Annotated in this window: 54 protein-coding genes and 1 pseudogene (1 of these 55 running past the window's edge); 28 read left to right on the top strand and 27 right to left on the bottom strand. The window is 42.0% G+C overall.

The features are described 5' to 3' along the window. A protein-coding gene (locus Q0R88_RS12345) for a DPP IV N-terminal domain-containing protein (protein WP_295716481.1) crosses the window boundary here: on the bottom strand, nt 1–1,865 show its 5' portion. The gene continues 319 nt to the left of window position 1, outside the view; the window shows 1,865 of its 2,184 coding nt (coding positions 1–1,865); the start codon lies at nt 1,863–1,865; its stop codon lies off the left edge, out of view. A 105-nt stretch (nt 1,866–1,970) separates the two neighbouring features. On the opposite strand from Q0R88_RS12345, the gene Q0R88_RS12340 reads away from it, so the two are divergent. After that, entirely contained in the window at nt 1,971–3,500 is a 1,530-nt protein-coding gene (locus tag Q0R88_RS12340; RefSeq protein WP_295716479.1) for a serine hydrolase, read from the top strand. A gap of 64 nt (nt 3,501–3,564) precedes the next feature. Here the strand turns inward: Q0R88_RS12340 and Q0R88_RS12335 are convergent, their stop codons facing one another. Next, nucleotides 3,565–3,846, bottom strand: coding sequence for a hypothetical protein (locus tag Q0R88_RS12335; protein WP_295716478.1), 282 nt, complete (start codon nt 3,844–3,846; stop codon nt 3,565–3,567). A 295-nt stretch (nt 3,847–4,141) separates the two neighbouring features. Between Q0R88_RS12335 and Q0R88_RS12330 the strand changes: the two genes are divergently transcribed. The 8 genes from Q0R88_RS12330 to Q0R88_RS12295 all read left to right on the top strand — a co-directional run bounded on the left by Q0R88_RS12330 (nt 4,142) and on the right by Q0R88_RS12295 (nt 12,351). Then, nucleotides 4,142–6,016: a PDZ domain-containing protein gene (locus Q0R88_RS12330; RefSeq protein WP_295716476.1), complete on the top strand. Its 1,875-nt coding sequence runs from the start codon at nt 4,142–4,144 to the stop codon at nt 6,014–6,016. Further along, nucleotides 6,016–7,314, top strand: coding sequence for a M20/M25/M40 family metallo-hydrolase (locus Q0R88_RS12325; protein WP_295716475.1), 1,299 nt, complete (start codon nt 6,016–6,018; stop codon nt 7,312–7,314). Before Q0R88_RS12330 ends, Q0R88_RS12325 begins: the two co-directional genes overlap by 1 nt. Before the next feature lie 307 nt (nt 7,315–7,621). Beyond that, nucleotides 7,622–8,143 (top strand): ATP-binding protein, encoded by a 522-nt coding sequence (locus Q0R88_RS12320; RefSeq protein ID WP_295716473.1) that lies wholly within the window; start codon nt 7,622–7,624, stop codon nt 8,141–8,143. A gap of 179 nt (nt 8,144–8,322) precedes the next feature. Continuing rightward, complete coding sequence (locus Q0R88_RS12315) at nt 8,323–8,883, top strand: RNA polymerase sigma factor (protein WP_295716471.1); 561 nt, start codon at nt 8,323–8,325, stop codon at nt 8,881–8,883. Then, entirely contained in the window at nt 8,880–9,446 is a 567-nt protein-coding gene (locus Q0R88_RS12310) for a hypothetical protein (RefSeq protein ID WP_295716469.1), read from the top strand. Before Q0R88_RS12315 ends, Q0R88_RS12310 begins: the two co-directional genes overlap by 4 nt. Continuing rightward, complete coding sequence (locus Q0R88_RS12305; RefSeq protein ID WP_295716468.1) at nt 9,427–10,881, top strand: hypothetical protein; 1,455 nt, start codon at nt 9,427–9,429, stop codon at nt 10,879–10,881. The genes Q0R88_RS12310 and Q0R88_RS12305 overlap by 20 nt, the downstream gene beginning before the upstream one ends. 81 nt (nt 10,882–10,962) lie before the next feature. Further along, complete coding sequence (locus Q0R88_RS12300) at nt 10,963–11,739, top strand: TerC family protein (RefSeq protein WP_295716466.1); 777 nt, start codon at nt 10,963–10,965, stop codon at nt 11,737–11,739. Nucleotides 11,740–11,928: 189 nt separating this feature from the next. After that, nucleotides 11,929–12,351: a DUF559 domain-containing protein gene (locus Q0R88_RS12295; RefSeq protein WP_295716465.1), complete on the top strand. Its 423-nt coding sequence runs from the start codon at nt 11,929–11,931 to the stop codon at nt 12,349–12,351. Nucleotides 12,352–12,527: 176 nt separating this feature from the next. Here Q0R88_RS12295 and Q0R88_RS12290 read toward each other — a convergent pair whose 3' ends face one another. After that, nucleotides 12,528–13,715 (bottom strand): class I SAM-dependent rRNA methyltransferase, encoded by a 1,188-nt coding sequence (locus Q0R88_RS12290; RefSeq protein ID WP_295716570.1) that lies wholly within the window; start codon nt 13,713–13,715, stop codon nt 12,528–12,530. Between the two features lie 215 nt (nt 13,716–13,930). On the opposite strand from Q0R88_RS12290, the gene Q0R88_RS12285 reads away from it, so the two are divergent. Next, nucleotides 13,931–14,779, top strand: a complete 849-nt coding sequence (locus Q0R88_RS12285) for a DUF2911 domain-containing protein (RefSeq protein WP_295716463.1) — start codon at nt 13,931–13,933, stop codon at nt 14,777–14,779. A 148-nt stretch (nt 14,780–14,927) separates the two neighbouring features. Here Q0R88_RS12285 and Q0R88_RS12280 read toward each other — a convergent pair whose 3' ends face one another. From Q0R88_RS12280 to Q0R88_RS12265, 4 genes are all read right to left on the bottom strand, one after another. After that, nucleotides 14,928–16,637 carry a sodium:solute symporter gene (locus tag Q0R88_RS12280; protein WP_295716462.1) on the bottom strand — a complete coding sequence of 570 codons (1,710 nt, stop codon included), beginning with the start codon at nt 16,635–16,637 and terminating at the stop codon, nt 14,928–14,930. Nucleotides 16,638–16,745: 108 nt separating this feature from the next. Further along, the gene (locus tag Q0R88_RS12275; protein ID WP_295716460.1) at nt 16,746–16,937 is read right to left on the bottom strand and encodes a hypothetical protein; all 192 of its coding nucleotides are present in this window, start codon (nt 16,935–16,937) and stop codon (nt 16,746–16,748) included. Between the two features lie 187 nt (nt 16,938–17,124). Then, nucleotides 17,125–17,754, bottom strand: a complete 630-nt coding sequence (locus Q0R88_RS12270) for a DUF2306 domain-containing protein (RefSeq protein WP_295716458.1) — start codon at nt 17,752–17,754, stop codon at nt 17,125–17,127. After that, nucleotides 17,751–19,664, bottom strand: coding sequence for a WG repeat-containing protein (locus tag Q0R88_RS12265; RefSeq protein WP_295716456.1), 1,914 nt, complete (start codon nt 19,662–19,664; stop codon nt 17,751–17,753). The genes Q0R88_RS12270 and Q0R88_RS12265 overlap by 4 nt, the downstream gene beginning before the upstream one ends. A 186-nt stretch (nt 19,665–19,850) precedes the next feature. On the opposite strand from Q0R88_RS12265, the gene Q0R88_RS12260 reads away from it, so the two are divergent. Both Q0R88_RS12260 and Q0R88_RS12255 read left to right on the top strand, forming a co-directional pair. Further along, nucleotides 19,851–20,396: a peroxiredoxin gene (locus Q0R88_RS12260; RefSeq protein ID WP_295716455.1), complete on the top strand. Its 546-nt coding sequence runs from the start codon at nt 19,851–19,853 to the stop codon at nt 20,394–20,396. 320 nt (nt 20,397–20,716) lie between these two features. Beyond that, a complete protein-coding gene (locus tag Q0R88_RS12255; RefSeq protein WP_295716453.1) occupies nt 20,717–21,301 on the top strand; it encodes a carboxymuconolactone decarboxylase family protein in 585 nt (194 codons plus the stop codon). Between the two features lie 259 nt (nt 21,302–21,560). On the opposite strand, the gene Q0R88_RS12250 is transcribed toward Q0R88_RS12255, so the two are convergent. The 4 genes from Q0R88_RS12250 to Q0R88_RS12235 are packed head-to-tail and all read right to left on the bottom strand — an operon-like array spanning nt 21,561 to nt 26,202. After that, complete coding sequence (locus Q0R88_RS12250) at nt 21,561–23,111, bottom strand: DHA2 family efflux MFS transporter permease subunit (RefSeq protein WP_295716451.1); 1,551 nt, start codon at nt 23,109–23,111, stop codon at nt 21,561–21,563. Between the two features lie 5 nt (nt 23,112–23,116). Further along, entirely contained in the window at nt 23,117–24,178 is a 1,062-nt protein-coding gene (locus Q0R88_RS12245; RefSeq protein WP_295716449.1) for an HlyD family secretion protein, read from the bottom strand. Nucleotides 24,179–24,197: 19 nt separating this feature from the next. After that, nucleotides 24,198–25,571: a TolC family protein gene (locus tag Q0R88_RS12240; RefSeq protein ID WP_295716448.1), complete on the bottom strand. Its 1,374-nt coding sequence runs from the start codon at nt 25,569–25,571 to the stop codon at nt 24,198–24,200. Then, nucleotides 25,555–26,202: a TetR/AcrR family transcriptional regulator gene (locus tag Q0R88_RS12235; RefSeq protein ID WP_295716446.1), complete on the bottom strand. Its 648-nt coding sequence runs from the start codon at nt 26,200–26,202 to the stop codon at nt 25,555–25,557. Before Q0R88_RS12235 ends, Q0R88_RS12240 begins: the two co-directional genes overlap by 17 nt. Nucleotides 26,203–26,737: 535 nt before the next feature. Between Q0R88_RS12235 and Q0R88_RS12230 the strand changes: the two genes are divergently transcribed. Beyond that, the gene (locus Q0R88_RS12230; RefSeq protein ID WP_295716444.1) at nt 26,738–29,197 is read left to right on the top strand and encodes a PIG-L family deacetylase; all 2,460 of its coding nucleotides are present in this window, start codon (nt 26,738–26,740) and stop codon (nt 29,195–29,197) included. Between the two features lie 632 nt (nt 29,198–29,829). Here Q0R88_RS12230 and Q0R88_RS12225 read toward each other — a convergent pair. The 8 genes from Q0R88_RS12225 to rsmA form a co-directional block, all read right to left on the bottom strand. Further along, nucleotides 29,830–31,452, bottom strand: a complete 1,623-nt coding sequence (locus Q0R88_RS12225; RefSeq protein ID WP_295716443.1) for an NADP-dependent glyceraldehyde-3-phosphate dehydrogenase — start codon at nt 31,450–31,452, stop codon at nt 29,830–29,832. Nucleotides 31,453–31,547: 95 nt separating this feature from the next. Further along, nucleotides 31,548–31,826 (bottom strand): Atu4866 domain-containing protein, encoded by a 279-nt coding sequence (locus tag Q0R88_RS12220; RefSeq protein WP_295716441.1) that lies wholly within the window; start codon nt 31,824–31,826, stop codon nt 31,548–31,550. Then, entirely contained in the window at nt 31,793–32,632 is an 840-nt protein-coding gene (locus Q0R88_RS12215; RefSeq protein ID WP_295716439.1) for an oxidoreductase, read from the bottom strand. Before Q0R88_RS12215 ends, Q0R88_RS12220 begins: the two co-directional genes overlap by 34 nt. A gap of 63 nt (nt 32,633–32,695) precedes the next feature. Continuing rightward, entirely contained in the window at nt 32,696–33,427 is a 732-nt protein-coding gene (locus tag Q0R88_RS12210; protein ID WP_295716438.1) for an SDR family oxidoreductase, read from the bottom strand. 27 nt (nt 33,428–33,454) lie between these two features. After that, nucleotides 33,455–34,288, bottom strand: coding sequence for an SDR family NAD(P)-dependent oxidoreductase (locus tag Q0R88_RS12205; protein ID WP_295716437.1), 834 nt, complete (start codon nt 34,286–34,288; stop codon nt 33,455–33,457). Between the two features lie 82 nt (nt 34,289–34,370). Continuing rightward, nucleotides 34,371–35,270, bottom strand: coding sequence for an AraC family transcriptional regulator (locus Q0R88_RS12200; protein WP_295716435.1), 900 nt, complete (start codon nt 35,268–35,270; stop codon nt 34,371–34,373). A gap of 397 nt (nt 35,271–35,667) precedes the next feature. Next, complete coding sequence (locus Q0R88_RS12195; protein WP_295716434.1) at nt 35,668–35,796, bottom strand: hypothetical protein; 129 nt, start codon at nt 35,794–35,796, stop codon at nt 35,668–35,670. Between the two features lie 414 nt (nt 35,797–36,210). Further along, a complete protein-coding gene (rsmA, locus tag Q0R88_RS12190) occupies nt 36,211–36,990 on the bottom strand; it encodes a 16S rRNA (adenine(1518)-N(6)/adenine(1519)-N(6))-dimethyltransferase RsmA (RefSeq protein WP_295716433.1) in 780 nt (259 codons plus the stop codon). A 513-nt stretch (nt 36,991–37,503) separates the two neighbouring features. Between rsmA and pdxA the strand changes: the two genes are divergently transcribed. Further along, nucleotides 37,504–38,559, top strand: coding sequence for a 4-hydroxythreonine-4-phosphate dehydrogenase PdxA (pdxA, locus tag Q0R88_RS12185; protein WP_295716431.1), 1,056 nt, complete (start codon nt 37,504–37,506; stop codon nt 38,557–38,559). A gap of 82 nt (nt 38,560–38,641) precedes the next feature. Next, nucleotides 38,642–39,826: a DUF5009 domain-containing protein gene (locus Q0R88_RS12180; RefSeq protein WP_295716430.1), complete on the top strand. Its 1,185-nt coding sequence runs from the start codon at nt 38,642–38,644 to the stop codon at nt 39,824–39,826. A gap of 100 nt (nt 39,827–39,926) precedes the next feature. Here Q0R88_RS12180 and Q0R88_RS12175 read toward each other — a convergent pair whose 3' ends face one another. The 3 genes from Q0R88_RS12175 to Q0R88_RS12165 form a co-directional block, all read right to left on the bottom strand. After that, nucleotides 39,927–40,226 carry a hypothetical protein gene (locus tag Q0R88_RS12175; RefSeq protein WP_295716429.1) on the bottom strand — a complete coding sequence of 100 codons (300 nt, stop codon included), beginning with the start codon at nt 40,224–40,226 and terminating at the stop codon, nt 39,927–39,929. 242 nt (nt 40,227–40,468) lie between these two features. Next, nucleotides 40,469–40,909 carry a hypothetical protein gene (locus Q0R88_RS12170; protein WP_295716427.1) on the bottom strand — a complete coding sequence of 147 codons (441 nt, stop codon included), beginning with the start codon at nt 40,907–40,909 and terminating at the stop codon, nt 40,469–40,471. 811 nt (nt 40,910–41,720) lie between these two features. After that, entirely contained in the window at nt 41,721–42,044 is a 324-nt protein-coding gene (locus Q0R88_RS12165) for a GYD domain-containing protein (protein ID WP_295716426.1), read from the bottom strand. A gap of 374 nt (nt 42,045–42,418) precedes the next feature. On the opposite strand from Q0R88_RS12165, the gene Q0R88_RS12160 reads away from it, so the two are divergent. The 12 genes from Q0R88_RS12160 to Q0R88_RS12105 all read left to right on the top strand — a co-directional run bounded on the left by Q0R88_RS12160 (nt 42,419) and on the right by Q0R88_RS12105 (nt 53,872). Further along, a complete protein-coding gene (locus Q0R88_RS12160) occupies nt 42,419–43,222 on the top strand; it encodes a hypothetical protein (RefSeq protein WP_295716424.1) in 804 nt (267 codons plus the stop codon). Nucleotides 43,223–43,400: 178 nt separating this feature from the next. After that, nucleotides 43,401–43,925: a DUF177 domain-containing protein gene (locus Q0R88_RS12155; RefSeq protein WP_295716422.1), complete on the top strand. Its 525-nt coding sequence runs from the start codon at nt 43,401–43,403 to the stop codon at nt 43,923–43,925. A 16-nt stretch (nt 43,926–43,941) separates the two neighbouring features. Beyond that, on the top strand, nt 43,942–44,133 hold the full coding sequence (rpmF, locus tag Q0R88_RS12150) for a 50S ribosomal protein L32 (RefSeq protein ID WP_295716420.1): 192 nt from the start codon (nt 43,942–43,944) through the stop codon (nt 44,131–44,133). A 16-nt stretch (nt 44,134–44,149) separates the two neighbouring features. Further along, entirely contained in the window at nt 44,150–45,088 is a 939-nt protein-coding gene (gene plsX / locus Q0R88_RS12145) for a phosphate acyltransferase PlsX (RefSeq protein ID WP_295716418.1), read from the top strand. 10 nt (nt 45,089–45,098) lie between these two features. Then, on the top strand, nt 45,099–46,088 hold the full coding sequence (locus Q0R88_RS12140; protein WP_295716415.1) for a beta-ketoacyl-ACP synthase III: 990 nt from the start codon (nt 45,099–45,101) through the stop codon (nt 46,086–46,088). A gap of 257 nt (nt 46,089–46,345) precedes the next feature. Then, a complete protein-coding gene (gene accB / locus Q0R88_RS12135) occupies nt 46,346–46,813 on the top strand; it encodes an acetyl-CoA carboxylase biotin carboxyl carrier protein (protein ID WP_295716413.1) in 468 nt (155 codons plus the stop codon). Nucleotides 46,814–46,954: 141 nt separating this feature from the next. Beyond that, nucleotides 46,955–48,289 (top strand): acetyl-CoA carboxylase biotin carboxylase subunit, encoded by a 1,335-nt coding sequence (gene accC / locus Q0R88_RS12130; RefSeq protein ID WP_295716412.1) that lies wholly within the window; start codon nt 46,955–46,957, stop codon nt 48,287–48,289. 76 nt (nt 48,290–48,365) lie between these two features. After that, a complete protein-coding gene (gene tatC, locus Q0R88_RS12125) occupies nt 48,366–49,229 on the top strand; it encodes a twin-arginine translocase subunit TatC (protein WP_295716410.1) in 864 nt (287 codons plus the stop codon). Nucleotides 49,230–49,442: 213 nt separating this feature from the next. Then, entirely contained in the window at nt 49,443–50,723 is a 1,281-nt protein-coding gene (locus Q0R88_RS12120) for a replication-associated recombination protein A (RefSeq protein ID WP_295716409.1), read from the top strand. Between the two features lie 319 nt (nt 50,724–51,042). Next, the gene (locus tag Q0R88_RS12115) at nt 51,043–52,518 is read left to right on the top strand and encodes a DUF5687 family protein (protein WP_295716408.1); all 1,476 of its coding nucleotides are present in this window, start codon (nt 51,043–51,045) and stop codon (nt 52,516–52,518) included. Nucleotides 52,519–52,520: 2 nt separating this feature from the next. Continuing rightward, on the top strand, nt 52,521–53,276 hold the full coding sequence (locus Q0R88_RS12110; protein ID WP_295716407.1) for an ABC transporter ATP-binding protein: 756 nt from the start codon (nt 52,521–52,523) through the stop codon (nt 53,274–53,276). Nucleotides 53,277–53,413: 137 nt separating this feature from the next. Further along, complete coding sequence (locus Q0R88_RS12105) at nt 53,414–53,872, top strand: nuclear transport factor 2 family protein (RefSeq protein WP_295716406.1); 459 nt, start codon at nt 53,414–53,416, stop codon at nt 53,870–53,872. Here Q0R88_RS12105 and Q0R88_RS12100 read toward each other — a convergent pair whose 3' ends face one another. From Q0R88_RS12100 to Q0R88_RS12080, 5 genes are all read right to left on the bottom strand, one after another. Then, nucleotides 53,873–54,424: an NUDIX hydrolase gene (locus Q0R88_RS12100; RefSeq protein ID WP_295716404.1), complete on the bottom strand. Its 552-nt coding sequence runs from the start codon at nt 54,422–54,424 to the stop codon at nt 53,873–53,875. Further along, nucleotides 54,417–54,821 carry a hypothetical protein gene (locus Q0R88_RS12095; protein ID WP_295716403.1) on the bottom strand — a complete coding sequence of 135 codons (405 nt, stop codon included), beginning with the start codon at nt 54,819–54,821 and terminating at the stop codon, nt 54,417–54,419. Before Q0R88_RS12095 ends, Q0R88_RS12100 begins: the two co-directional genes overlap by 8 nt. Nucleotides 54,822–54,963: 142 nt before the next feature. Beyond that, the gene (locus Q0R88_RS12090; RefSeq protein ID WP_295716402.1) at nt 54,964–55,752 is read right to left on the bottom strand and encodes a TPM domain-containing protein; all 789 of its coding nucleotides are present in this window, start codon (nt 55,750–55,752) and stop codon (nt 54,964–54,966) included. Between the two features lie 13 nt (nt 55,753–55,765). Beyond that, on the bottom strand, nt 55,766–56,200 hold the full coding sequence (locus tag Q0R88_RS12085; RefSeq protein WP_295716401.1) for a TPM domain-containing protein: 435 nt from the start codon (nt 56,198–56,200) through the stop codon (nt 55,766–55,768). A 118-nt stretch (nt 56,201–56,318) separates the two neighbouring features. Further along, a complete protein-coding gene (locus Q0R88_RS12080; protein ID WP_295716400.1) occupies nt 56,319–56,897 on the bottom strand; it encodes a LemA family protein in 579 nt (192 codons plus the stop codon). A 164-nt stretch (nt 56,898–57,061) separates the two neighbouring features. Here Q0R88_RS12080 and Q0R88_RS12075 point away from each other — a divergent pair. Continuing rightward, nucleotides 57,062–57,671 (top strand): annotated as a pseudogene (locus Q0R88_RS12075) (glycoside hydrolase family 92 protein); the annotation flags it as partial.

Here is a 57,671-nt window from a genome sequence, read left to right as displayed (position 1 = left end):
TCATAAGTTAACTGATCGCCTACGGCGGCTACAGCTATTCCTGTTTTGTAAACTTCAGGAAACTGGAACATCAGGTTAAGGGTCGATGAACCGCCACCGCTCCAGCCATGCACCGCTATGCGGCTTGAATCAACAAATGGCCATTTCAGAATCTCTTTGGCAGCCATCGCCTGGTCGCGAATGTTGATGATGCCGATGTTTTTGTAGATAGCCTTACGCCATGCAGTGCCCTTTGGTGCAGGCGCGCCTCGGCCTTCAACCGACATATAGATGTATCCATCATCGGCCATGCTGCCTACGTATAAGCCATTGCGGCCTGCTCCCCAGCTATCGGTAACAGTTTGCCCTGCAGGTTCGCCATAAACAGTAAATACAACGGGGTATTTTTTATTTGGGTCGAAATTGGTTGGCTTCATCATCCAGCCATCCATCTCAATGCCATCAGCTGTTTTTACCTTAAAAAATTCCGGTTTGTTTTTGGCATTCTTGTTCAGTACAATCATATTACCGCCAATGTGCTTATGGTTGGGCAGACTTACTACCTCGCTTACCGGCGGTGTGTAGCTATTGCTGAAATTGTGCAGTGCTACCTTGCCATTTGGCGAAATATCATAACCATGAGTTCCCGGCTCATCGGCAGGTGAAACACGCTCGGCATTGCCACCAGCTATTTTTATGCGATAAAGGTATTTCTGCGTAGCATTGTCCGGCGAAGCCATAAAATAAATATAACCACCGGCCTCATCAATCAGGCTTACCGTGATCACATCATAATTGCCCTTAGTGATCAGGGTTTCTTTGCCTTCGCGATTTACTCGGTAAATATGTTTCCAGCCATCCTTTTCACTCACCCATAAAAAGTCTTTCCCTTTGTTGATCCACTCCCAGCCAATCGGGTCGCCGTTATTCCAGCGTTCTTTACCATCTATCCATGAGTCGCTTTTTTCTTCACGAATGATGCGGGTTGTTCCGTTTGATATATTACCGATAAACACGCGGCTTTCGGTTTGTGCGCGGTTCAACTGCTCCAGGATAATCTCGTTCGGGCTTAGCGTCCACTCCATGCGGGGGATGTAATGCTGTACTGCATCGCCGGGTATATTGATCCATTTAGTTGCCACTGTGTTAACATCAACCACGCCAATTTTGGCCGAGCTTGGGTCTTCGCCCGCAACAGGATATTCAACTGGTACTACAAAGGGGTAAATAGAATCAGTAGTATTCAGCATCAAATAGCTTTTAATTTTAGTGGCATCTATTTTCCAGTAAGCTATATTGCGGCTATCCGGCGACCAGCGAAAACCATCGCGGCAGCCAAACTCTTCCTCATAAGCCCAATCAAAAGTTCCATTGATTAAATGTGTGCTGCCATCAGTAGTGAGTTGCTTTACAGCTCCGCCCGCCAAATCCTCCACATAAATATCATGCCCGCTTACATAAGCCGCCTTGCTGCCATCTGGCGAAAGCTTGGCAAACATTAGTGACGACTCTGGCAGGTTTTTACCTAATTGCCAAAGTTTTTGCGTGCCGGTATCAAATACCCAGTAATCGCCGCGGGTATCATAACGCCATACCTTTTGGGTGTTGGTGTTGATGAGTACTTTTTTACCGTCATCGGCTATCGTAAATCTTTTTATACCAATAGGCTTGCCTCCTTTGGGTGTAAGCATGGCACTGCTTATCCAAACAGTTTTTTTGCTGGTATCGCGGGTATCAAAAACGGTTATTTCGCCGCCTGTAATTTTATAATACTGGTAGCCATTGTTTGCCCAGTGGGTGAGCGCACGTTGTGCTTTTACCAAATTGCTGCTCAAAACGAACAAAACGATCAACAGGAATAATGATCCCGAACGGAAAAATCTCATATATTTTACTTTGAATGATGAATGCGGCATTATTTTGAGAATAATTAATGCCGTCGTAAAAATTGCGTTAATTTAGTACATTAACAAAGTATAAGATCTGTTGTAATGAAAAAAATACTCCTACCTGTCGTCCTCTGCCTTTTATTTATAAATTTTACCCATGCCCAGCATGCCGACAGGAGCAAATTCATCAGGGATAGTTTGGACCTTTATGTAAGCCGGGCGCTTACCAACTGGCGTATTCCGGGTGTGGCGGTATGTATTGTAAAAGACAACAAGATAGTGTTGATGAAAGGCTACGGCATCAAAGAACTTGGTATGCCCAATAATGTTGATGTAAACACCCTGTTTATGATAGGTAGTAACACCAAAGCCTTTACAGCTACCGCTTTGGCCATGCTGCAGGCTGGCGGCAAGCTTTCACTTGACGATAAGGTAACCAAATATATACCGGAATTTAAATTGGATAATCAACTGGCCGGCGAGCAGGCTATAGTACGCGATTTGCTGTGTCATCGCCTGGGCTTGCAAACATTCCAGGGCGATTTTACTTTTTACAATACCAACCTTAGCCGCGATGAGGTGATTAAAAAATTAGGGCAAATTAAAGCGCCTTATGCTTTTCGCACCAAATGGGGGTATACCAACGCGGCATTTTTAACTGCCGGGCAAATTATCCCTAAAGTAACCGGCAAGCCATGGGAAGTATATCTTAAAGAAAATATTTTTGCACCATTGGGCATGAGTAATACACTGGCTTTAACGGCCGATATGCCCAAATCATTAAACCGTACGGTGCCCCATACTTTTACCGATGGCAGGCTATCTGCCATACCTTATTGCCAGATAGATGGACTTGCACCTGCGGGGGCCATCAGCTCATCGGTAAATGATATGAGCAAATGGGTATTGGCTTTACTGAATGATGGCAAGGTTGGCAACAGGCAGGTGATCCCATCTGCAGCGATACAAGCCACCAGGCAGCCACAGGATATTGTAAGCAGCATTCACCATTTAAATGGCGAAGATAATTTTGAGTTATATGGTTTGGGATGGTTTATACAGGATTACTCCGGTCATCGCTTGGTGATGCATGATGGTGGGGTAAATGGTTACCTGTCATCAGTAACGCTATCGCCAAAGGATAATCTGGGTATTATCATCTTAACCAACACCGATCAAAACCTGTTTTTTGAGGCCCTGCGCTGGGAAATTCTTGATGCCTATTTTGGACAGGGATACCGCAACTATAGCGAGGCTTACCTAAAAAACTTTAAAACACAAACAGCTACTGCCCAGGCAACCGATAAAAAACTGCGCGACTCTGTATTGTTGAACCTTCGCCCATTATTGGCTGCCAGTGATTATATGGGTAAATATACCAACAGCCTATACGGATCAATGGAGGTTACCCAGGGCGAAAACAATGACCTGGAGATGCGTTTTGAACATCACCCCAAAATGTTTGCTAAACTACAGCCATTAGGCGGCAACCGGTTTTATGTAACTTTTTCAGATCCTACACTGGGCAAGGCTGTTTTTCCTTTCTCGGTACAAAATGGAAAGGTAACAGGTGTAAGAGTTAAGGTAGCTGATTTTGTAGAGTATAATCCTTATGATTTTAAGAAGGAATGAGCTGGTGAGTGGCAAATAGAGAACAGTAAGTAATTAATGCTAACCATCAACTACTTACCTAATCTTAAAACTTCAAATTGGCTTTCAGCCATTGCTGTACATCTTCCTGGGTACTAACTTCTTCAGGCAGTTTATCATGAATGAGTTTTTCCATTTTATTGCCGGTATTGGCAAAACGGTAATCCCATAATATCATCAGTTTGTTTATCAAATAAACAATTTCATTACCCTCGTCCTTAGCAAAAGGAGTTGCATCCGGTTTACCATTAACGCGTGGATCGGTTGGGGTATAGGTTGTCCATTTGTAATCGGTATAGTGTAGGTTTCTTCGCGAAAAAAGGATCATGGATTAAAGAATTTCTTTAAAGGTACGCATAATTAGCCCGGTATTTTGTGAAAGACGTTTTTATATAGGTTCAAAAATTAAACTGGCGTTAATAAATTGTAACTTCTTATGTATAGTGGTTTCGTCCGCCGCATAGTTTAACAACTCAATTAGTTTCAGGCAAATCTTAGCCATGCCACTTCATCCTCACTCAAAAACACTCTTCTATCCTTATTACTTTTTACACGATGTAATAATATTGATATAATACATTTCCGCTATTAGTTGTATTTTCAGCGCTGATAACCAGGATTACATGAAAAGATCATTTTTACTCGCATTTGCTACCTTATTTACATCTGTTGCGATAGCGCAGCAAGATGCCCCCAAAGCCATTTATTACGCCATATCGTTCCCTAACGCGGCCCACCACGAGGCCGAGGTATCCATAACCATTCCGCAGGCGCCCACAGGACCATTGTTGTTGCGTATGAGCCGTTCATCAGCAGGCAGGTATGCCACGCATGAGTTTGGTAAAAATATTTACAACGTAGCAGCAACAGATGTTAATGGAAAAGCGCTTGAGCTTAAACAGCTGGAAGGCGATTTATACCAGGTAGAAGAACACCCCGCTACTGTAAAAGTAAGCTATACCCTGTTTGGCAACTGGACAGATGGCACCTATGCCAGCATTGACCCCAGCCACGCCCACCTTAACATGCCTGCCACATTTATGTGGGTTGTAGGGCAGGATAAAAGACCGCTTACCTTCCAGTTTAATGATCTTGAAAAATATGGATGGCACATTGCGACCCAACTCAAGCATGAAGGCAGTAACGTGTACAGTGCCCCCAACCTGCAATACATGATGGATTGCCCTACCGAATTATCTGATCATAAAGTAACCAGCTGGGATGTGGTAAACACCGATAATAAAAAGCTGAAAATAAACCTTACCGTGCACTCTGACGATAGTCAGCAGGTGATTGATAATTTTGGTAAAATGGTTGCCAAAATGGTTTTGGAAGAAAAAGCTGTGTTTGGTGAACTACCTGCGTATGATTATGGCGAGTACACCTTTATCAGCGATATTTATCCAACTACATCAGGCGATGGTATGGAGCACCGTAATTCTACCTGTATCACTATCCCCGCGCCAAAGGTTGAAGGGTTAGAGAAAAGATTGTTAGGTGTGTATGCACACGAATACTTCCACAGCTGGAATGTGAAACGTATCCGCCCAAAAACACTGGAGCCTTTTAATTTTGAGCATGCCAACATGAGCAGTGAGCTTTGGTTTGCCGAAGGTTTTACCCAATATTATGGCGAATTGTTGCTGGTGCGCTCGGGCTTTGTTGATCTTGATGATTATAGCGGAACATTGGGTGGCCTTGTCAACCAAATATTAAACACCCCTGCCGCGGCAAAATATCCGGCAACGCAAATGAGCCGCTACTCGGTATTTGCTGATGCTGGCGTATCTATTGATCCAAACAACAATGCCAACGATTTTACAAGCTATTATACTTACGGCGGCGCCATAGCTCTTGCGCTTGATCTGCGTTTGCGCAGCGACTTTAATATGACGCTTGATGATTATATGCGCCAGGTTTGGTTAACCCGCGGTAAAGTTATGAAACCTTATACCGTGCCTGATCTGCAGACTGATTTAGCCAAAGCAACCAACAACCCCAAATTCGCTGCCGATTTCTTTAAGAAGTATATTACAGGCATCGATAAAAATAATTACGCCGAATTATTAACCAAAGCAGGTTTGGTTTTACGCAGGATAGACCCGGAGAAGGGATGGGCAGGCTCATTAGCAACTACTGCCGGTCGTGGAAGGGCTGGTCAGCCACGGGCCGCCAATGCTGATGGTTTACCTATATTATCAAGCACAATCATAGGCTCGCCCGTTTACAAAGCAGGGCTTGATGCTGGTGACATTATTTTAAAAGTTAACGGTGTTGATATTAAAGATCAAAAAGGATTTGACGATCAGCTAAACGGGAAAAAACCGGGAGATAAGCTTACCGTAAATTATAAAAACCGTACCGGTAATCACGAAACTACCATCGTACTGGAAGAAAATCCTAATTTTGAAGTACTTACTTTCGAAAAAGCAGGTAAACAACTATCTAAAGAACAGGAAACCTTCCGTAACAATTGGTTACAATCAAAAGTCAAATAATGATGAAAAAAACCTTATTAGCAGCGGCTTTATTAGCTGTATCAACCTGCGGCTTTGCACAGGACGTAAATAAACTAATCAACCAGGATGATGTAGCCCGCATCATTAAAACACTTTCGGCAGATGATATGCAGGGCAGGGCTACCTTTACCCCCGGTATTGAAAAAGCTGCCAAATTTATTGAGGGCGAATATACCAAGGCCGGTTTGGTACCATTAACAGGTAATAGCAGTTTTAGGCAGAATTTTACTATGGTGCGTACCAAGCCGGTTAAGCTAACTGTGAGCATTAATGGCAAAAGCATACCAGCCGACAGCGCTTTTACAACAGGAGGCGAATCATTTAGCTGGGCTACCAACGCCGATGTGCAGGTGGTACAAGTAACGGCTGATAAAAATTTCAGGCAGGAATATGGCGCTATCACCAAAAGTGGTAAAAAGACACTGGTACTGGTTGATCCTAAATTTAAAGACCTGTTTAGCCGTGTGTGGAGTTTTAACAACAGGGGTAGCATGAGCTTCAAGGGTAAAACAGCAACTCCAGTTGTATTTGTATTGGGCAGGTTGGATGCGGTAACCGCCTTTGATGTAAGCTACGAAAGCAAAACCGAAGAACTACCTCTGTTTAATGTGGCGGGTATGATTCCCGGCAAAACCAAACCCGAAGAGTTTGTAGTATTCTCGGGCCATTATGACCACCTGGGTATTTTAAAACCGATGGAAGGCGATAGTATCGCTAACGGTGCCGATGATGATGCATCGGGTACAACAGCGGTTTTAACCTTAGCCAAATACTACAAAAAGCTAAACAATAATGCTCGCACACTTATTTTTGTGGCCTTTACTGCCGAAGAGATTGGCGAATACGGTTCACAGTACTTTGCTACCCAGGTTGCGCCTGATAAGGTGACGGCGATGTTTAACATCGAAATGATAGGCAAGGCTTCAAAATTTGGTACAAACTCGGCATTCATTACCGGCTATGAACGGTCTGATTTTGGCAAGATCCTGCAAAAAAACCTGGAAAAAACCACCTTTAAGTTTTACCCGGATCCATACCCTGAACAAGACCTGTTTTATCGCAGCGATAACGCCTCATTGGCCGAAGTGGGTGTACCCGCACATACCATATCAACAGATCAGATAGATATTGATAAGCTTTACCATACCGTAAAAGATGAGTTTAGCTCATTGGATGTAAACAATATTACATCAACCATAAGGGCTATAGCATTAAGCTCGCGCAGTATAGTTGCCGGTACAGATACCCCTACAAGGGTGCCTAAACTGGAAAGATAGAAATGTTAATTTGCAGCATGTTGGAGTCGACTCACCCCGACATCGCTGCGCTTGTCGACCCTCTCTTCGCCTTCGGCGGAAAGAGGGCTTTAAAAATCCTTTGTCATGCTGAACGGAGTGAAGCATCTATTTTACGACATGCATGTCCCACAGGCATAGTTTGCCAATAGATCCTTCGTTCCTCAGGATGACAAAACAGGGGGGCAAAAAGAAAAGAAATTCCCTCTTTCCACCGAAGGTGAAGAGAGGGTGGTCAAGCGTAGCAACGACCGGGTGAGTCAATTAGTAGACAAGTGCACTCATCTCCATGAACAACATCCTCAAAATAGCAGTAGTAGGTCCCGAATCAACAGGTAAATCAACCATGTCTGATTATTTGGCGGCGCATTACCATACCATTGCTGTGCCCGAGTATGCACGTGGTTATTGCGAAAAGCTTACAGATCCCTGTACCTGGCAGGATGAAATTAATATGTTTTATGGTCAGTTGGAACTGGAGGATGCACTGCTGCCCCGGGCCAATAAAATATTGATCTGTGATACTACTTTTATCACAGTAAAAATTTGGAGCGACGAAATGTTTGGCGAATCGCCGCAGGAGGTATTGGATGAATTGCCCAAACACCCTTATGATCTCTACCTCCTCCTCAATATCGATCTGCCCTGGCAAGATGATCCCTTGCGCAACTTCCCCACCATGCGCGAACATTTTATGGATGTTTGGTATAAAGAGTTGGATGCCCTGAACGCAAGATATGTGCTGATCTCAGGCACGGGTGATGACAGGTATCAGAACGCGGTGAAGGCGGTAGATGAGTTTTTGAAATGATAATCCCAATTTGTCATGCTGAGGTACGAAGCATCTATTCGCAAACTATGCTTAAACGGATGCATGGCGTAAAATAGATGCTTCGTACCTCAGCATGACAAAGTTTTAATAAAATTATTTTCTCTTCCCGTGCAACGTTGTAAAATAGCCTGCGTCTATTATACTGAAGCTTAACAGATTTGGAAGCAATATTCATAGATAAACATTACAGCCTGGTGGTTGAGTGCAAGCAGGGAAGTAAAAAAGCCTGCTATGAACTTTACCGTCTATATTCTAAAGCGATGTTGAACGTCGCCTTTAGAATAGTGGGCGATATTGCCGAGGCTGAGGATGTTTTACAGGAAGCTTTCCTGGATGCATTTAATAAGCTGAAAGATTTTAGGCAGGAAACCACGTTTGGCTTATGGCTTAAGCAAATAGTGGTAAACCGTTCAATAAATCAGTTGCGCAAACGCAAGATGGAACTGATAGAACTGGATGGGAATCATTTGGAGGATATCCCCGATGAGGAACCTGCCGATGATGATGAAATACAATACCAGGTAACAATGGTAAAAGAAGCTATGAAACAATTACCGGATGGTTACCGGGTTGTAATATCGCTCTACTTATTGGAAGGTTACGACCACGAAGAAATAGGGCAAATTTTAAATATATCAGAAAACACCTCAAGAACCCAGTTCTTGAGAGCTAAAAGAAAACTAATGGAAATTTTAAGCAGAAAGGGAAAAGTGATATGAGCAAGCGATTTGAAGATTTCATGAAAGAGAATCAGGACGATTTTGACGAGATCGAGCCATCGGCAGATCTGTGGGGTAAAATAGAGGCGCGTTTAAACGTGCTGGAGGCGGAGCCAAAAAAGCGCGAAGCCAAAACCTTTTCGCTCGCTTTTGTGCTAAAGGTGGCCGCATCCATCATCGTGGTGATGGGCATAGGTTTCGGGGTGTATATCCAAAGCCAAAAAGGCCCAAAAAACGTTGACCTGGCTGCTATTAACCCTGAGTATGCCAAACAACAAGTACACTATGCATCATTGGTTGAAACTCAGCTTACCGAGTTAAAGGCTGCCTCAAAAGGCGATCCGCAACTGTTTAAGGAGTTTACTGCCGAGATTGCCAAAATGGACTCTACTTATAAAAAACTAAATAATGATTTAGCCACCAGCCCTAACCAGGAACGTGTTTTACGTGCAATGATCCGGAACTTGCAAATACAAACCGAGGTGCTTAGTCAGCAATTAAATGTAATAGAGCAGTTTAACGAAACTAATAAAGATCAAAAAGATGAAATCAAAAATATTTAATCCCTTCCTGTTTGCGCTGATGATTTTATTGGCCCTTGGTACAGGAAGTTTTGCACAGCAAAAAAAGCCCGCTAAACCGGCAAGGCCGGCCAAACCTGCTGCTGCGCCTAAAGTTGCCCAGACTGACGATGATGAGGATGATAGCGATGATGCCGACATGGACTCCAAAGACTATCAGCTTAAAATGAAAGACCTTCAAATAAAAATGAAGGACTTGCAAATAAAAATGAGCGCGCTTAACAAGCAAAAATTCAACAAAACCATGAAGCTGAACATGAAGAAATTCAACAAAAGCTTCAAAGGGCTCGATAAAAATTTCAAGCTGGATACCTTAAAGGGTTTCGCCTTTAAGCTTAACGATAGCATGTTAAACTTTGCCTATAAATTTGATACCAATATAGCTCCCATGATTGCTTATGGATTTAAGGATTTTGATAAAAGCTTTAACTTTAGCTATGATAGCAGCGACGACGATAACGACAAACAGCAACAAAGCGCTGAAGAAGTAGTAAAAACCAAAAGCTATAGCAAAAGCTATAATGTTGATGCTAATGATGTGATTAATATCGACAATAAGTTTGGTAAGGTAATCGTAAACACCTGGAACAAAAATGAGGTAAAAGTTGATGTGCAGATAAAAGTGACCACCAACAACGACGATAAAGCACAGAAACTGTTGGATGATGTAAATATCAAAGATGGTAAAGATGGCAACGGGGTTTACTTTAAAACCACCATCAGCTCTGATGAGGACAGCAATGGTTCATGGGGCTCGTTTTTTAAAGGGAGCCGTAATTCGGTACGTTCAATTGAAGTGAACTATACGGTGTATATGCCGGCTAAAAGTCCGCTAACTATCAGCAATAAATATGGCAGTACAGATTTGCCCGATCTGAGCGGCAAGCTCATTATCAATAACTCCTTCGGGAGCCTGGTGGCTAAAACGCTGAGTAACCCCGGTAACCAGATCAAGGTAAAATATGGCAATGCCACCATCGGGAACTTAAATGGCAGCGACCTTGATGTTGCCTATGGCAGCCTAAGCCTTGGTGATTGCGACAGGCTTAATGCAAACCTGAGTTACAGTTCGGCAAAAATTGGCCGCATAAAAACATCGGGTAACATCAATGTTAAATTTGGGGGCGGTATAAGTATTGAGGGTGTTGATAAAAACCTGAAAGATCTGTCTGTTAAATCAAGCTATTCAAGCATCAAGCTTGGCCTGGGCGATGACCAGACTGCCGATTTTGATGTAACTGTGCGTTATGGCAGCTTTAACTATGGCAACCGCGATGTAAGTTTGACCAGTAAAACTCCTGCCGACGGCGAACGCGGATTTAACCCGACCAAAAATTATAAAGGTCATTTTGGTAAAGGCGGTACCGATAAAACCATTACCATCAACTCCACCTTTGGAAGTGTAAACTTTGATTAATCAATAAATTTACCCTTTTACGCAAGCCTCTGCCCTAAACGGCAGGGGTTTTGTTATTTTTGGGCTTAACACATCACACCTATGGATTTAGAGATATTTACCCAGGCCGAATCATGGATATCATTAGTTACGCTAACCCTTTTAGAAATTGTTTTAGGGATTGATAATATTGTTTTCATATCTATCCTATCAGATAAATTGCCCGCAAAGCAGCAGGCTAAAGGCCGCCGGGTAGGTTTAGGTATGGCCATGATTACCCGGATATTGCTCTTACTTTCCATTAGCTGGGTGATGACGCTTACCGCGCCATTGTTTAACCTGAGCCACTTGTTAAGTATTACCGATGCCGGTTGGGTAGAAAAACTGGCCATTTCCGGCCGCGACCTTATTCTGATTGTCGGTGGTTTGTTCCTGATCTATAAAAGCACCGCCGAAATTCACCATAAAATAGAGGGCGAAGAAGAAGGCAGCGAAAACGTAAAACCACAGGGCTTTATAGCCACCATTATACAGATCATGCTGCTGGATATCGTTTTCTCCCTCGATTCGGTAATCACCGCCGTAGGTATGGCCAGCCATGTAGAGATCATGATCCTGGCCGTTGTAATAGCCGTAGGCATCATGATGTGGGCATCAAATGGTGTAGCTGCATTTGTAAACAAACACCCAACCGTTAAAATGCTGGCACTTTCCTTTTTATTGCTGATAGGCGTATCGCTATTAGCCGAAGCATTTGAGCAGCATATCCCTAAAGGATACATCTATTTTGCCATGGCGTTCTCGATGTTGGTAGAGATGCTGAATCTGAAAATGAGAGCGAAGAAAGCCAGGAGCCAAGAGTCGGGAATCAAGAAATAAGAATCAAGAGTTGAGAGTCAAGAGTCAAGAATCAAGAATCAAGAATCAAGAATCAAGATACAAGAATCAAGATGAAAGCTCTTGCTCCGAAAAAAGCATTGGGCCAGTGCGATTCCCTCCCTCGGGAGGGTAGGGAGGGGTTTCTTGAAGCGATATTCCTGAAGCGATATTCTAATAGATATAAACGATATGCCCAAAATCATCCCCTATAACCCAAAACTAAAGGCCTTAGCCCGCAAGCTGCGAAAGGATATGACCTTTGGCGAAGTGCTATTGTGGAATGAAGTAAAAGACAATAAGGTATTTGGGTTTGATTTCGACCGCCAATGCTGTATCGATAATTACATAGTTGATTTTTATTGTAAAGCTCTAATGCTTGCAATAGAAATTGATGGAATGTCGCATAATTATGAGGAGGCATTCAATAAAGACGGAATAAGGCAACAAAAATTAGAGGGTTTTGGGATCCGATTCCTGCGCTTTTCAGAGGCCGAAATGAAAAGCGATATGCTAAATGTGATCAGAACTATAGAAAGTACAATAATTGAAGTTGTTAAGAATGATCCTGCAATTAAATTACCTAAAGAGTTTGACTTGGAGTTATTGAAATAGCTGCTTTGCTTGTATGGCGTAGAAACCCCTCCCTACCCTCCCGGGGGAGGGAATCGCACCTGGCCTATGCTTTTTTTAATTTTTTTCTTCCTTTCACCCGTCACACCCGCCGCAAGTTGTACTTTTCTCCCGTCTTGATTCCTGACTCTTAATTCTTGACTCTCTCCTAAAAATTCCTAAAATACTCTACACAGTAGCCCTTTTAAATACTCACCTTCGGGGAATGATGCCCTTACCGGGTGGTCCTCGGGTTGGTGAAACTGGTAAATGAATTGTACCTGTTTGCCGGCATCTAATGCGGCCCAGGCAATTACCTGTTTAAAGGTTTCCATATCCATAGCGCCAGAGCAGGAATAGGTGGCTAACAGCCCGCCTTCGTTCAGCAATAGCATGCCTAAGCGGTTCAGATCTTTATAAGCGCGGGAAGCCCTGGTTAGCGCAGAGCGCGAGGGTGCATATTTTGGTGGATCGAGTACGATAACATCAAATTTTTCACCATCGTCCCTAAACTTGCGCAATTGCGTGTTTACGTCCGATTTGATGGAGGTATGTTTATCGGCATCCAGTTTATTGAGCAGGATATTTTCTTTTAATGTTTCAATGGCCAGTGCCGAGCTATCCACGCTGGTTACAGATGCTGCGCCATTCTTTAGGCTGTTTAAGGTAAAACCGCCGGTGTAGCAAAAGCAATCCAGTACTTTTTTATTTTTTGCATAGGAGGCCAGGATATGGCGGTTATCACGCTGATCGCAATAAAAACCAGATTTTTGGCCTTCGGTGATATTGATACCGTATACGATGTTGTTTTCCAGTACTTCTACAATTTCGGGTGGAGGGCTACCGGCTAAAACCTTGTTTTCGGTTTCGCCCATGCCTTCATGCGCGCGGGATGCGGTATCGCTCTTGTCCGAGATGCTTTCGGGGTTCAGCAGCTTTTGCAGTTCATCAATAATTACAGGCATCATGCGTTCCATACCCGATGTAAGCACCTGTACGGCTAAATGTCCCGCGTATTTATCAACAATTAATCCCGGCAGGTAATCAGATTCGCTGAAAACCAGGCGGCAGGTATTGGTGCCATTTTCCAGCACATTGGCACGGCTTTTAACCGCGGTTGCCAGTTTACGGCGAAACCAGTCGTCATTAATTTCTACTGATTCGTCCCACTCCAAAAGGCGCAGGGCAACACGCGATTGATCGTTGTAAAAGCCATAGGCCATAAAATCGCCTTTGGCATTAAGCAGGCGTACTACATCACCATTTGCAGGTTTCCCTTTTACCTTATCAATAGCCCCCGAAAATACCCATGGGTGCTTTTGCACAACAGCTTTCTCTTTGCCTTTACTTAATACAACATCAATCATAGCCGCAAAGGTAATAAATTGGTAAGTAGTGAGTGGTTGATTTGTGAGTAGTTGCATAGTATTTAGATTTGAAAGCAGATTTCTTAATACAAACCACCCACCTAATCAACCATTCACAATTCACCAAACGCCCATTAAACTATTACCAATATTATTACTCCAACACAATATTTCCCGATTAAAAACATTTGGTATCTTAGTATCGAAAACATAACATGAGAAAAACTTACTTACTGGTAGCCACCATGCTGTTAGCGTGTTTGAGCTATAAGAGCTATGCCCAGATTCCGCGCATTCCTGAGGCCAGTTCTACGCAAACTATTATCCAGGATTTTGGATTAGGAAAAATTACCGTCACTTACTCGCGCCCAAATGTGAAGGATCGTAAAATTTTTGGAAGTATTATTCCCTGGGGCGAGGTTTGGCGCACAGGAGCAAACGCCGCCACCACCATCACCTTTACCGAAAAAGTGCTTGTTGAAGGCCACAGTGTACCGGCTGGCACTTATTCATTTTTCAGTATCCCCGAAAAAAATGAGTGGACCATCATCTTAAATAAAGTGGTTAAGCAATGGGGCGCTTACAGCTACAAACAAAGTGAGGATTTTTTACGCTTTGTGATTAAGCCCATCCGCGTAAGCGAAAAAAGGGAAACCTTTACCATGGCTTTTGCCAACACAACCACCAAAGCAACCGATTTGTACCTTGTTTGGGACAAAACCGCGGCCATGATCCATTTAGAAACGGATGATGATGCAAAAATTACCGCCAACATTGATGAATTGATGAAGGGCGACCGGAAGCCTTATTATTTTAATGCTATCCAATACTATTACGAGAACAATAAAGATGTTGACAAAGCATTAGGCTGGGTTTACGAAGCCGAGAAAATAGACCCTAAAGGCCCATGGTATAAACTATGGAAATCCCGCCTGTTGTTACGCAAAGGCGATAAACCTGGCGCCATTGCAGCAGCCGAAGAAGGTATCGCACTTTCAAAAGCAAGCAAAGATGATGAGTACGCACGTTTGAATAAGGAAGCTCTGGATCACGCGAAGGATTAACACCACACCCAAATCCTCCCCGGTAGGGAGAACTTTAAAAAGATCTTTTGCATTTGGCAGAAGGTCTTTTTTTATGGGTAATTGCACCATACACAGTAAAATTTCAAAAAGGGTGATTACAGGGCTATCGCTGGCGATACAGGTTTTATTAAACGACTGGTACTTCTACCGGGCTTTTTTGAGACATAGTTTTATTCATGATATAAGCCACAATCATCACCAAAAAGCATCCGATTGGGTTAAGCCATAAATAGGCCACTGTTTTGCTTAATCCTAAATATAATATGGCTGCCTCACTGACAATGGCACCAATAAATACAGATGTACCGTTTATCCGCTTCATGTAAAAAGCAACCACAAATACTCCCAATACCGTTCCGTATACGTAGGAGCCTAACTGGTTTACAGCCTCCAGTAAATTGCCAAGTTTGCTGGCATAAAGGGCCATAATTACACATACAACTCCCCAAAATACCGTTGCTAAACGCGAAACAAGCAGGTAGTTTCTGTCTGATGCGTCTTTATTTATAGTACGCTTATAAATATCAATCACGGTTGTTGAAGCCAGTGAGTTGAGCGCGCTTGCTGTTGAACCCATAGATGCCAGGAAAATAATAGCGATCAGCAGCCCTACAAGTCCCTTTGGCAGGTATTGTTTAACAAAGGTGAGGAACACATAATTGGTATCATTATCATCGGCAGCTGCGTTGTTCTTTTTCATCAGCGCTATAGCGTCCTGCCTGATGATGCGGGCCTGCATATCCGCCAGTTTCAGGTCGTCCTGGGCATGGTCTATTTTGTCCTGGTTCTTGCTGTCAATAGCTGTTAGCAGGTTATTTGCTTTCGCTTTTCTTTGTTCAAAAGCCTGGGTATATTGCTGGTCCAGGTAATTATATTGTGTGGCGTAGCTGCTTTGTTTTACCTTATCAACCTCGTAATTGTTGAAAAACATGGGTGGCCTGTTAAACTGGTAAAAAGCAAAGACCAATACCCCTATCAGCAGGATCAGAAACTGCATCGGGATTTTGATCAATCCATTCATGATTAACCCAAGCCTGCTTTGCCCTATCGAGCTGCCGGTTAGATAGCGGCCTACCTGGCTTTGATCTGTACCGAAATAGGATAGCTGTAAAAAGAAGCCGCCTATTAAACCACTCCATACATTGTAGCGGTTATCCCAGTCAAATTTCCAGTCAATTACATTCATGCGGCCCAGTTTGCCTGCCATTTTAATGGCATGGGTAAAGCCTACTCCCTGCGGCAATAAATGCACTACCAGGATGCCCGCCAGGAACATACCGGCAAATATGATACTCATCTGCAGCAGCTGAGTATATGATACCGCCTTACTGCCGCCATATACAGTGTAAAATATCACCAACCCGCCTATAAATAGGGTGGTATAAACGGTATTGATATTTAAAATAGTTGACAAAATGATGGCTGGCGCGTAAATAGCTACCCCGGTTGATAGGCTGCGCAATACCAGGAACAGGAATGCAGTGAGTGCCCGTGTCTTTAAATCAAACCGTTGCTCCAGGAACTCATAGGCTGTATAAACTTTAAGGCGATGGAAGATGGGGACAAAGGTGATACATAACACAATCATGGCCAGCGGCAAGCCGAAATAAAACTGCACAAAGCGCATCCCATCGGAATAGGCCTGCCCGGGGGCCGAAAGAAAAGTGATGGCGCTGGCCTGGGTGGCCATAACCGAAAACCCAACATGGTACCAGGGCAAAGATCGGTTGCCCATTAAAAACTGATCGATGTTTTTATTGTTGCCGCTTTTCCACATGCCATAAAGCACGATGCAAAAGAGCGTTAAGCCTAAAACTATCCAGTCGGGTAAACTCATTCAAAAGACTTTGTAATGAGCCAAAATACAAAAACTAAAAAAACCAGCCATGCGACTACGATGCCGTAAAACTGGTTCCAATTACTTATAAATGAGGGCAGATCAGGATCAGGCCTTTTCACCACGGCCTCTAACCATAACATTCAGGAAGAAAGCGGCAGTTAATAAACCTAATACACCACCAACAAAGATCCAGGTATAACCCTTGTCAATGATTGCGCCTACAAACATACCCGATACTAATGCTACTAAGTAGTATATATAATCTAAGTTTTCTTTCTCTTCTTCGTGATGTTTCATATTTGTTGTATTATAACCCCGGCAAAAATAGGGGTTTAATTGAATTTTAGCAACAGTTTATTTAGGATAAGATGATTATTATAACTGTTCCCCAAAGCCTGTATAAACTATGAGCTATACAGGGCAGGCTATGCCAGTACAATCCGCTTGTTTAGTGATGGCCATGCTATTATTTATAATAACATTTTTACACAGTTTTGTAGGTTGTTTTGTCATATAGGTTTATCAGCTCTACCAATATGAGGTTAGGTACCCAGCTTAAAAAAGCAATAATGATGTAGTTGTTATTAAAGTTAACGCCATTGCCAAAAACATGGAACAGCAATATATAAAAGCGCAGGGTTACGGCGCCAAAGGCGAGGCCATAACTTCTGCGCATCATTTTAACGTGCTCATCAACCTTGCCATTTTTAATTAGCAGGAATGCTGCCAGTGTTGATGCAATCCATAAGGTATTCTGGAGCATGAACGACGCAAAAACACCATTACCACGGTTAACAAACAAGGTCATGACATAGGCACCCGGCGCGGCAATAAACAAAACCCCAAAAAGATATATTTTCCCCAGTGCCTTATGCAGTTGCCGGTTATTATATACCTTTTTTGAAAACTGGAAAAAGCCAACCAGCAGAATGATGCTGCTGGCGAAAATATGGCAGTAAAACGCAGGCATGTACCAGCCTGTTTTAATAGCCGCTTGCTTAAAACCTAAAAAGAAGGCATGGTTATGGGCAAAGCTTTCGTAAAATGTGCCAACGCTTAAAACGAAAATCCATACAAATGCAAAGTACCTTAATAGCCGGCCGGTAATACTCATTTAGCTGCCAGTGTATTATTTTTTTGCCTGTTTAGCTTGTTGTTGATGAAGCTGATATTATATTTATCAATGGTGGTTAATGAATCGTCTACATTAGCGTTGCGGGTTGTATCGCCTTGTGAAAAACGGTATTCAAAAACATCATTCCACTTTTGGTTTTTAAATTTGTATTTATACGATGCATAGATCTCGTTTTTCATGTACTGCAGCAGGGATTGATTTACATGATCCATAGTTGTTTTTTTTGAGGATTTATATGGGCCTGTTATAATGGTGTAACAGCCCTGCAGGTATGAATCATCGAGTTTTATAAATTGGGTAGGGAAGAGCCTTTCGGATTTTAAATCAACCAGTTTGCCGTTCTTAACCTGCAGATAATGATAGGATGGACCTTCTTCCAGGGTCTCTTCTTCGTTTAATAAAGGCTGATAAAAGTAAGATGTTGATTTAAACTCGAATAGCGAATCATTAATTGCCCTTGTAAAGTTTTCCATGCAAGCACCGGAAAGTGAACCGAACCCTTCGCCTTCGCCTAAATCTACAGCGGTATTAAATCCCAGGATCTGGTTATGCTTCTTATCAACCACGAGTAGATTTTTGCTGGTATAAAGACCACCTCTGCCGCCCAGGTAATCATTAACAATGGTGTAGTAGGCACTTTGAAACCAATTGACATCACCATCGTTTTTATCACCATCAAAGGCAACGGCTATGGAGCGGCTGCCTTCACCGCCATCCTCGTCTTCATTACTAAATATTTTCCTCAGCGGATTTGGGAAATCAATAAATTTAGGCATTATCCCCAGGCCGGTGAGATATGATGGCGGGATAATAAGCGAAGTGCCTTGTGTTCGAGAATTATATTCCATCACGTTTTTTGAGCTTTCTTCAGTTAGCGTGTAGGATTGGCCAAGGGTCTTAATCTGCGAAACAATATCGGCTATCTTAAAGTCAACTATTTTTTCTGATAGTGTGGTGTCTGCCTTAAGGTAAAAGAAATTCTCTCCATTTTTTACAACGGCCAAATTATCTCCTGCTTTTAATGGATAGATCTGGTCATAATCAACTGGTACTACCAGTTTACCGTCGAGGTTATAAAGTCCTCTTTTATCGGCTTTTTCAACCTCAATAAGCCCTTCAATGGTTCCGTTGATGTTATGTATCAGGTCGTACTCCGCCGGAATGATTTCCTTCAGCTCTTGATTTACAAGTCCTATTTTAAAATCATCGTGGTTAATTTTACGGTCGTCCTGGTAGTAGAAGTTTTCGGGTAGTTTGCCTTTTACTACATAGTAATATGTTTTGTTGTTTATATGATCAAACCATACTACGCTATCATAGCGTGCTTTTAATTGTTCGGCAGTTTTAAAAGCGGCAAGGGTAATTGGGCTATAAATATCTTTTTCGGGGATGGTTTTGTTAACTACTTTATTTTGGTAGGCAATATAATCTTTAACAAAGTCGGTAGCGTTTACCTGGGTTATTTTATATTGTTTGTTATCTATTTTATGAATAGTGAATAACAGGGATGATTTTTCTGTTGGCAGGTTGTCATGGTTAAAGCTTGTAACTACCAAAGCTGTTGCAAACTCGGGGTTTACAACTGTAATAAGGGCGTCTTCGGTATTTAAGCTTACTTTAAAAATAGGTTTTGCTTTACCACCGGTATTGGTTTTATTGGTAAGCACACTTAACAGAACTTTTACAAGCTTACTTTTTTGCTTGTCTTCAAAGTACAAACTTGCCGAGTCAATATTGCCTGCTTTAATCTGGGCGTTAAAAGCATTTAAAAATTGCGTGATCTCTCCCTTTTTTGGTGATACTAAATTTTTGCTCCGGATAAAGAGGAATCCGCAGGCAGCTATAACAATAACTGCTATAACAACAATAACGACAGGTTTGGTTTTCATGATACCAATATAGATATATTAATGAACCGCAAAAAAACATTTATAAAATTGCCTGTTTTTTGTAAATAGCTAAAATAGATGATGTTTAATATGTATATCAATAAAATCTATATCGTATAGATTTTTAGTATGAAACGCTGACTTATAAATCAGTATATTTGCATATCTAATAAAAAAAGAACAAATATGTTAACGATAGGACAAAAATTCCCTCAATTTTCTAAAACTGCTGTAACAAGTCTTGAAAAAGGAAAAGAGTTTGAAACACTTACTTCTGAGTATCTTGTAAATGATGATAACGTTTGGACAGTAATGTTCTGGTGGCCAAAGGATTTTACTTTTGTTTGCCCAACTGAGATTGCTGAGTTCAACAAAAACTATGGCGAGTTCCGCGACCGTGAAACCCGTTTAATTGGCGCTTCTACAGATTCTGAATTTGTTCATGCTGCCTGGAGACGCGATCATGATGATTTGCGCGATCTTAAATTCCCAATGTTAGCTGATACTTCAAAATCATTAGCCGAAGACCTTGGTATTTTGGAGCCAACAGAAAAAATTGCTTACCGTGCAACTTTTATTATCGATCCTACAGGTATCATCCGCTGGGTATCAGTTAACGACCTGAGCGTAGGCCGTAACGTTAAAGAAGTTTTACGTGTACTTGATGGTTTACAAACTGACGAGCTTTGCCCATGTAACTGGGAAAAAGGCCAGGAAACCCTTACCGTTTAATTACCCCTATTAATATATATCCTCGTACAATTAATCATTGTGCGGGGATTTCTTTTTAAGCTGTGTATAAGCTGAAAGAAGAAGGCATAGGGCCGAAAGCCTAAATGCTGTTTAAAAAGACACAGGTCTTATTTGCCTTTGTGTTTTTGCAAAATTCGGAATGATGAAATGACGTTTTAAAGTTTTTTACAAAAACGTCAGGAAATAGATTTAGACAGCTGTTAAAAGGCTGCCTAAATGGTTTAAACGAATTACAACAATCAAATTCCGCTAAAAGCTTTAAGCTATCGGCTTTTTGCTTTGAGCTCAAATTAAATATAATGACCGAAAGTACCGAAGTAATCGAGGAAATACTGGAAAGTATTGGATTAGATAAAGATTATCGTACCAACAGCCTTACGCTGCTGGAAAAAGGTGAGTCACGCTACCTGCGCGACCTGAAACTTAATTTTACAAGTATTCTTACCTCTGCGCAGCTAAGTGCTAAGGAGTGTGCTCTATTAGGCTTAAGCATCGCTGTAAATAACAACAACGCGCCGCTAACTGCCTATTTTACTAAATACGCAGAAACACAGGAAGCAACCGCTGCCGAAATTGCTGAAGCTGTTGGCTGTGCATCTCTGTTGGCATGCAATAATGTGTTTTACAGGTTCAGGCATTTTACTCAAAAGGAAAAATACACCCAGATTCCTGCCCGCATTCGTATGCAGTTGATGATGAAACCTGTAACAGGTAAAGAATTTTTTGAGTTGATGAGCCTTGCAGTATCAGCCGTTAACGGTTGCGAAATGTGCGTAAATTCTCACGAAGATTCATTGATAAAATTGGCTACTACCGAGGAGCGTATTTTTGATGCCATACGTATTGCATCATTGGTAACAGCTACCGGGAAAGTTATTTTTTAAGGCTTTAATTATTAATTTCAACAGAAAAGGCATGAGATTTAAAAATTTCATGCCTTTTTCATAAATAACAGTTTATTACTGAATTTAATTTGTGTTTGTTAATTAAAAACTTCTAAATTTATGCCTAAGATTAAACAAACCTCGATTACACTAATTTTTCATTAAATCAATTGTACCTCGGGGCGAGTTATTAAATTTTAATTGTTAATTTTTTTTGGGGAAAGCCGTTCCAGGTAATAGTGGAACGGCTTTTATCGTTTTAATGTGCGTCCACAGGGATTTTAACGTTTGATTTTTTGAACGGCTGCAGGTAAAGCAATGGTATTGAAAACAGCATCACTAAACCCGAGATCCAGTAAGCATCATCATAGGTTAATAACAGCACCTGTTTGGTTAGTGCGCCCTCAATAGCACCATAAGCCATACGGGTTGCATCCATTAGGGAATGCCCTTTTGCCATAAACCCATGCAGTGCAGCGTTGTAGCGTTCAACAAAAGCCGGGTTGGTTGCCGTAATGTTTGTTAACAGATTTTGGCGGTGTACCCCCTGGCGTATGTGGATAACGGTAGTTAATGTTGCTATACCAAATGAACCACCCAATTGGCGCATCATGTTGTTTAATCCTGTACCCTGCCCAACTTCGGGCCCTTTAAGGTCGGCAATGGCAAGTGTAGTTAATGGTACAAATAACAAGGCCATACCAATACCGCGTATCACCAGCGGAATAAAGAAGTTTCCTGTACCCATAGCCAGTGTTGAATTACTGAGCATCGTAGTAAATACAAAGAACAGGAACATACCCGCGGTTGCCATAAACTGCGCCGGAATACCTTTATTGAGCATTTTGCCTATAAATGGCATCATTACTATGGTACATAACCCGCCGGGGAACAGTATCTCGCCCGTTTGCTGTGCCGTAAAGCCAAGCAAATTCTGGCAAAATATGGGGAATACGAACACCGATCCATACAACCCGAAACCGAGAATAAAGGAGGTGAACATCCCCACAGCAAAACTGCGGTGCCTTAATATGCTGAAATTTACAATAGGGAAGTCGATGCTCATTTCGCGCCATATAAAAAGGATCAATCCTAATACGGCGGTAATAGTTAATACAGTTATATAGGGCGTGGCAAACCAATCTTCCGATTCACCTTTCTCCAATATAGTTTGTAAGCTACCTACAGCTATTGCTAACAAGCCAATACCCCACCAGTCAACAGGTTTACCTTTTTCATCCTTGGGTGTTTCGCGCACAAAGGTGTAAGCAAAAAACGCTGCAAGGGCACCTACCGGAATGTTTACATAAAATATCCATCTCCATGAGGAGTGGTCGGTAATATAACCACCTATGGTTGGGCCAACAGTTGGGCCTACTACCGCACCTAAACCAAATAATGCTGTAGCTGTACCAATTTGCTCACGTGGCCAGGTTTCTATCAAAATAGCCTGCGAGGTTGATATTAAACCACCACCGGCAATACCCTGCAATATCCTGAACATTACCAGCTCATTTAAGTTGGTTGCATTACCGCATAAAAACGAGGCAATGGTAAACACTATAATGGAGGTAATGAAGTAATTTTTACGCCCGAAACGGCTCCCCAGCCAACCTGACATCGGGAGTACAATTACGTTTGCAACAGCGTACCCGGTAATTACCCAGGCAATATCTTCCAGGGTGGCACCAAGGTTACCCTGTATATCGGGCAGGGATACATTCACAATTGTGGTATCAATAAGCTCCAGTAACGAAGCTATGATAACCGTAATGGTGATGATCCATTTTTTAAAGCCTGTTTCAGCCATTTTATTTATCCTTTAATTACAGAAACCTTTACGCTCATACCCGGACGTAATTTATCCATGGTAGCTTTATCGGCAGTTATTTTAATTTTAACAGGTACACGTTGTACTACTTTTACAAAGTTACCGGTTGCATTATCTGGTGGCAGCAAAGAGAACTTAGCGCCTGTAGCAGGGCTAAAGTTGTATACCTGGCCTTCCAGTTTCATATCTGGGTAAGCGTCAACTTCCACTTCAACCTTCTGCCCGTTTTTCATATCGTTAAGCTGGGTTTCTTTAAAGTTGGCAGTAATGTACAAGCTGTTATCATTTACTATGCTGAACAATGTTTGCCCTGCCTGTACCAGCTGGCCCAACTGAACGCTCTTTTTGGCAGCTAAGCCGCTTGATGGCGCCTTAATAGTAGTGTAGCTTAATTGCAGTTTGGCATAATCAATATCAACCTGCTTTTGGCTTACGCCAGTGTTGGTAACCTTTAACTGGCTGCGTGTAGTGCCAATTTGCTCAACCGCTGCTTTGTACTGATCCTGTGAGGCCCTAAGGTTAGCCTTCGCTACATCAAGATCGGCTTTGGCCTGATCAAATTGCTGCTGGGTTACTGATCCATCCTTGATCAGGTCGGCATAACGTGCATAATCTTTTTGAACTTTATCTAAACGGGCAGCATTTGATTCAACCTGCGCCCTGGCGCTTGATGAGTTTGCCTGTGTAGCATAAATTTGTGATTGGTTAACGTTAATGCCTGCGCTTGCACCCACTTGTGCTGCCTGTGCCTGCTCTAATTTAACCTTGTAATCGCGGTCGTCAATCTTAACTAAAGTTTGCCCAACGGTTACGTGTACGTTATCCTCAAAATAAATAGAGTCAACATAGCCGCCAACGCGGGCAACTACCGGGCTTATATCGCCGTCAATCTGGGCATCATCAGTATCGATGTGTTTGCCAAAGTATAAGTATTCTTTGATACCGAAAATGATACCACCAATAAGTAATACGCCTAATATAATAGGGATAACTTTATTTGGTTTCTTTTTTGGTTCCTGTTCCTGTGTTTCTTGTGCCTGTGCCATTGTATTATGTGGTTTAGTATTATTTGTTGTTGATTCTTCCTGTTGATTTTAATAAAGTATAGTAAGCAAGACCTGCGTCGGCCTTAGCCAGCTCCAGATTTATCTGTGCCTGGTAAAGCAATGTTTCTGCATCGGCCCTATCTGTGGCTGAAGCTATGTTGCTTTTATATTTTGATTCGAGGATCTTGTTGTTCTCGCCTGCCTGCTCAATAGATGTTTGTAAAAGCTTAATCTTTTCCAAATCCATGGTCCAGTTCTGGTAGTTTTGGTTCACTTCGTCCTTAATGCGGTCAACAGTGATGCTTTTATTGATAACTACCTGCTCGCGCTCAATGCGGGCTCCGGTAACTTTGTTTTTATTGGTCCATATGTTGCCAAAATTCCATGACAGGGTTAAACCTACCGTTAGTGGAGTAATGTACTGACCGCTTTTAGGAAGTGGATTGGCGTTTAAATCAACATAATAAGCGCTTCCGGATGCCGCTAAAGTGGGCAAAGTATTGGCTTTTATGTTTTTGATGCTGGTTTCAGCAACCTTGGTACGCAAATCAGCTTGTTGCAATTCTGCACGGCTTGCGTAAGCGGTATCTAAATAATTGCTCAATGAGGCTACCGGCCTGTCGGCTTCAACTATCTGGTTAATGTTTAGTTGCGTGCCTTCTGGTAAGCCCAGTAACACATTCAGGTTATAGTTAATGATCCTGCGGTTGGTTTCAAGGTCGATGCCGTTTAGCTCAACATTTGAGCGTTGCAGTTGAAAACGCAATACATCATTCTTGGTAACCAAACCCTGTTCAAAAAACCTTTGCGATTGTTTGATCTGTGCATCAATAGTTGATAAATTTTGTACTACTACCTTTTTGCTCTGTAAAACCTTATACAGGTTATAATAAGAAGAGATAATGTCATAAGTGATCTGGTCCTTATCATTGGTTACATCCAAACGGGCAACCTGTGTAAGCAATTCAGTTGATTGCTGGGCGTATTTATATTTACCGCCTGCATAAATCACCTGGCTTAATGATAGTATGCCTAAATAGGCGTTGGCGCGGTCGGGTAAATTAAAGTTGCTTTCTCCAAGCGATAGTTTGTTGGCTGGTATTTCGGCATGGTTGTATCCGTAGCTTACTTTACCGGTTGGCAGCGCCGCATCTTTTGCCTGTTTGTATTGTGATACAGCCTGGTCAATTTTTGATTGCGAAAGCTTCAGCACTTTACTGTTATCAAGGCCCAGCTTAATGGCCTCATCTAAAGTGATTGTGCGGTCCTGGGCCGTTGCTGTTCCTGCGAATAGCAAACCAGATACTGCAAGGGCAGTACCATACCTCAAAAACACGCGGGCTGTGTTTTTCAACAGTTTAAGGTGGTCGGTTTTATTATTTTGAGTTGTCATTTTCATTAACTAAATAAGCTTTTAAAAGTCTTTTCATGTATGTTTTAATCCTGGGCTTCAGTTCTTCTTCCATAAATTTTTCATCACGAATATCATGGCCTATTATTAAGGAGGATAGCTGCGGCGTATTAATTATATAATTTTTGGTACCGAAGATGGTAGCTATCACCATGGGAACATCAATGTCTTTGTAGAAACTACCGTTGTTGAGGCCTTCTTCAATGATCTTCCTGATCTCAACAATGTTCACCATCAGTATTTCAGTGATCTTATCGGTAAGGTCCCAGCGCTTGTTCATCGATATTTCCCTGTTAATCAGTTTTTGAAAGCAGTTATTTACGATGATACGCTCCACATAATTATCGATGCATTTGTCAAGCTTGCACCATGCAGTCATGCTGTCGTCATTCCCGATGTTTTGAAGCAGTGTACGGAATGACGAGATCTTACGCTCAAAAATTGCCAGGAAGAGTCCTTCCTTTGAACCGAAATAATAATTGAGCATAGCCATATTAACACCGGCCTCACCAGAAATTGTACGGGTAGAGGCACCATCAAAACCGAAGTCAGCAAACACGCGTTCTGCTACGTCGAGGATGTGGTCTTTTTTGTCTATTTTATCTTTGTCCATTGTTTTAACGGCACAAAATTAATCAAACGATTGATTAATCAAAGACTTCGAACACCAAAAGTTAATCGTTTGATTAATGATTACTATTGAATGACAAAATTGTTTTTATCTGCTTTGATTTTTTTGAAATTGGCAATTATGTGTTTAAACAGTTATGTTATTGGCAATTGGGATGAGCGAAAATTCCGATATAAAAAGCTTAACCGGTGTCATGTTAGATAAGGGGCTACAGCAGCAGGGAAATCGTTTTTAAAATTAAAATCATTTCTGGCGCGAGTATGCAGCCGAGGCCGGAGAGGTGGCGTACTCGTGACTTTTTAGTTTATTCTAATTGATCCGATAGGGCAAAGTTGCAGAACAGTGAAAAGTCACGAGTACTCTGCCCGCATTCCCACCGCTGCATACTCGCGCCAGAAAATGTAACATTCAGGTTAAAACGATAAGACACATGCTGAAACCATGCTTTGCATCATGTCTCTGTTATATTCTTGATACATCAAATTGTAAATAGGTATCTTTCAATATATTTGTTTCCATGAAGCGTACCAACCTCGTTATTGCCTTATTATTTTTATATAACTGTGTAATTGCCCAAACCTCGCCGCCTACGGATATGGGTACCATTCAACAAAATTTTAAAAAGCTTAATACGCTGGGCAGCGTATTATACCTGGCGGCCCATCCCGATGATGAAAATACCCGCCTGCTGGCTTACCTGGCACAGGAAAAACATTACCGTACAGGTTACCTGTCTATTACCCGTGGCGATGGCGGGCAAAACTTAATAGGTAATGAGCAAAGCGAGCTTTTAGGGCTAATACGCACGCAGGAGCTTTTGGCAGCCCGCAAGGTTGACGGCGCCGAGCAGTTTTTTACCCGGGCCAACGATTTTGGTTTTTCAAAAGGACCCGAAGAAACCCTGAAGATATGGGATAAGGAAAAGGTTTTGGGTGATGTGGTTTGGGTGATCCGCAAGTTTCGCCCGGATGTGATCATTTGCCGGTTTCCAACAACAGGAGAAGGCGGTCATGGGCACCATACCTCTTCGGCTATATTGGCCAAAGAAGCATTTACAGCCGCTGCCGATCCAAGCCGTTATCCCGAGCAGTTAAAATATGTAAAGCCATGGCAGGTTAAACGCCTTTTGTGGAATACTTTCAACTTTGGCAACACCAATACTACCGCGCCTGATCAGTTTAAGATTGATGTTGGCGTATATAACCCAACCATTGGCAAAAGTTATGGCGAAATAGCTGCCGAAAGCCGCAGCAACCATAAAACACAGGGATTTGGCTCGGCTAAACAGCGTGGCGAATCATTTGAGTTTTTCAAGACTATTTTAGGCGATGCCCCGCAAACCGACCTGATGGATGGCGTAGAAACGTCCTGGAAACGTGTTAAGGATGGCGAGAGTATTGGCGAATCTATCAAGGTGATCAGGAGGAATTTTGATGCCGAGGCTCCAGAAAAATCAGTACCTGCATTGGTAGCGTTACTGAGTAGAGTTGAAAAGGTATCTGACGTTTACTGGAGAGCGCAAAAAACAAAAGAGCTGAGCAATTTGATAGCTGCCTGTGCGGGTTTATGGTTTGAGGCTTACGCCAGCGCTCCTACGGTTGCAATTCACGATACAATTAACTTTACTGCGCAAGTGGTGAACAGGTATAACGATAAGGTGAAGATTAATACGATAGGTGCAGGATACAATACTTTAAATTTAAATTCCAAAGAAGTACCGGCTAATCAGCTGCAAGTATTTAGCGGATCAACTATAGCCGATAAAATTACCCAGCCATACTGGTTAGAAACTCCGCATAAAACGGGCACATACAACATTCCGGATACAGTGGCCGGTAATCCGGAAAATCCAAATCTTACAATAGTGAACTTTCAGTTCATTATTGAGGGCAAGCCCGTAAATTTTGAACGCCGTTTATTATACAAATATGTTGATCCCGTTAGGGGCGAGGTTTATCAGCCGCTGGTTATTACTCCGCCAGTTACGGTTAATATGACCAACCATGTATTTATATCCTACGGACCATCATCTCAAAGCCTGCAGGTAAAGCTCAAGAGTTTTAAAAATGTACATACAGGAAGCATCCAGTTAAAATTACCTAAAGGATGGAAGGCTAACCCGGCCATCATTAATTTTAAGGATAAAAATAAAGGTGAGGAATGGACGGAGCAATTTACCATAACACCAACCCGCGAGGCGCAAAACGGACTTGCTGTAACAGGTGTTGCAGTTGATGTTGATTCGCGTTTATATGAGTATGAAATAAAGGAGATAAAATACGAGCACGTGCCAACTATCACCTTATTCCCGCCGGCGGAAGCCAAGCTGGTGAGCCTCGACCTGAAAACTGCGGGAAAAAAATTAGGCTACATTGCCGGCGCCGGCGATCAAATGCCCGAAGCTTTACACCAGGTAGGTTATGATGTGCATATTCTATCAGAAAACGAACTCATGAACAGCGATCTATCAGTGTATGATGCTATCATTACCGGTGTGCGTGCCTATAACGTGAATGAACGCCTGGCTTTTGAACAACCCAAATTGATGGAGTATGTTAAAAACGGCGGTAATCTGGTAGTTCAGTATAATAACAATTCTGGCTTAGTTACAAAGCAAATCGGTCCGTACCCATTTACCGTTGTAAACCGCAGGGTTACCGATGAGGATGCTGTAGTTACTGTTTTAGATCAGCAAAACCCGGTACTCAATTATCCTAACAAAATAACACAGGATGATTTTAAAGATTGGATACAGGAACGCGGACTATATTTTGTAACCGACATAGACCCTAAATACCAAACCATTTTCCAGATGAACGATAAAGGCGAATCTCCCCTGAATGGTTCATTAATAGTTGGCGACTATGGCAAGGGCAGGTTTGTATACACCTCGCTGGCTTTCTTTAGAGAATTGCCTGCCGGTGTACCTGGTGCTTACCGCTTGTTTGTGAATTTATTGAGTAAACCAAAAAATTGATTAGTCAATCTCAATTTCCCACTTCTTAGAGGCTGTCTAAAAAATGATTTATTAAATGTTTTTAGGCTGGTAATGAAGCTCATACCCCGCGTCATTGCGAGGCACGAAGCAATCTCTTTGCTGTACAGAGCGACTATGCAAGTCCGACCTGCCAGTGTAGAGATTGCTTCGTTCCTACCCATGACGTATTGGATTTTGAGGCGTGTGGGTCTGTCAGTCTGAGCCTGTCGAAGACTCGCGCGTAGAGGCCTTTGCCCGCTATCCTTCGACAGGCTCAGGATGACAGCCATTTTTGTTACGTCATTTCCCCTTCAGAGGCCACCGAATTATCTGACCTTTACAGCAATGACGTGTCTTCAAAAAACTTTTTGTCATGCTTCCTGAACGGAGTGAAGGATCTGTTATACGCCATGCTTCTTCGCCCTGTAAAGTCTGCTAATAGATCCTTCACTCCGTTCAGGACGACAAATTTTCAAACGTCATTTGACTTTTAGTGTCCTCCGGATTTTATGCCTTACAGCAATGACGACCTGTTTTGTATTTTTATACAGCCTCTTATAAACGGCAATCGCGAACTTACAGGATAAACCTGCATAGTTCGCGATTGCCGTTTAATGTTATGAAATTATTACCTACAATATAAACTTGGTACTCAGGAAATTGGATTCGTTGCCGTTCACAATTTGGTTGAGGATCTGTTTATTGGTCTCGGTCATTTTTGTAGTAACCAGTGATCGGATAGAGAATGATCTTAAGGCATCATGTACAGACAAGGTACCTTCGGCACTATCCTTACGCCCGGTAAAAGGGAACACATCTGGTCCGCGCTGGCACTGGCTATTGATATTTACACGGCTTACAAGGTTCACAAATGGGTCTATCAGTGATGCAATTTCTTTAGCGTCGTTGCTAAAAATACTTACCTGCATACCATGCGGAGAGTCTATCTGGTAATCAATTGGCTCCTCTATAGATTCAAACGGAACCACCGGGATAACCGGGCCAAACTGCTCTTCGCGATATAGTTTCATTTTTTCGTTAACCGGGTACATAATAGCCGGGTAAAAGAATGAGGCCACAGTTTCGCCGCCATTTTCATTAACGATGCGTGCGCCATGGGCAATGGCATCTTCAACAATATCGGTCAGGAAAGCAGGCTTGTGCGGCTCGGGTAGTGGAGTAAGTTTTACATCTTTATCCCAGGGTAAACCAAATTTTAGTTTGGCAACGCCTTCGCTCAATAGTTTTAAAAATTCATCTGCAACTTCCTTTTGTACAAATATCATTTTAATGGCAGTACAGCGTTGCCCGTTGAATGACAGTGCGCCCAAAATACATTCGTTAACCGCTTGCTGCAAGTCGGCATGTTTGGTAACGATAGCAGCGTTTTTGGCATCAAGGCTCAAAACAGCGCGTAAACGGTTTATTTTAGGATGGCGTTTTTTCAAATCATTGGCCACTTTGCTTGAGCCAATAAAGGCCAGCACGTTAACCTTGCCAGATGCCATTAACCCCGGTGTAACAACCGCTCCACGGCCATAAATGGTGTTCACCACTCCCTTGGGGAATGATTCCTGGAAAGCTTTAAGCAATGGGTAGTGTAATAACGTACCATGCTTGGGTGGTTTAAATAATATGGTATTGCCCATGATCAAAGCGGGGATCAGGGTGGTAAAAGTTTCATTAAGTGGATAGTTGAACGGGCCCATACACAGCACCACGCCCAACGGCGAGCGGCGGATCTGGGCGACCAGTCCCTCGGCCATTTCAAAGCGGGAGGAATGGCGGTCGATATCTTTCAATGCATCTATAGTAGCATTAATGTATTCGATAGTACGATCAAACTCCTTTGCCGAGTCGCCGTATGATTTGCCTATTTCCCACATCAGTAAGTTGACAACCAGGGCGCGTTGCTCGCTCATTTTATAAATAAATTGCTCCATGCATTTAATGCGGTCGGCAATACTCATGGTGGGCCATTCGCCACGGCCGTTATCATAGGCGGCCAAAGCGGCATCTAATGATTCAAAGGCTTCTTTTTCTGTACAAACGGGGTAGGTTCCTATTAGTTTTCGGGTAAAGCCATCGCCATTTAAAAAGCCAACGGGCGAGTAAACTTCGCTTACTTCACCATGCCATGGCTTCATTTCGCCATTGCTTAAATATTCGCGCTGGTGTACTTCTGTTATCCGGAATTCGGGCGGGATTAGGTTTTCCTCTACAAATATTGAACTGAGCTGGTCTTTAAAACTCATATTTTTCAGGGGTTTGATTTTTATAAAGATAAAAAAAGCCTGCTTTAATAAGCAAGCTTTTTATGGCGATTATGAATTATTGACAATTTTGCAATTCAGGCGCTCTCTTTATATAATACCATGCCGGCGTGATAAAAAACACCGTCCTTAAAGTCGCCATCGGCAGTAAAACCAGAGTCATCCAGGTATTCAACATGTTTACCCAAAATGTTATAATAGCCAGTGTAGGCGCTTTTTTTATTTCCGCGGGCCTCGTTGTAGCGGCCGTTTGGTAAAAACTCATGGCGTATATAACCGTCTTTGGTTACCCAAACGCCTATATGCTCATTGTTTTTCATTGTTAAAAACCAGTTGATGTTGTTAGTTCTTTCCATGTTTCAAGGTCTTTTTGTACCGCTGCTATTTTTTGGTTGGCCAGCTGATAGGCATCGGCGCCTAAAAATAAATTGAGCGGTGGGTTAGGGTCGGCTACAATTTTTATCATAGCTTCTGCGGCTTTTTCCGGGTCACCGGCCTGTTGCTGATCTAAGGGCCCCTGGTGTAAGTTTACGGTATCGCGCACAGCCTGGTAGGCATCTATTTGATGCTTAGGCACTACCAGTGATCCCGGCGATAGGAAACTGGTGCGGAAATAGCCCGGCTGTACAATAGTTACTTTGATGCCGAAAGGCTCAACTTCGGCCGCAAGTGCTTCAGAAAAACCGTTGACGGCAAACTTTGTAGAGCTGTAGATGCCGCCGCCCGGGAAATTACCTGTAAAACCACCTATTGAGGAGATGTTTAAAAAATGACCGGATTTTTGTTCGCGCAGGTAAGGCAGCGCTTTGCGGATAACATTTAATGAGCCAAAAACGTTCACTTCAAAATTATCGCGGGCTTCTGCATCGGTTAGTTCTTCAAGTCCGCCCAGCAAACCGTAACCAGCATTGTTTACTACTACATCAATTTTACCAAAGGTACTGATGGTTTTTTCGATAGCCTCCTGTACACTTGCCTCGTTAGTGATGTTAACCGCCAGTGGCAAAAACTGATCGTTGTTAACACCAACCGCGTTTTCCAGGTCGCTTATGTTTCTTGATGTGGCAGCTACTTTATAACCTCCATTTAATAACCTTTTTACCAGGCTAAGCCCCAATCCTTTTGAAGCGCCAGTTATAAACCATACTTTTTGATTTTCCATTTTATATTTTTTTAGATGATTTCACCTTTTGAAGGTGATTTCACTGATTAATGTTGTTGTTGATTATCGTGTTTGTCCAAGCGGCCTTAGGACTACATCGTTTATGGTGACATTGCCGGGTTGACTTATCGCGTATATTACCGCGTCGGCAATGGCTTCCTCATCCATTTTGGGCATGTTTTTTAAATTTCCATACAAGGCCTTGATCTTAGGGCTGGTAATATCATGCCCTAACTCTGATTGCGTGGCTCCCGGGAAAATGGTAGTTACTTTAATGGTTTGAGCAACTTCTTCGCGCAGGGTTTCCATAATGGCCTTCACTGCAAATTTGGTTCCCGAATAAACGCCAATACCCGGCGATGTTTTTATACCACCTACTGATGACGTTGCCAGGATATGGCCTTGTCCCCTTTGCAGCATGTGTGGCAACACGGCATTAATACCATATAACACCCCTTTAATATTGATATCAATCATGCGGTCCCATTCATCTACCAATCCTTCTTCAAAAAAGGAGAGGGGCATGATGCCGGCATTGTTCCATAATACATCCACATGGCCAAACTTTTGAATGGCTTGCTTAATAAGGTTATCCAGGTCTGTACGTTTACTTACATCTGTTGTTACATAAATGGCGTTATCGCCCAATTCTGCAACCATCGTTTTCAACTGATCTTCCCGGCGGGCAGCCAATACTACTTTGGCGCCAAGGGTAACTAATTTACGGGCCGCTGCCGCGCCTATGCCACTGCTGGCACCGGTAATTACAATTACTTTATCTTTAATGCTTTCCATTTTTTTTGTTTTGATAGATGTTTATCATTAAAAATCGGTTGAACAGGTGAGGTCTTCCCATTGGTGAATCTCTTTGTATAATCCATCAAGCTTGGTTAAAGCCCGGTTAAAGGCATCGCCACCCAATAATAAATATAGCGGTGGGTTTTCTTCATAAACCATGTTGATGATGGAGGTTGCGGCCTTCTCGGGGTCGCCGGCCTGCTCGCCATTCATGCTCAGGTATTTACAGTGCGATAACCTTACATCTTCATAATCGGCAATAGGGTTCTGAGTAATAGCCAGTGAGCCGGGGGTAAGGAAGCTGGTACGGAACGCGCCGGGAGCAACCACTGTAACTTTAATGCCCAAAGCTTTAACATCCGCAGCCAACACTTCTGACAGGCCGATAACCGCATGCTTGGCTGCCGCATAAACCGCCCAGCCAGTGCCGCCGGTAATGCCTGCAATTGAAGCGATATTGATGATGTGGCCAAAACGCTGTTTGCGCAGGTAAGGCATTACAAACCTGATTACATTAAGAGTGGCAAATACATTTATATCAAAGGCCTGGCGGGTTTCCTGATCAGTAACCTCTTCAATAGCGCCGCCAATGCCATAGCCGGCATTATTAATTACTACATCTATCCGGCCAAATGTTTCATAGGTATGCTGCAGGGCCAGTGATACACTGCTCTCGTTGACAAGGTTAACCTGTAGGGGTAAAAAATTAGTACTGTTTGAGCCAACTGCTTCGGTTAACTCTTGCTGATTCCTGGAAGTGGCGGCAACAAGCTGACCAGCATCCAGTAATTGTTTTACTAAACTGAGCCCAAATCCTTTGGAAGCACCAGTGATAAACCATACTTTGTTGTTGTCCATGTTTTTGTTTGTTTTGATAAAACAAAGGTAACATGGCAACAAAGGCAAAGCATTACGCTAATCAAACCAATGGTTACAAAATTCAAACATTTCTGAATGAAGAGGGCGTAAGTTGGGTATTTTTTTTGAAAAAATTATTGAAATGGGTAGGTTCTTCAAAGCCCAGGCAGTAACCAATCTCAGATATATTCCAGTCTGTATGTCTTAGTAATGATTTGGCTTCGCTTAGCAGGCGTTCGGCAATATGATCAGTTGTGGTTTTGCCGGTAGTTTCGCGGATGGCCCTGTTAAGGTGGTTTACATGAACAGATAAACGCGTTGCAAAATCATTGGCAGATCGTAGAGCAAAGCGTTGCGACGGGGTTTCAATCGGAAACTGCCGCTCCAGTAATTCTGTAAAAACCGATGTGATCCTTGATTTGGCATCGGCATGTTTGTAAACATTTTCGGATGGCTGGGTTTTAAGGGCATAATAGCACAGTTCGGTAACGTAGTTACGTATCAGGTCATATTTAAAGTCATAGTCGGAGTTAATCTCCTCTGTCATCTTTAAAAATAAACCCCTTACATATTCGTTCTGCGCCTCATCTAAAGAATATACCGGCTTTGCGCCCAGGCCAAACATGGGCAATTCGCTTATACCACCCCTAAATCTTTCGGCAAAAAACGACTCGGTGAATATGCAAAAGAAACCCGACCGGTTATCACTCATATGCTCAAATGTATAAGGCACATGTGGGCTAAAGAACATGAGCGAAGTACCCGAAAGCGTGATGCTTTTATCGGCGTAATGAATAATGTTTTCACCATGCATCAGGCTGATCTTGTAAAAACTTCTGCGGCTATAAGTAACCGGTTTGGCGTTGGGGCCAATGCAATCTTCAATCCTGAAAACATTAAAATGCCCTATGTTTTGCTGCAGATTGTCTGGCAGCCAATCAAATTTTTGGCGATAAAAATCCTCAAGTGATTCAGTGTTCATATTCAAAATTACAAAATTCAAACCGCATGTCAAGCGGTAGTGTAGTTTTTACATAAAAATCGCACTGCTTTTCGGCCAATAATTACAAATTTTAAATAACTTATAGTCAAATTTTTATCGCTTTTGTGCAAGTTCGGGCCAATTGCATAAAAACTTTGTATGGAATATGCAAACTTAAAATTCTACTCACGGATCGAATCTGAGTGGGGCCTTCTGAATTTTACCAGGCACTTTTTGATGTAAGTAAAAATATCATAGTCGCTCATTTTTTTCACCTGTTCAATGGTAGGGCGGTATAGGTTATTAAAGTTGAACAGCGAATCGGCCTGCAGGTTGGTGAGTTGGGCTACCCTTTCGTCACTGAACCGGCTATCTATATACTTTGTCTGTTCATCCTTTAGCAGTATCCGGCAAACGTACTTACTGTTACCGTGGTTGGTTTATGGAAGTCTTTAAAATCTTTAATACATGAGGTATTGCCTAAAAGGAAGGCTAATCCTAAAATAAAAGTTATTTGAGTTTTCATGATATTGTGATTTAAATAAAAGATAACCTATTTAAATACAAACTTAAATAGGCACAGGAAAGGCTGAAATGACAGTCGTTACCAAATGCAGTGATCCTTGTTACTATTGAGAAAGCTGGATTGATTTCCCATTTCTGGGTAAGCATTCTTTTTTATTTGATAAGGGCGTTAGAATTTCCCTGACAGCAAGTGTCCGGGACGTACGTTGTCGCTTTTAAATAGGATAGTGGAGATTCAGCAATATCTTTACAGCGCAGTTTAGCCGTTCCATAAATTTGGAGGTCAATGAAATTAATTTTACAGTTTGATGGATTTGCCACCCGTTGCAGTTGGCTTCAGCCAACGGATATAAGCATCAACAGGTTTCGGCTTTAGCCGAATTTTCGCTATGCTTTAGCTTTTTTTCACTCAGCCCTACCGCGCAGCTGCTACCTCATTGGTAAGCTTCACAAAATCTTCCACGCTTAATCGCTCGGCCCTTAGGTCAAGCGTAGGGTTTTCCGTCATTTTTTCTTTGTTGATGAGGGATGATATGGCATTGCGCAGTGTTTTGCGGCGTTGGTTAAAACCGGCTTTAACTATCAGCCAAAATAGCTTTTCATCGCAGCCCAAGTCTGCCGCACTGTTGCGGGTAAGGCGGATCACGGCGGATAGCACTTTTGGCGGTGGATTAAAAACGCCTGCCTTTACAGTAAATAGATATTCCACTTTATAATATGCCTGCAAAAATACGCTCAGGATGCCGTACTCCTTACTGCCGGGCTTGGATGCGCAGCGTTCTGCTACTTCTTTCTGGAACATGCCAACCACCTCAATTACCTGCTGGCGGTTATCGAGCACTTTAAACAGTATCTGCGACGATATGTTATAGGGGAAATTGCCAATAATAGCCAGCGGACCATCAACTATGGTTTTAAAATCCATCTCCAGAAAATCGGCATTGAAAAGGCGCGCACCCAATTGCGGGTATCTCTTTTTCAGGTAATGGAATGATTCTGTGTCGATATCAATCATCGATACCTCATACTCCGGTTTCTGCAATAAAAAATCCGACAGGATGCCCATCCCCGGACCAACTTCAAGCACGTGCTTGTACCTGTCATCTGGTTTAAGGCTGTCAACAATTTTAGCTGCTATGTTTTTATCAGTAAGAAAGTGTTGCCCTAAATGTTTTTTTGCCCTTACCAACGTCATTATTAATCAAATATTTGAGCAAATTACGTCATATTTGTGCTTTAATCAGGAACAAATCTTTTATTTGTAGCTTGAAGGAGTATTAAGTAGTTAGTATCAAGTATCAAGACAGGGAGAAAAGGTGAGTGCAGATGGATGAATAGAGAGTGGTTAGATAAGGTAAAAACTCTGAAAATCTGTTGATCTGATGAATGGCAAATGTGAAAAATAAAGGACTTGTGAAAAATCCAGGTTCAGACAATTGCGTTAGGGATTGAAGTGGATACCGGCCCGCCAGCTGGCGGATACCGGCCTTGAGCAGTATGAACGTAAAGCCCGCCCGCAGAGAACGCCCCGGAAAGACTGAACAATCAAGGGGGTTTTTGGATTAAACAATAAGGAAATAAGAAAAAAATAAGCCTGAACGTAATTTTAGGTAAACCAATATAAATTAATCACGGTTATCATTAGTGAAATCACCCAGAATAAAATCGGTGAAATCCCTCAATAACCGGTGAAATCATAAATAAAAAAATGAGCGATAAAATAAAAGTAGGTATCAGTATAGGTGATGTGAATGGTATAGGTTTAGAGATTATTATAAAAACCCTGGCCGATAGTAAAATTTATGATTATTGTACACCCATTGTTTATGGCCATACCAAAGTGGCGTCATTCCATCGCCGCGCTACCAGTGTGAGCGAACTTAATTTTCATGTTATAAATGATCCGTCGCAGGTTCAGCATAAAAAACCCAACATGATCAATTGCTGGGAAGAGGATGTAAAGATTGAACCCGGCGTAGTATCAGAAGCGGGTGGCAAGTATGCTTTTAAATCATTGGAGCGCGCAGTTTATGATTTAAAAGAAGGTTATATTGATGCCCTGGTTACGGCGCCTATCAATAAAGATAATATCCAGAGCGATCAGTTTAATTTTCCGGGTCATACAGAATATTTGCAGGAACGCGATGGCGCTGCAGAATCATTGATGTTTTTGGTGAGCGATACCTTGCGTGTTGGCGTGGTTACCGGTCATATTCCTATCTCAAAGGTATCGGAAAGCATTACCGGCGATAAAATTGTGGCTAAGCTTAAGTTAATGAATCACAGCCTTCAAAATGATTTCTGGATTCGCAAACCTAAGATTGCTGTACTGGGGCTAAACCCGCATGCCAGCGATAATGGCCTTATTGGTAATGAAGAAAAAGATACCATTATACCGGCTATTGAAGAAGCCCGCAATAATGATATACTGGCCTTTGGTCCATACTCTGCCGATGGCTTTTTTGCCAACGGAACTTATTTGCAGTTTGATGCTGTACTGGCTATGTATCATGACCAGGGCCTGATACCTTTTAAACAAATTGCGTTTGAAACCGGTGTTAACTTTACTGCAGGATTAAACTTTGTACGCACGTCACCAGATCATGGAACCGCGTATGATATTGCAGGCAAAAATATGGCATCAGAGATCTCTTTTCGCGAGGCATTATTTACGGCTATACATATTGTAAAACACCGCAAAGAAACGCTGGAGCTGAACGAAAACCCACTTGTATTTACCAAGCTAAGCCGCGACAGAGACTAAAAAATGGTCAGGTAACTATAATGTTTCAATTTAATTGCCGTTAAGTTAAAACATTTGCTTTGTTAATGCACTTACTCCCATAATGAATAATTTCACGGACAGGATACGATCTATTGATGCCCTTCGTGCTGTTACCATGTTGCTCATGATATTTGTGAATGACCTTGATGGCATCCCGGGCACACCACAATGGCTTAAACATGTTGCAGAAAACGCCGACGGGTTGGGACTTGCCGATACAATTTTTCCTGCGTTTTTATTTATTGTAGGCTTATCTATTCCTTTCGCGTTTCAAAACAGGTTAAAAAGTGGCAACTATAAAATACTATCCCGTATAGCAAGCCGCTCATTTGCGCTGGTATTTATAGGTTTTTTTCATGCCAACATGGAAACCTATAATGAACATACCACCATACTGCCCAAACCTGTATGGGAAAGCCTGGTAACTTTCAGCTTCTTTTTTATTTTTTTAGATTACGGTAAAGAAACCAGCAATCTTAAGCGTTACCTGCTCCAGGGCGTAGGTGTGGTGTTACTGATAACCATGTCTGTACTCTACAAAACCAGCGACCCCGGGCATACCTGGCTGCACTTTACATGGTGGGGTATATTGGGGCTTATTGGCTGGGCTTACCTTTTGTGTGCACTAATTTATTACTATTCTGGCGGGCATTTATGGATCCAGGCTGCCGCATGGATCTTCTTCATGTTTTTTAACATGGATGTTCATTTTGGTTTCCTTAACTTTTTGGCACCGGTGCAAAAATATGTATGGATAGCAGGCAATGGCGCCATGCAGGCCTTTACCATGGCGGGGGTGTTTGTTTCTGTGCTGTATATGCGTCTTAAGGCCAATAACGAGCTTAAGATGTTGGGGACGGCACTTTTCCTCATGGCCATTATACTGTTCAATATGGGCTTTATTGTGCGCTATTTTAGCGGTGGTATTTCCAAAGCGCGGGATACCCCTTCCTGGGTACTGATATGTACCGGGATAAGCCTCATTGTATACGCCATATTTATTTATGTGGTTGATTTTAAGCATAAGTATAAATGGTTCAAGATTATTGAACCCGCGGGTACAAATACTTTTACCTGCTATATAGTGCCGTTTTTGTTTTACCCTATGTATGAAATGAGCAACATAGGCTATCCCGAGTACCTGAGCGAGGGCACAGGGGGGCTTATTAAATGCATTGTGTTTGCATTTGCAATGGTTTGGTTAACGGGGCTGCTGGATAAGATAAATATCAGGCTGAAGATATAGATTTTTAGATGGCAAAAGGGAAAAGGTTAAAGGTTTTAGCTTTTCGATTTCGTCTTCACGGGTGCTGCATACCCTATTTTTTTATTTTACGGCTATGTAGTTAATGCGCTATCTCCAAAAGATGAGCATTATCTACGGGACGAGTCCGAGAGTAATGTTTTGGGAGTTGATTTTGCGGGGATATGCTTTTGTGGGTTGATAACTTTTGTTTTTTATCTGATTGTGGCTTTTCTAAGGGCTTGTCATTATGCTTGTTGAAAAACTCATATCCAGCAATTAAACCACCTAATATAGTTGCTATAGAAGCTGATACTTTTATGAAATTTAGAATTTTGTCGAGCCAAATGGGATTTAAAGCTTTTGGGTTTTTCTTATAAAAATCCCACCCTTTTTTACTCAATGTAATTTCAACTTTGATAAGAGATAAATAATTCCAATTGCTATCGTATCGGGTATTTAAAGGAGTTTAGTTAACAAAACTATTAATGGGTCCATTTTTTTCATTAACTCAAAATATTTGTCTATATCTTGATTGACCTCATACCATACTGAATTATCACTGTCTGCGAAGTACAGTTTGATTAAATCAGATACATCGGTTTTTTTCATCCAATCCACCGCCTTTTAGTATCTTTTTCATGTTCACGGTATAACTACTGTAGTTCCCTTACCGGCGGGATAACTAAAGTTTCCCGCATTTATACCAAGTATTTCGCTTTTGTAATAAAAAGTTATTATACCGGTACCATTATTAGCCACATCAGCTACCACGTTGGAATTTATAAATATGCTACACTTTTGCCCTTTAGACACATCTTTAGTATAATATGATTTGTTGCCGTACAGATTACTAATTTTCATTAGCGTATCAGTTGGTCTGTTATAATCAGTAACAAATATTGTTATAGAAGTTTTGGCAGTAAGGTTACTTACAGCTAATTGCAATCCGTTGGCATTTGCAATACTGTAATCAATTTTAGCAGGTGGATCAATGGTTTGAGTGGGCGGAGTACTATCAGATTTTTTGCAGCCGGAAAAGGCCATTAGGCATAGGAATGCCAACGAGGTTAGGTTTTTTTTCATTGTATCGTATTTCGAATTAATAAGGTATGGCGCAACTATGGCATTATTAGCTCCCATGCGTAATTTGGGTAGCAATATTGATTAGCATAATTTGTTTACGTCGCTTAATTTAATTCATAATCAAATTAAGCGACGTAAATATAGTCTACACATAGTCAACTTTCACAAAAATCTCAACTTTACTAAGATGAAACGCCGCGACGAAATTAATCATCGAGGATTTCGGGTTGGATGTACCCGCAAGTAAAAAACTATTTAACAGGTAATTAATATCTGATATTCGATTTGGAAGAAAAAAATATTTTATATCGCGGAAATGGCAATTAAATTAAAAGGCCTAAATTACATTGGTAATTTATACATCAAATGAACCTGATCGCCAAAAACAAAATAGTCGATTATATTAGGCAGCATCCCGAAGCCCAAACCGCTTTTTTAATATGTCTCAAGGAACACCCTTGCTATCTGAAGTATCCCCGTTGTTTGAATGTCTCCGACTTCGAACAGCGGGGGCTTATATAACTTATAAAAAAGAAAGTCATTCCGAACTTTTTTCGGGACCCCACAGGACAGGCAACCTGCATGAAGTACACTTAGCAGATGAGATGCCGATCCGTCAGCCGACGGACCGGCATCTCATCTGCTTTTTAACTTTGATACTCCCTCAGACTGATGGGAAAGCCGCTATAAATTTTAAACGCGATTTCCCTGCAGTTTCATTGTTTTGCCCCGCTTTTGCCAAACCTTTTGTAATGTGCTGTACTTTCGTTGGTAACCAAATGAATATAATTTATTGAGCAAAATACTATTGTTAGCTTTTACCCGGAGCCCGGTAACTGACAGTTTTTTTAGATGCTGCGTCAATATCGGCTGCTGTAAGTAATACAGTGGTCGAAATCCTAACAAGACCTGAACCATTAACTGCTAGCCCAACAGCCACTGCAGAAATATCATCAGGGAGTTCTACAATAACGTACACATCTTCCTCCCCAAAGGCAAAATAAAAGGACTCCACTTTACCTCCCATTCCTTCCAGCATTTTTTCAATGGCAGTTCTGCGTCCCGACCCGCCCTCTTGAATTAACCCCTTTGCTCCATCGGAGTTATAAGTTCCTTTAATCAAATACTTTTTCATGATTGTTATGTTTGAATTACCCTACTCTTATGGCTTTTCGGAAGCGCCCCGTTTTTAAAATGGTCTCTGGTCTCCATTTGTGTTGAGAAACAATGTTCGTTTAGAGAATGCTTGCAGTATAGCACATAACGTTCGGGGCTTACGAATGTGGGGGAAATAGAAATCCGTCGGCCCCGCTAACTAAAGTTAAAATTATAAATAAAAGTTGATGATATTCATAGTTAAATTAATAACATTCAGTATGTTATGTATGTAGATTGAAAAATAAAAGTTGAAACACGGCTTCCGGTCGCCGCAAATAAAATAGTTAATGGCAAGGGGCGCTGGCAATTAAATTAAAAGACCTAAATTACATGGTATAATTTTTACATCACATGAATCTTATCGCCAAAAACAAAATAGCCGATTATATTCGGCAGCATCCCGAAGCTCAAACCGCTTTTTTAATATGGCTCAAGGAACACCCCGATAGTGAGGCCAAAGGCATAGTTGATATGCTTGGAAGACCGCACATGGAGCAGCTGTTCACTGTTATGGCTGGGGTAGGCCACGGCGATTACCAGGTAGAATGCCGTACCAACTATCCGCTTAAAACTACATATATTGTATGGGCAGGTTCAATTAAAGAGCTAAAAGCCCGCGAGCAGGCGCAAATTGATCAAATTCGGGCCGAAAACCCTGGTTTGCAAAGTGTGGTAAGTGTTAAAATAACAGAGGTGATGCTTATTCCCCCGCCTCCAGTTTCTTTCAATGAAATATCGTCAGGTAAAACTGTTCAGCAAGCAATAGCCCGGCCGATTAAGCAGTCGGAATCCCCTATCCAACCGCCTTATATTGAAAGTGATAAAAATTTTAAACCAGCGACCCAATATGAAGAAGCTTTAGCCCGGGCGGTAGCGGTTTTCGAGTCGGAGCCGGACACGCCTGAGTTTGATGAACTTGCAGAATTGATACCCCTGATAGCACATTATGAACAAGTTAAACTCGGGCTTCCTGAATTGAAGATGCCGGATGTGGTGAAATATAAGATGGAAATGTTAGAAATTGCGCCGCAAAATTTACCGGATTTTGTTGGTACCGCAGAAGAAATAGATTTATTCCTGGCCGGCAAACAACCCTTACCTGATGAAAAATTAGAGAGGTTATGTGATTTTCTCTGGATAAAATTTAGAATTTAGCTATGATTTGGACACTCCAGCACCTAAAACAATGCGATGATTACCGGCATCGTTGTAATACCCTTTTACCCTTCACCTTTCGCCTTTTACCTTTTGAATCTTCCGCCTTTTAGCTTTTTCAAAAAACACTTTCCACTTATGGTATTTTTCCCTACATTTGCGGGCTAATTGTTGCTCATTGAAATCGCTTAGAACATATTCGATTCCTTTTACAGGACTTAAGCTGGGGAAACACCAGTTTGAATTTGCTGTTGACGATGCTTTTTTTAACGAATTTGAATATTCACTGGTTAAAAAGGCTAACTTGCAGTGCTCTGTAGATTTGGACAAACAGGAAACAATGATCATCCTGAATTTTGTGATCAAAGGCACCGTTGATGCAAACTGCGACAGGTGTTTGGCCCAATATCCACAAGTGTTGGATATTACCGAACAACAGATTGCTAAGTTTAGCGAGGAGCCTATTGATGAAGATGATGAGATCATCACCCTTAGTAAAAATGATCATGAGATCAATATCGCAGGGTTAATATATGAATACATTAACGTTGCCATGCCATTTATATCGGTGTGTAACGATGAGGGTAACACTTCATATTGTGATACAGAAATGCTTGAAAAGTTGAAAAACCTTTCAGGAAACGAAGAACAAACCGAGCATACAGACCCACGGTGGGATGTACTCAAGAAAATAAATAAATAATAAATATAACAGGATCATGCCACATCCAAAACGTAAAATATCCAAATCAAGAAGAGATAAGCGCAGAACACATTACAAAGCTGTAGCGCCATCATTAACTACCTGTCAAACTACAGGTGCAATCCACTTGCCGCACAGAGCTTATACTGTTGATGGTAACCTTTACTATAACGGTAAAGTACTTATTGAGAAAGCAGCAGTAGCATAAGTTTAATTTTCTGAAAATGAAGATTGGCTTAGATATTATGGGCGGTGATTTTGCTCCCAAAGCAACTGTTTTAGGAGCAATCGAAGCTTATAAGGCTTTATCTGCTGACCAAAAACTGGTACTTATTGGAGATAAAGAAGTAGCTGCTACTATTCTTCAGGAAAATAATGTTAGCCCCGATCATTTCGAGTTTGTTCATACAACCGAAGTGATTGGCATGGGCGAACATCCCACAAAAGCTATTGTTCAAAAACCAAATTCGAGCATTTCGGTTGGTTTTCAATTGCTTAAAGAGGGTAAAATTCAGGCTTTCTCGTCGGCGGGGAATACTGGTGCTATGCTGGTTGGCGCTATGTTTAGCGTTAAAACCATTCCAGGTGTAGTACGCCCTGCAATGACAACTATTGTACCCAAGCTTAAAGGGGGTTTGGGTATTTTGTTGGATGTAGGTGCCAATGCCGATTGCAAACCCGAAGTTTTATTGCAATTTGGCGTATTGGGCAGTTTATTTGCCCAGGCGGTATACAATATTAATAATCCGCGTGTAGCGCTTATGAATATTGGTGAGGAGGAAGAGAAGGGAAATATCCTTTCCCAGGCCACTTATCCGTTAATGAAAGAAACCAAGCTGTTTAATTTTGTTGGTAATGTTGAAGGCCGCGACCTGTTTAGCGAAGGGGCCGATGTTTTTGTATGCGATGGTTTTACAGGTAATGTAATACTAAAGCTTGCCGAAACTTTTTACGTTATTACGCAAAAAAAACAATTTAAGGATGAGTTTTTTGATAGGTTTAACTATGAACAATATGGTGGCAGCCCTATCTTGGGTGTAAATGCCCCTGTTGTTGTTGGCCACGGGATATCAACCCCAGAGGCTATTAAAAACATGGTGCTTTTATCAAAAAACATGGTTGAGAGCTGCCTGGTTGATAAAATAAAACAAGCTTTTCAGTAAAAATATAAAGATGAGTAAAATTCATGCCGCTATTACTGCTGTACATGGTTACGTGCCCGACTATGTGTTAACCAACCAGGAACTGGAAACATTGGTTGATACTAATGACGAGTGGATTGTTAGCCGTACTGGCATTAAGGAGCGCCGTATATTAAAGGGCGAAGGTTTGGGTACATCTGATCTGGCAGTACCCGCCGTGCAGGCGTTGTTAAAAAAACGCGGCATCGGTGCCGAGGAAATCGACCTTATCATTTTTTGCACCACTACACCCGATTATGTTTTCCCGGCCACGGCCAATATTTTAGCTAATAAAATAGGCGCTAAAAATGCCTGGGGATATGATCTTTCTGCCGCATGCTCGGGCTTTATATTTGGCCTTGCAACCGGTTCACAGTTTATTGAAAGCGGAAAGCATAAAAAAGTATTGGTAGTTGGCGGCGATAAAATGTCATCAATAACCAATTACCAGGATCGTGCTACCTGCATTATTTTTGGCGATGGCTGCGGTGCAGTTTTGCTTGAACCCAATGACGAAGGTAACGGGATCATGGATTCCATATTAAAAAGCGATGGCTCCGGCGTTGCTTACCTGCACCAAAAAGCAGGCGGCTCTATAAAACCTGCATCACATGAAACTGTTGATGCCCGTGAGCACTATGCTTACCAGGAAGGCCAGGCTGTTTTCAAATTTGCTGTTACTAACATGGCCGATGTAGCTCATGAAGTGATGGAGCGCAATAACCTGACTGCCGATGATGTTGCATGGCTGGTGCCACACCAGGCCAACAAGCGCATTATTGATGCTACCGCAAGGCGCACTGGCTTAAGCGATGATAAAGTGATCATCAACATTGAACGTTACGGCAATACCACAAACGGTACCATCCCATTATGCTTATGGGAGTGGGAAAGTAAATTTAAAAAAGGTGATACCCTTATCTTGGCTGCCTTTGGCGGGGGCTTTACATGGGGTAGCATCTATTTAAGGTGGGCGTATTAAATGTGCAAATTTCAGATGTGCTTAGGTGCAGATGGAAAAAAAATGCGGATTTCAGATTTCAAATGTGCAGATGAAAAAAGGGAAGATGCACATGTCAAAAATTTAAAACATCTGCCTGTTATTAAACGTTAATAATACCTAATTGATAAATAATTAAACAAATTTATACATCTGTATTTGCACATCTGTAATCTGCACATTTGCATACATTTGTATAACTTAGATATAACTTTGTCCCCAACCAATTAATCCCAACTATGGATATTAAACAAATTCAGGACCTTATTCGCTTTGTGTCAAAGTCTGGCGTAAACGAAGTGTCAATTGAGCAGAAAGATTTCAAGATCACGATTAAAACCAACGAGACTCAGCCGCAACTTATTCACGCCAGCATCCCGGCGCAAACTGCACCTGCATTGGTAGCTGCCCCGGTTGCAGCCGAGCCAGTGGCACCGGCAGCACCAGTTGGTCCGGATACATCTAAGTATCTTACTATCAAATCGCCAATGATCGGTACTTTTTACCGTTCTGCAAGTCCTGATAAGCCATTGTTTGTAAATGTTGGCGATGAAATTAAAACCGGAAGTGTGGTTTGTATCATTGAAGCCATGAAGCTTTTTAATGAGATCGAATCAGAAATATCCGGCCGTATTGTAAAAGTACTTGTTGATAATTCATCACCTGTAGAGTACGACCAGCCTTTATTTTTAGTAGAACCTATATAACGATGTGCAGATGTGCAGATTTCAGATGTGCAAATGATTTTTAATTCATTTGCACATTTGTGGTTTACATATTCTAACATCATTCATTAGTATTTTTCATCTGCATATTTGCACATTTGTAATTTGCACATCAAAGAAATCATGTTTAAAAAAATATTAATAGCTAACCGGGGCGAAATCGCCTTGCGAATTATCCGTACCTGTAAAGAGATGGGTATTAAAACCGTAGCTGTTTATTCAACTGCCGACCGCGATAGCCTTCATGTACGTTTTGCTGATGAAGCTGTTTGTATAGGCCCCCCACCAAGCCGCGATTCTTACTTAAGTATTCCTAATATCATTTCGGCTGCCGAGCTTACCAACGCGGATGCGATACATCCGGGTTATGGTTTCCTGTCAGAAAATGCGAAATTCTCGGCCATTTGTGCTGATTATGGAATTAAATTCATCGGGGCTACAGCCGATCAGATCAACTCCATGGGCGATAAGGCTTCGGCTAAAGAAACCATGAAAAAAGCAGGCGTACCAATTGTACCCGGTTCTGATGGTTTACTTACTGATATTAAATCGGGCATCGCGATAGCCAATAAAATTGGTTATCCTGTAATATTAAAAGCTACAGCCGGTGGTGGTGGTCGTGGTATGCGTATTGTTTGGAAAGATGAGGAATTTGAGAATGCCTGGGATTCTGCCCGTGCAGAATCTGGCGCTGCCTTTGGTAACGATGGCTTGTATCTTGAAAAATATGTTCAGGATCCGCGCCACATCGAGATCCAGGTAGTGGGCGATCAGTATGGTAAAGTATGCCACTTGTCTGAGCGTGATTGCTCTATTCAGCGCCGTCACCAAAAGCTGGTTGAAGAATCTCCATCACCGTTTATGACCGAAAAACTTCGGAAAAAAATGGGCGAAGCTGCTATTAAAGGCGCGAAAGCCGTAAAATACGAAGGAGCCGGTACAGTAGAGTTTTTGGTTGATAAAGACCGCAATTTCTACTTCATGGAGATGAACACCCGGATCCAGGTAGAGCACCCGGTAACCGAAGAGGTTATCAACTTTGACCTGATCAAAGAGCAGATCAAAGTAGCCTCGGGTATCCCTATCTCCGGTAAAAATTACGAGCCAACAATGCATGCCATTGAGTGCCGTATCAACGCCGAAGATCCTTACAATAATTTCCGCCCTTCACCGGGTAAAATAACCAATTTTCACTCACCGGGTGGTCATGGTGTGCGTATTGATACCCATGTGTATACTGGCTATGTGATACCGCCAAACTATGATTCCATGATAGCAAAAGTAATTTGCTGTGCCCAAACCCGTGATGAGGCTTTATGTACCATGGAGCGCGCTTTAAGCGAGTTTGTTATTGAAGGGGTAAAAACAACCATACCTTTTCACCTGAAATTATTGCAGGATCCAAACTTCCGCGCGGGTAACTTTACTACTAAATTTATGGAAACGTTTGAAATGTAATTTAAATTCAAACTATCTTCATATAATAAAACGTACTTAGCACAATAGCGTTTATACAGCGGTATTTAAATATACAATGAGCGACAATAAATTAATTAAAGCCATAAAAGATAAAGGTAAAACGATGGAGGCAGAAATGTCTTTCTTCGATCACATTGAAGCTTTAAGATGGCATTTGATACGGGCTTCTATAGCCATTGTAGTATTTACCAGTGTTGTGTTTTATTATTACGACTGGATATTTGATACCGTTATCATGGGCCCCAGCAAGCCAACCTTCTGGACGTACCGGATGCTTTGCGCTTTGGGTGATGCCTTGCACCGCCCTGGCTTTTGTATCGATAAAATTAATATCCAGCTTATAAATACGGAGATGGCCGGGCAGTTTACCCTGCAAATTAACTCGTCATTATTAATCGGTATAACTTTAGGCTTCCCTTATTTGTTGTTTGAGTTGTGGCGCTTTATCCGCCCGGCCCTGCATGAAAAGGAACGTAAAGCAGCGTCTGGTTTTGTATTTTATGCAACCGGCCTGTTTATTACAGGGGTTATGTTCGGTTATTATGTAATCACTCCCGAGTCGATAAACTTCTTATCTGGTTATACCGTGAGTGCATCCATCAAAAACTTATTTGATATCGATTCCTACATTTCATCAGTAGCAACATTAACCCTTGCAACAGGCGTAGTATTTGAGTTGCCTATATTGGTTTATGTGCTATCAAGCCTTGGTATACTTACAGCTAAGTTTATGCGCGATACCAGGCGCTATGCCATAGTTGCCATTATGATTGTAGCGGCCGTTGTTACCCCAACGCCAGATATGATGACCATGACCGTGGTAAGTATCCCATTGTTTGTTTTATATGAAGTAGGTATCCTGGTATCGGCAGTGGTTGAAAAAAGAAAATTGAAGAGAGCCGAAGAGGATGGCTTCTAAACGATGTGCAGATGAAGAAGTAATCTGTTTTTAGATAACCAGATAAAAAAAAAACTTATTGGAAGCCCCATCGTTTATTAGCGGTGGGGCTTTTTTTATTGACCCACAATTTGCACATTTGAATGATACAATCCTTAAGTTAATTAGTGTACATATACGTGGCTCTTCATCTGCATATCTGCACATTTAAAATCTGCACATCTAATAAATTACATGACCAATCTCCCCCCTTTAGCCGAACGGATGCGCCCAAAATCCCTCAATGATTATGTAGGGCAAAAACATTTGGTGGGGCCGGGTGCCGTATTGCGCAAGGCTATTGAATCGGGATCGTTGCCATCCATGTTATTTTGGGGGCCACCGGGAGTGGGTAAAACTACGCTGGCCTATATTATTTCGCAATCATTATCTCGTCCGTTCTTTTCACTTAGTGCAATAAATTCGGGGGTGAAAGATGTGCGCGAAGTGATTGAAAAGGCCTCCATATTAAAGGAGCAAGGCGAAATACTTCCCATATTATTTATTGATGAAATTCATCGTTTCTCTAAATCTCAACAGGATTCATTGTTGGGTGCCGTTGAGCGGGGGATAGTTACGCTGATAGGTGCAACTACAGAAAATCCATCCTTCGAGGTGATCTCGGCTTTGTTATCACGATGCCAGGTATACATTTTGAAACCCCTGGAAGAGGAGGATCTGCTGAACCTGCTGGATAAAGCCATGGCGGAAGATGAAGTGCTTAAAGAAAAGCGCATCAATATAAAGGACCATGAAGCGCTGCTTCGTTTATCTGGCGGCGACGCCCGTAAACTGCTCAACATCTTCGAGCTGTTGGTAAACGCCTTTGATAGCCCGGATATAGTTTTAACCGATGAGGTAGTGCTGGAGCATGTACAGCAAAATATGGCGTTGTATGATAAAACCGGCGAGCAGCATTATGATATTATTTCGGCCTTTATCAAATCTATGCGTGGCAGCGATCCCAACGGGGCCGTTTACTGGCTGGCCCGCATGATAATTGGCGGCGAAGACCCGCTGTTTATTGCCCGCCGGATGCTTATCCTGGCGTCTGAAGATATTGGGAACGCTAATCCCAATGCCCTTTTACTGGCACAAAGTTGTTTTGAAGCGGTGAATAAGATTGGTATGCCCGAGTCGCAATTGATATTGTCGCAAACGGCCATCTACCTGGCAACCTCAGCCAAAAGTAATTCGGCCACAACCGCGATTGGTGCGGCAATGGCATTGGTACGCCAAACCGGCGACTTGCCAGTTCCACTGCACTTACGCAATGCGCCCACCAAATTCATGAAAAATATAGGCTACGGTAAAGACTATAAATATGCCCACAGCTATGAGGGCAACTTTACCGACCTCGATTTTTTGCCGGATGCCATCAGGGGTACAAAAATTTACCAGCCAGGTAACAATTCCAAAGAAAACGAATCAAAAGAGAAGTTGAAGAAACTTTGGGGGGATAGGTATAAATATTGAAGCAGAGAGCCAAGAATTAAGAGTCAAGAATCAGGACGGAAATTGGGAAAATCCAGAGACTCTGTAGAAGAAATGAGGTTTTGAAAGGTTTGTCATCCTGAAATGCAGTGAAGGATCTATTCGCAGACTTTACAGTGCGAAGAAGTATGGCGGATAATAGATCCTTCACTGCGTTCAGGATGACAAAAAGGTTTTTTGCAAACACATCCTACCTCGTAGTGACGGAGACAATAAACCCTACTTAATCAATCTTGATTCCTGACTCTTATTTCTTGATTCTGTTTCCTATCTTCAACAAAACATATCTTATCTATAAAACATGGTATCTACCTTTTTCGGTCATGAGTTAAAAGCTTTCTGGCGATCAAAAAATACGGGAAAAAGCATTGCTATACGCGTAGTAATGGGCATTTTAATTCTTTACCTGTTTTTAAATGTACTTGCTATAGGTATCTTTTTAGATAAAATGCTTGAGGCAATGTTTCCTAACGAAGACCTGGTTAAGGCTTTCTGTGGCATCATACTCATTTATTTCCTGTTCGATCTGCTGACGCGGCTGCAGTTGCAGGAGTTACCTACCCTAAGGGTTCAGCCGTATTTACACCTGCCTATAAAAAGAGATTCTTTTGTGCGCTACCTGGCATTAACCGCGGCTTTCTCGGTATTTAATTTGTGGCCTTTCATCTTGTTTTTGCCATTTGTGTTCAAGATAGTTGCCCACGATTCGGGCAGCGTGGTTGCATTAAGCTTTGTTGTAGCTATTGCCGGGCTCACGGTGTTTAACAACTACCTGGCATTGTACATTAAAAGGCGATCGAATCTGAATGGCTGGGTATTTTTGATTTCCGCTGCCGTTTTAGGCCTGATCATCGCCTGCGATTTCAAATGGCACCTGTTTTCGTTCCGCGATATTTCATACGCTTTTTTCGGGCATTTAATTACTATGCCGGCGTTGGCCTTGTTGCCTTTTGTGCTGGCGCTTGTAATGTATTACTTTAACTTTTATTATTTAAAGCAAAACCTTTACCTGGAAGAGCTTACCGCACATAAAATAAAATCATATAAAAGCAGTACGGATATCCCATTCCTGGCGAGGTTTGGCAGCGTTGGCGATTTGGCGGCGAACGAGATTAAACTTATTCTGCGCAATAAACGCCCACGATCGACCCTGATTATGGGATTGTTTTTTATGTTTTATGGGCTCATATTTTATACCAACAACCATTACGGCCAAAGCTGGTACATTTTTGTAGGGATGTTCATGACGGGTATATTCATCATTAATTACGGTCAGTTTATGTTTAGCTGGCAGGCATCCCACTTTGATGGCATATTGGTGAGCAAAATTAACTTTATAGATTTTTTAAAGGCTAAGTATTTGCTGTTTACCATAGTATCAACCGTAGCCTTCTTTTTAACAACACCTTACATTTATTTTGGATGGAAGAGATTACTGGTGCATTTTGTAATGTACCTGTGGAATATCGGCGTTAATACCACAATAGTATTGTTTTTTGCCAATCGTAACGCTAAGCGCATCGATCTGTCAAAAGGGGCGTCATTTAATTGGGAAGGCGTAGGTGCTACGCAAATGCTATTGTCGTTGCCGCTTATATTAACACCTTACATTATTTACATTCCTTTTTCATTATTTAAACAGGACAACATAGGGTTATTAGTATTGGCGTTAACAGGTATAATATTTATACTAACCCGCAACTTTTGGCTGAAAAAGCTGGAAGAAGATTTTATGCAAAAGAGATATCAAATAGCCGAAGGCTTCAGAAATAAATAATCATGATTGAAATAAAGAACCTTAAAAAAATATACAACGGCATTACGGTAGTAGATGTACCGCACCTGGTGATCAATAAGGGCGAAAGCGTAGGCTTGGTTGGTAATAATGGGGCTGGTAAAACTACACTGTTCCGCATGATTCTTGATCTTATCCGCCCGGAAACCGGAGAGGTATTGTCAAATGGTGAAGTTGTAGCCGGTCATGAAAACTGGAAAACCTACACCGCATCATACCTGGATGAGGGTTTTCTGATAGATTACCTTACACCAGAGGAATACCTGTATTTTATCGGCGGTCTGCATCAGCAAAGTAAAGCTATGATAGATGAAGCATTATCAAATCTGGGTGATTTTTTTAACGAAGAAATACTAAAAAAAGGCAAATACATCCGCGACCTATCCAAGGGGAATCAATGCAAGGTGGGCGTGGCATCGTGCCTGCTGCAAAATCCGCAGTTGTTAATGCTGGATGAGCCCTTTGCCAATATTGATCCCAGCACGCAGTTTAGGCTTAAAAATATGCTGAAGGATGCAAATAAAAATAAGGGGATTACCAATATAGTATCCAGCCATGATCTTAACCACATCACCGATATTTGCGACCGGATTCTGTTGATGGAAAAAGGGGTGATCATTAAGGATATCGCTACAAGTTCATCAACCTTAAAAGAGCTGGAAGATTATTTTGGAGTAGGGCAAAGAATAGAAGAGCCGGTGCCCTTTGTTTTAAAGATTGATGAGGAAGAGAATCATTAAGAGGGGCTTTCTTGTAGAGACGCATATTTGCGTCTCCCGCATGCAAATCACACGCGTACAAAATTTATTGGCCCTGTAAAGCGAGAGACGCAAATATGCGTCTCTACAAAAAGAGAAATTGAATTAAACACATAGTTATGAAAAAGATTATCCTGTTCATCTTTATCCTGCTTACATCATTCAAAACCTTTGCCCAACAAACCGATCAGGATGCTGTAAAGCAAACCATCAATACTATGTTTGATGCTATGCGCAAAGGAGATAGCACATTGTTACGATCGACATTTCATAAAAATATCGTTTTCGAGGGCATCTCCAATAAAAAAGACGGAACCGTTGCATTGGATATTGATAACCCCAATGATTTTATTAAATCGGTTGGCACGCCACACAAAGAGATCTACGACGAGCAGATCTCTTTTGGTGATATTAAAATTGATGGCGACATGGCCAGCGTTTGGGCACCTTACAAGTTTTATTTAGGCAAAACCTTTAGCCATTGCGGGGTTGATGTATTTACACTAATGCGTACACCCGCCGGCTGGAAGATTATTTATGTAGTTGATACCCGCCGTAAAGGTAATTGCCCAGAGTAACTACAGCGCCCCCAGTTTCACCATCCCGTAAAATAGACCGGCACAGTGCATAGCCTGTACAACTTTATTTTCCAGGAGTAATTGTTTCACTTCGGGGATGGTGTATTCTTCTACGATTAGCTCCTCGTGCTCATCCAATGATTGTCCCTGGACTTTTTTGCCGCCCTTAGCCAGGTAGGTAAATGTTTGATTATTGGCAGTTGAAGGATTGCCGTACACGGTGCAAAGCAATTCAAAATCATCAAACTGGTAACCGGTTTCTTCCAGCAGTTCACGGCGCAGTCCTTCAACCGGCGATTCATCACCATCAATAACCCCACCCGGAATTTCGAGTGATATGATACCTGCGGCATGGCGGTATTGTTTTACCATAAGCACCATATTATCTTCGGTAATGGCAACTGCGTTAACCCAGTTGCTGTATTCTAAAACATAGTAATCGTCAACAATTTTGCCGCTGGGCATTTCGCAGCGATCAATACGTAGTGTAGCCCATGGACCTTTGTGTATATATTCAGATGAAAGCAGTTTCCAGGTAAGATTTTTACTCATAGTTGTTTTTTATAAATTGATAGATGGAGTTTTGCTTGTTAATATTTTCAAATGAGGAGCTATGGTGCTTTTTCTCCAGCCATTCAAAAATCATTAATATTTTTTGTAGTGAAGCTAAAGTTTCGGGCGAGGGGGTAAATGGCTCGGTATGCATGTATAGTAATTGCGCCAAAGCGTCCAGCTTATCGGCTTTATAATTTCCTTTTAATAGTAAAAGTTCAAAATCTTCGGTAGTTAACGCTAATAATTCATCAAGCTTAATATTAAACTCATTTTGCAGCATAGTATCTGCAAGCTGTATAAATTCATCCGGTTTTGCCTGTTCTTTAAAACCCGCAATACGAGCCATCATGAGTGAAATTTTCTCCAGCTCATTTAAAATAAAGTCTTTACACATTCAAAGGATAATTTGGGCTGGCCATCACTAATTCAAAACTCATTAACTAATTGTCGGCCATCAATAATTGATCAATTCAGCAATTCACTAATTAATCGCCGGCTATCACTAATTCACTAACTCAGCAATTCACTAATTAAAACTACCAGCTGCCGCTTGAACCGCCGCCGCCACCGCTACCGCCGCCGAAGCCGCCAAAACCACCTCCGCCGCCACCTCCGCCAGAGAAACCTCCCCAGTCAGATCCGCTGCTGCGGCCGCTGCCACCAAGAAGGTTACCGGCCAGAAACCACCAGAAGGGACTTGCGCCACCCCTGCGGCCAATAATCTGGCGACCACCACCACCGCCACGGTTGCGGAATACCAATATCAGGATAACTACTATTATAATAATAACAATAAATGCGCTGCCACCGACACTTTTGCCCTGTTCTTCTTTTGGTTCAGCTTTGTATTCGCCTTTCATGTACTTAATGAGGCTATTGGTAGCAGCATCAAGTCCGCCGTAATAATCATCCTGCTTAAAGTGCGGTTTCATATCCTTTTGGATAATCTCCTGCGTAATTATATCCGGTACCGCACCTTCGGCGCCATAACCGGTTTGGATGCTCATTTTGCGATCGCTCATGGCAACCAGCACTAAAATGCCGTTATTCTTCTTTTTTTCGCCGATACCCCATTTGCGCAACAGTTGTACACCGTAGGCATTAATATCATAGTTGCCGGTTGATTTCATTATTACTACGGCTATCTGCGTAGAGGTAGAATCATTAAAGGCAACCAGTTTGTCTTCCAGTTTTTGTTTATCAGCTGCCGATAAGGTATTGGTATAATCGGTAACCAGCGTATTAGATCGCTCAGGAAGTTCCTGGGCAAACGCCACGGCGGTGCAAAGTACCAGGCTGAAAAATATGATGAGTTTTTTAAACATGTGTTTCTTTTGGTTATTCGCCATCCATAAAAGCAATATCATCGGGCAGTTCGTTAATGTCGCCTGCATGGTGAGGGAAATATTTTTGCAATTGCTCGCCTGCTATTTTTAGGCCGGTAACAATGCCTTCAACAATATCACCATATTTAAAATGCTTAAGCATATCCTCCTTGGTCTCATCCCAAAAATTGGGGGGTACAACCTTGTTTATGCCGGCATCGCCAATAATGGCAAACTTACGGTCAACAGTAGCTACGTAAACCAGCACTCCATGACGAAGGGCTGTTTTATGCATATTAAGCTGATAGAAATATTTTGCTGCGCGATCAAGCACATCTTCACTGCACTTTTTTTCAATACAAACCCGTATTTCACCGGTACTGCGATTCTCGGCTTCCTCAATGGCCTTGCGTATCCGCTGCTGTTCTTCTTCGTTAAATACTGCCATTTTTTAATTAGTGATTGAGTGAATGGGTGAATTAGTGAGTGTTTTAATTAGTGAACAGACGAGTGGCGTTGTTGTTGCTCAAATCACTCATTCACTAACCCGCTAATTCACTAATTAGTTAAAACTGAACCTTAGGTGCTTTTTCTGATCCAGGCTCGGCAGTAAAATATCCTTTTTCAGAAAAGCCAAACATTTTAGCAGTGATATTTGCCGGGAATGATCTGATCTTGGTATTGAACTCCTGCACGGCAGTATTAAAATCCTGGCGGGAAACCTGTATGCGGTTCTCTGTCCCTTCTATCTGTGCCTGCAGGCCCAAAAAGTTTTCGTTGGTTTTCAGGGTGGGATAGTTTTCTGTAATAGATAATAACTTGCCCAAAGCCGTACTCAATTCTCCCTGTGCGGCCTGGAATGCTTTTATAGATTCTGGAGTTAATTTAGTAGGATCAACCTGTACCGATGTAGCTTTAGCGCGGGCCTCAACAACGGCGGTAAGTGTGCTTTTTTCAAAGTTGGCCGCACCTTTAACAGTGTTCACCAAATTTGGTATCAGATCGCTGCGGCGTTGATATTGGCTTTGTACGGCGGCCCATTGAGTTTTTACATTTTCATCGAGCTTAACCATACTGTTGTAGCTGCATGAACTTAGGGACATGGCAACCGCAACCACTAATATTACTGATAGTAGCTTTTTCATTGATATTTTGTTTTTTAGATGTGTTTCAGTTAGATAGCAAAACGCATACCGATGTTACAAAAGGTAGGGTTTAATGACATTATGTCAAGGTACAGTTTTTATTACTGTTATGGAAACATTTAAGTGTTATGCCCTATATTTGAGCTCTTAAAACGTTTTATCAATTGATACGGTTCATAACAATGAAGAAGATATTTTACGTTCTTTTAGCTTTTATTGCTTTAGATGCGCAGGCGCAAACCCACCCCTCCGAAAACCTGGTCCAGTATGTACGCCCGATCATTGGCACGCAGCGGATGGGACACGTTTACCCGGGAGCGACGGTACCCTTCGGGATGGTACAGCTGAGTCCCGAAACCGATACGGCAGGCTACGAGCTGAACGGCAAATACAACCCCGATGTATACAAATACTGCGCGGGCTACCAGTATGATGATAAAACGATCGTCGGCTTCAGCCATACCCATTTCAGCGGCACCGGCCACTCCGACCTGGGCGACTTTTTAATCATGCCGACCGTAGGCCAATTAAAACTCAACCCCGGTACGGCCGATAAACCGGGCAGCGGCTACCGCTCCGGCTTTTCGCACCAGAACGAAGTAAGCCACGCCAATTACTATAAAGTAAAGCTGGATGAAAGCAATATCACCGCCGAGATGACTACCACGGCCCGGGTAGGCTTCCACCAATACACCTTTCCCAAATCCGACCAGTCGCATATCGTCCTGGACCTGATGGCGGGGATCTATAACTACCCCGATAAAAACGTGTGGA

Origin of the sequence: Mucilaginibacter sp., assembly GCF_025362475.1 — a bacterium.
In the GTDB taxonomy this organism is placed as follows: domain Bacteria; phylum Bacteroidota; class Bacteroidia; order Sphingobacteriales; family Sphingobacteriaceae; genus Mucilaginibacter.
The sequence above is the reverse complement of the archived record's forward strand: the minus strand, read 5'-3'. Positions and strand labels throughout refer to the sequence as shown.

Excerpts from the sequence above, each read along its gene's own strand:
- Q0R88_RS12240 (WP_295716448.1), bottom strand. The coding sequence starts at position 25,571 with ATGACAACTCAAAATAATAAAACCGACCACCTTAAACTGTTGAAAAAC.
- Q0R88_RS12330 (WP_295716476.1), top strand. The coding sequence starts at position 4,142 with ATGAAAAGATCATTTTTACTCGCATTTGCTACCTTATTTACATCTGTT.
- Q0R88_RS12270 (WP_295716458.1), bottom strand. The coding sequence starts at position 17,754 with ATGAGTATTACCGGCCGGCTATTAAGGTACTTTGCATTTGTATGGATT.
- Q0R88_RS12230 (WP_295716444.1), top strand. The coding sequence starts at position 26,738 with ATGAAGCGTACCAACCTCGTTATTGCCTTATTATTTTTATATAACTGT.
- Q0R88_RS12180 (WP_295716430.1), top strand. The coding sequence starts at position 38,642 with ATGAATAATTTCACGGACAGGATACGATCTATTGATGCCCTTCGTGCT.
- Q0R88_RS12295 (WP_295716465.1), top strand. The coding sequence starts at position 11,929 with ATGCCCAAAATCATCCCCTATAACCCAAAACTAAAGGCCTTAGCCCGC.
- pdxA (WP_295716431.1), top strand. The coding sequence starts at position 37,504 with ATGAGCGATAAAATAAAAGTAGGTATCAGTATAGGTGATGTGAATGGT.
- Q0R88_RS12290 (WP_295716570.1), bottom strand. The coding sequence starts at position 13,715 with ATGATTGATGTTGTATTAAGTAAAGGCAAAGAGAAAGCTGTTGTGCAA.
- Q0R88_RS12100 (WP_295716404.1), bottom strand. The coding sequence starts at position 54,424 with ATGAGTAAAAATCTTACCTGGAAACTGCTTTCATCTGAATATATACAC.
- Q0R88_RS12215 (WP_295716439.1), bottom strand. The coding sequence starts at position 32,632 with ATGGAAAATCAAAAAGTATGGTTTATAACTGGCGCTTCAAAAGGATTG.
- Q0R88_RS12115 (WP_295716408.1), top strand. The coding sequence starts at position 51,043 with ATGGTATCTACCTTTTTCGGTCATGAGTTAAAAGCTTTCTGGCGATCA.
- Q0R88_RS12275 (WP_295716460.1), bottom strand. The coding sequence starts at position 16,937 with ATGAAACATCACGAAGAAGAGAAAGAAAACTTAGATTATATATACTAC.
- Q0R88_RS12300 (WP_295716466.1), top strand. The coding sequence starts at position 10,963 with ATGGATTTAGAGATATTTACCCAGGCCGAATCATGGATATCATTAGTT.
- accC (WP_295716412.1), top strand. The coding sequence starts at position 46,955 with ATGTTTAAAAAAATATTAATAGCTAACCGGGGCGAAATCGCCTTGCGA.
- Q0R88_RS12170 (WP_295716427.1), bottom strand. The coding sequence starts at position 40,909 with ATGAAAAAAAACCTAACCTCGTTGGCATTCCTATGCCTAATGGCCTTT.
- rpmF (WP_295716420.1), top strand. The coding sequence starts at position 43,942 with ATGCCACATCCAAAACGTAAAATATCCAAATCAAGAAGAGATAAGCGC.
- Q0R88_RS12105 (WP_295716406.1), top strand. The coding sequence starts at position 53,414 with ATGAAAAAGATTATCCTGTTCATCTTTATCCTGCTTACATCATTCAAA.
- Q0R88_RS12165 (WP_295716426.1), bottom strand. The coding sequence starts at position 42,044 with ATGAAAAAGTATTTGATTAAAGGAACTTATAACTCCGATGGAGCAAAG.
- Q0R88_RS12120 (WP_295716409.1), top strand. The coding sequence starts at position 49,443 with ATGACCAATCTCCCCCCTTTAGCCGAACGGATGCGCCCAAAATCCCTC.
- Q0R88_RS12310 (WP_295716469.1), top strand. The coding sequence starts at position 8,880 with ATGAGCAAGCGATTTGAAGATTTCATGAAAGAGAATCAGGACGATTTT.
- Q0R88_RS12335 (WP_295716478.1), bottom strand. The coding sequence starts at position 3,846 with ATGATCCTTTTTTCGCGAAGAAACCTACACTATACCGATTACAAATGG.
- Q0R88_RS12305 (WP_295716468.1), top strand. The coding sequence starts at position 9,427 with ATGAAATCAAAAATATTTAATCCCTTCCTGTTTGCGCTGATGATTTTA.
- Q0R88_RS12200 (WP_295716435.1), bottom strand. The coding sequence starts at position 35,270 with ATGAACACTGAATCACTTGAGGATTTTTATCGCCAAAAATTTGATTGG.
- Q0R88_RS12320 (WP_295716473.1), top strand. The coding sequence starts at position 7,622 with ATGAACAACATCCTCAAAATAGCAGTAGTAGGTCCCGAATCAACAGGT.
- Q0R88_RS12280 (WP_295716462.1), bottom strand. The coding sequence starts at position 16,637 with ATGAGTTTACCCGACTGGATAGTTTTAGGCTTAACGCTCTTTTGCATC.
- Q0R88_RS12225 (WP_295716443.1), bottom strand. The coding sequence starts at position 31,452 with ATGAGTTTTAAAGACCAGCTCAGTTCAATATTTGTAGAGGAAAACCTA.
- Q0R88_RS12090 (WP_295716402.1), bottom strand. The coding sequence starts at position 55,752 with ATGTTTAAAAAACTCATCATATTTTTCAGCCTGGTACTTTGCACCGCC.
- Q0R88_RS12080 (WP_295716400.1), bottom strand. The coding sequence starts at position 56,897 with ATGAAAAAGCTACTATCAGTAATATTAGTGGTTGCGGTTGCCATGTCC.
- Q0R88_RS12245 (WP_295716449.1), bottom strand. The coding sequence starts at position 24,178 with ATGGCACAGGCACAAGAAACACAGGAACAGGAACCAAAAAAGAAACCA.
- Q0R88_RS12250 (WP_295716451.1), bottom strand. The coding sequence starts at position 23,111 with ATGGCTGAAACAGGCTTTAAAAAATGGATCATCACCATTACGGTTATC.
- tatC (WP_295716410.1), top strand. The coding sequence starts at position 48,366 with ATGAGCGACAATAAATTAATTAAAGCCATAAAAGATAAAGGTAAAACG.
- Q0R88_RS12110 (WP_295716407.1), top strand. The coding sequence starts at position 52,521 with ATGATTGAAATAAAGAACCTTAAAAAAATATACAACGGCATTACGGTA.
- Q0R88_RS12260 (WP_295716455.1), top strand. The coding sequence starts at position 19,851 with ATGTTAACGATAGGACAAAAATTCCCTCAATTTTCTAAAACTGCTGTA.
- Q0R88_RS12255 (WP_295716453.1), top strand. The coding sequence starts at position 20,717 with ATGACCGAAAGTACCGAAGTAATCGAGGAAATACTGGAAAGTATTGGA.
- Q0R88_RS12325 (WP_295716475.1), top strand. The coding sequence starts at position 6,016 with ATGATGAAAAAAACCTTATTAGCAGCGGCTTTATTAGCTGTATCAACC.
- Q0R88_RS12285 (WP_295716463.1), top strand. The coding sequence starts at position 13,931 with ATGAGAAAAACTTACTTACTGGTAGCCACCATGCTGTTAGCGTGTTTG.
- Q0R88_RS12210 (WP_295716438.1), bottom strand. The coding sequence starts at position 33,427 with ATGGAAAGCATTAAAGATAAAGTAATTGTAATTACCGGTGCCAGCAGT.
- Q0R88_RS12235 (WP_295716446.1), bottom strand. The coding sequence starts at position 26,202 with ATGGACAAAGATAAAATAGACAAAAAAGACCACATCCTCGACGTAGCA.
- Q0R88_RS12140 (WP_295716415.1), top strand. The coding sequence starts at position 45,099 with ATGAGTAAAATTCATGCCGCTATTACTGCTGTACATGGTTACGTGCCC.
- Q0R88_RS12095 (WP_295716403.1), bottom strand. The coding sequence starts at position 54,821 with ATGTGTAAAGACTTTATTTTAAATGAGCTGGAGAAAATTTCACTCATG.
- Q0R88_RS12220 (WP_295716441.1), bottom strand. The coding sequence starts at position 31,826 with ATGGAAAGAACTAACAACATCAACTGGTTTTTAACAATGAAAAACAAT.
- plsX (WP_295716418.1), top strand. The coding sequence starts at position 44,150 with ATGAAGATTGGCTTAGATATTATGGGCGGTGATTTTGCTCCCAAAGCA.
- Q0R88_RS12340 (WP_295716479.1), top strand. The coding sequence starts at position 1,971 with ATGAAAAAAATACTCCTACCTGTCGTCCTCTGCCTTTTATTTATAAAT.
- Q0R88_RS12205 (WP_295716437.1), bottom strand. The coding sequence starts at position 34,288 with ATGGACAACAACAAAGTATGGTTTATCACTGGTGCTTCCAAAGGATTT.
- Q0R88_RS12195 (WP_295716434.1), bottom strand. The coding sequence starts at position 35,796 with ATGAAAACTCAAATAACTTTTATTTTAGGATTAGCCTTCCTTTTAGGC.
- Q0R88_RS12085 (WP_295716401.1), bottom strand. The coding sequence starts at position 56,200 with ATGGCAGTATTTAACGAAGAAGAACAGCAGCGGATACGCAAGGCCATT.
- Q0R88_RS12265 (WP_295716456.1), bottom strand. The coding sequence starts at position 19,664 with ATGAAAACCAAACCTGTCGTTATTGTTGTTATAGCAGTTATTGTTATA.
- Q0R88_RS12160 (WP_295716424.1), top strand. The coding sequence starts at position 42,419 with ATGAATCTTATCGCCAAAAACAAAATAGCCGATTATATTCGGCAGCAT.
- rsmA (WP_295716433.1), bottom strand. The coding sequence starts at position 36,990 with ATGACGTTGGTAAGGGCAAAAAAACATTTAGGGCAACACTTTCTTACT.
- accB (WP_295716413.1), top strand. The coding sequence starts at position 46,346 with ATGGATATTAAACAAATTCAGGACCTTATTCGCTTTGTGTCAAAGTCT.